Here is a 57,671-nt window from a genome sequence, read left to right as displayed (position 1 = left end):
ACATGTTCTCCGTCATCTTCTTCCTTTCTGTCGGAATGCTGGTGGACCCGTCTGTAATCGCTGAACAGTGGACCTCGATTCTCCCGATCGCGATTATCGCGATCCTGGCCAAACTGATATTCGCATCGCTGGGGATGGTTTTGTCCGGACAGAGCCTTGGAACGGCGATCCGCAGCGGATTCAGTTTGGCACCCATCGGTGAATTCTCCTATATTATCGCATCACTGGGAATTTCTCTGGGAGTGATGGACAGTTATCTGTATCCGGTGATCGTGGCGGCTTCGGTTCTGACGACGCTGATTACGCCGGTGCTGATCCGGAGTTCCGGAAGGTTTACCGAGTTCCTGCGGGGACACCTGCCGGAAAAGGTCCTGGACAAGATGACGCAATATTCCTCCAGCGAGCAGGATAAAGAAGAGAAAATCCCCGACTGGGGCGTGTGGCTTCGTCAGTATTTTCAGAGTCTGCTGCTGTACGGGACGATAATGCTTGTCGCGGCCGTTGCCGGCGTTCATCTGGCTGCACCCGCATTGGAGAACCTGACAAATGGCATCTGGGCCGGTGTTATTTCCTGCGGGGGCATCTACATGGTCATCGCGCTGTTCCTGCGCCCGATGCTGAAGTTTCACGACAAAGTATTCACCCGTCTGTGGCTCGACAGCAAAGCCAACCGGCCGCCTATGGTTCTCCTGATCTGTATCAAGGTGATCCTCATCTCCGTCATTGTGTTCTACCCGATTCATCAGATGTTCGGTGCACACCGGTCCATTCTCTTCATCGCGGTCCTTGTGGCGATACTCGTTCTGAGCAAAACGGATTTCATTACCACTTCATATCTGGAGATGGAGACCCGGTTCCTTCGGAATCTGAATGAAAAGACCATTCACCGTCTCCAGCAGGAAAACGGTCAGCAGGAATGGCTGAATGAGGATATTAATATTTTCTCGTATTATGTTCCGGAGGATGCGCCGTATATCGGGAAACAGTTGAGTGAGCTGGAGTGGGGGAGACGTTATGACGTGCTGGTTGTAAAGATCCGCAGAGGCGAGCGGTCGATACTTCTGCCGCAGGGGAGTATGGAGGTGCAGGCGGGGGATAAGCTGTACGTTGTTGGAAATCTCGCCGCTGTCTGCAACCTGCACAAAGCACTGGACATCGATCCTCCCAGGAGGATCCGCACGCTCAGGGCTTTCATGGAGACCGATTATCCTGACACGGAGAACGCGCTGGCATGTCTGGCCATTCAGGTTACCGGATGCGAGCCGTACTGCGGCCAGTCGATTATGAATACGCAGATTCTGAACAAGGGGCACTGTATGATTCTGGGTATTCAGAAGAACGGCTATCCGGTGGTCATGCCGGATCCTCATCTGACGATCCGGAAGGACGATGTGATCTGGGTCATGGGCTCCAACAACAACGTGGGCCGCCTTGCTGCCTTCAGCGTCTGTTCGCTTTAAAGACTGAACCGCTGTGTCCTTTCCTCTGCACAAAGAAAACCCCGCGCGGGAGTCTTCCTTACGGAAGACGTCCCGGTGCGGGGATGATTTTTTGTTCGCCGGCCGGAAAACGGAGCCGGCGTTTATTTCTCCTCGTAATCGTTGGTGAGATGGAAGTGGTCCAGAACGTACAGGAGCAGTCCCATGGCCATGCCCACGACGGTAGCCAGACACATTCCGGTCAGCTTGACGGAACCGATCTGGATGTACGCGCCGGAGAGTCCGGTGATGAAGATGACCGAGGTAAGGGCAAGGTTGCGGGGACGCGCGTAGTCGATTTTTTCATCCACCATGAGCCGGATGCCGGAGGCCGCGATCATGCCGTAGAGCAGGAAGCTTACGCCGCCCATGACCGGCGCGGGGATGGTCTGAATCAGACCGGACGCCTTGCCGATGAAGGCCAGACAGATGGAGAACACCGCCGCGCCTCCGATGACCCAGACGCTGTAAACCTTTGTGATCGCCATGACGCCGATGTTCTCACCGTAGGTGGTGGTCGGAACGGAGCCGCAGAGACCGGACAGCGTCGTGGAGATTCCGTCTGAAAGCAGGGTGCTGTGGAGACCGGGGTCCTCCAGCAGATTTCTGCCGACGATTTCAGAGGTTACGACCTGATGGCCGATGTGTTCGGAAATCACCACGAGGGATGCGGGAATGATGATCAGAATCGCCTGCAGGCTGAATTTGGGGTACAGGAAATTCGGGAGAGCGAGCCAAGAGGCCTGAGCGACGTTGGAGAAGTCCACGATGCCTACCGCAAGAGCCAGACAGTAACCGACAATGATGGAAATCAGTATGGCGATGGCCGCCGCGAATCCGCGGAGCAGAACCTGTCCGAAGACCGCCATCGCAAGAGTCACCAGAAAGACAGCGGCGAACTTCGGGTCTATGCTGAAATCTTTGGCGCCGTCCGGGGCAACGATTCCGCCGTTCTGGGCAGCGTTCTTCGCCAGCTCCAGACCGATCAACGCCACAACCGGACCCATGGCGGCGGGGGGAAGGACGATGTCGATCCAGCGAACGCCGACGAATTTGATGATAACCGCGACGGCGATGAAAATCAGTCCGGTTATAACAAACCCGCCCAGGGCATATTGGTATCCAAGCTGAGGATTGTTAATGACCAGCAGAGCGGGAGAGATAAAGGCGAAACTAGAGCCGAGATATGCGGGAGATTTCCCCTTTGTGACAAAAATAAAGATAAGTGTGCCAACGCCGTTCATCAGCAATGCGATGGCAGGACTTATCCCGAGTAAGTATGGTACCAGCACGGACGCGCTGAACATGGCGAAGGTGTGCTGGATGCTGAGAGGAATGCCCCGCTTCAGAGGGACTCTTTCCTCCACCTGTATAATTTTGGAATCGTTCATAAATCCTCCGTTCTTTAATAGATTCTCACAGTATTTTTACACTCGAAGATATTATACTCATTGTGCTGATGTTCTGCAACGGTTATTTCGCGGGATCGTCCGGAAATCGCAGACTTTTTTTCATGCCGCAGTGTCCGGCGATGGAGTTTGGGAAAACACAGCGGGCGTTTTCAATCTGAGCTTCCGGATCTGTCAGAGATGGACTGTAATGAGTGAGCCAGAGCTCTCCGGCCCCGCATGACGCGGCCAGAGCGGCGGCTTCGGGAAAGGTCATATGCCCCCACTCCTTCGCTTTGTCAAGCTTGGCGTTGTCGGGATAGATCCCCTCCAGCACCATGAGATCGGCGCCTCGGCCATAGTCGCGGATGGATTCCGTCGGGCGTGTGTCGGTTGCGTAGACGACCCGGATTCCGCGGCGGGGCGGACCCATGACCATTTCCGGCGTGATGATCCGCTGACCGATTTCAATAGACGAACCGTTCTGCAGATGAGACCATATCTTTACCGGGATTTTCAGCTCGCGAGCCTTCTGCGGGTCAAAGCGGCCGCTGCGCCCGACGTAGACAGAGTAGCCGAGGCAGGGAATCCTGTGTTTCACTGGAAAGGGAGTGATCCGCATCGGTCCGGCGCTGAGGAACTGCTCTGTTTCGCCGCTGATCTCGCTGAGCATGACATCGAAGGAAAGGTCCGGTGCGATCACCATCAGGCCCTGGAGTATCCGGTACAGTCCCGCCGGGCCGCAGATGGTCAGGGGCTCCGTCCGCTCACAGTTGTTCATGGAAAGCAGCAGTCCCGGAAGTCCGGCAACGTGGTCGGCATGTACGTGGGTGATGCAGATGAGATCAATGGGCTTCAGATTGCACCCGGCCTCTGCCAGGGCAATCTGCGTGCCTTCACCGCAGTCGATCAGAACAGAATGACCTTCTGATCTGGCGTATAAACATGTGAGCCACCGGCCGGGAAGCGGTTTCATGCCTCCGGTGCCGGCCAGACATACATCCAGCATTGGAAAACCTCCAGTCAATCGGCAGTGTGACGAACAGACAACCGGCGCATACTGCAGTCTTTAGTGCGCCGTGATGCTGCGAAAAATCCTTTGTTAGCGCCCGCCAGGTCTGATGGAGACTTAGCGGGTATATCCTGATTATAGCATAAAAAAATTAAAAAAGGGCTTTAGGTTTACAATAATCTGTGATAGAATGGTTACAAAATCATATGCGATTGAAGCACTTTGGCTGAACGAAATGGGAAAAACAACAGGGGATAATTAAAGGAGTTTTACCAAATGAAAAAAAGAAGTGTAGTGTCGATCGTTCTATTTTTGTGTCTGGGAATGTTTTTTGTACTCCCGGAGACAGCGTCTGCCGCGACAAAAAATCTCGAAATGAGTCAGCTCTCTGTCACTGCGGCAACAACGACTTCTGTGAGCCTGTCCTGGAAGAAGGTCAACGGAGCCTACGGATACTATATTTACCGCGCCTCCTCAAAAAACGGCACATATCAGAAGGTCGCCGGTCTGAAGAAGGGAAAGATTGTCAAATATACGGATACGGGACTGTCGCCGTCCAAAACTTATTACTATAAAGCGAGGGTGAGATATTCAAAGAAATATTGTAAACCTGTAAAGGCTGCAACGAGGTCGGTATCGTTTACAGACGCGGAACCGGCGGTAACCGTGGCGGTTTATAAGTCGGGAAGCAGAGTGAAATGGAAGGCGGTGAGCGGCGCCACGAGCTACCGCGTTTACCGCGCGACCTCATCAGGAGGAAGCTATTCCAGGATCGGTACAACGAGCAGCTCCAAGCTGTATTACACCGATTACAGCGGCACCTCCGGAAAAACCTACTATTATAAAGTCAGAGCGGCGAAGTGGAAGAGCGGGAAATACACCTATTCCCGATATTGCTCCGCAGTGAAATTCAGGACAGTGTCACGGGTGTTTGTCGCCTGCGGACACGGAACCGATATTTTAGGCGCCTGGGACAGTGGCTGCACCTACAAAAGCATGTCGGAAGCGGGTCTGATGCTGCCCATCACCAAATCAATGGTTAAATATCTGCGGGCGTCGGGAGTGTATGTATACACAGATGCGGACGCGAACAACAATAAGAACATGCTGGCCTGCGTCAAATGGGCGAACAAGAAACGGATCAGTGCCTATATGAGCATTCACTGTGACTGGCGTTACGCGCCGACGGGAACTCTGCCCCTGTATAAGAGCAGTGCGGACAAAAAACTCGCGCAGGCGCTGAACAAGGGCGTCCGTTCCAATGTCAGCATTGCGACCCGCGGTCTGAGCTATCGCTGGGATCTTTATGAGCTGAGCGCGCCGAAGGCTCCGGCAGCCTGCATCTTTGAGACAGGGAGCATCAGTAAGGACTATAAGAAATTCAAGAAGCACGACGCCTACGGAAAGGGTCTGGCGAAGGGCATGTGCTCCTATCTGGGCGTGAAGTTCGCCGATTAGGAGCTGCGGCCCGCAGGTGGAATCCGCCGATTCGCAGGTTTGTGTTGACTAATCCGGAAAAAGTATTATATTATTAATAAAACAAAACAAGCGGGAAGGTCCATTTCGGACCTTTCTTTCTTTAAGAGACAAAGTTAGTCATGTCTAACTGTGCATTTGGAAAGGAGAAGAGATATGAATGTATTGGAAAAAATCGCATGGGGAGCGGGCGGACTGCTTCTGGGAACTGCTGGGAAAGCAATCTTGACCAGCCGGGATGCGAAGAAGGTTTACACGCACTGCACGGCTGCTGTGCTTCGTGGAAGAGACTGCATTATGGAAACAGGAGACGCGATTCGGGAGAACTGCGGTGACATTTACGCCGATGCCGAGGATATCAATCATGCCCGTTATGCCGATGCGGAGAAGCAAAAGGTACAGGAGGCTGAGGCGATTCTGGCCGCATATAAAGAGAAGGAAGCGGAAGCATAATGCAGTATCTGATACTTCACGAATCGAGACAGCGGATGCGTCTGCGCGTTCCGCGTCTGAACCTGACCCTCAGGGAGGCGGATATCCTAGAGGCTTATTTGAACAGTCTGAGCTTCGTGAAGAGCGCCCGCGTCCATGAGCGCACGGGTGATGCGATTGTGTTCTTTGTGAACAAAGGCGCAGGTCGGCCGGCGTTGCTGAAAGCGCTGGACAGATTTTCCTTTGTTGACGAGAGCATTGCTGCCCTCGCTCCGGAGCATTCTGTCCGGGCGATGAACCGCAGATATCAGGAGAAGATGACGGCGCTGATTCTGGGGAGGGTATTCCGGAGTCTGTTCTTTCCAAAGTCTCTGCAGATCGTATGGACGGTCGGGAAGAGCGTCCGCTTTCTCGGTATGGGGCTGAAATCCCTGTTGCGGGGGAGGCTGGAGGTTTCGGTGCTGGACGCTGCGGCGATTGCGGCTTCCATGCTCCGGGGCGACTTCTCCACAGCGTCTTCTGTGATGTTTCTGCTGCAGACCGGAGACCTTCTGGAGGACTGGACTCACAGAAAATCTGTGAACGATCTTGCCGGCGCCATGTCTCTGAAGGCTGACCGTGTATGGAAACGAACTGACGAAGGAGACGTGCTGACTGACGTGTCGGTAATTCGGCCCGGTGACAGAATCGTTGTGCGGACATCAAACGTGATTCCGCTGGACGGAAGGGTTGTTGAGGGAGAAGCCTCTGTCAACCAGGCGTCCATGACGGGTGAGTCGGTTCCGGTGATCCGCAGACCCGGCGGATATGTCTATGCCGGCACCATAGTGGAGGAAGGCGGCTGTGTTATTGAAGTCACCAGAGCGACGGGCAGCGGACGATATGATCAGATCGTCAGGATGATTGAAGAGTCTGAGAAGTTGAAGTCCGGCACTGAGGAGAGGGCGTTCCATCTGGCGGATCGCCTAGTGCCGTATTCCCTCGGCGGAGCGGCGCTGACCTGGCTTCTGACGAGAAACATCGACAAAGCGGTTTCCTTTCTGATGGTGGATTTCTCCTGTGCACTGAAATTGTCCATGCCGCTTTCTGTGCTTTCGGCAATACGAGAGGCAGGGGAGCATGATATTTCCGTAAAAGGTGGAAAATTTCTGGAAGCTGTGGCGGAGGCGAAGACGATCGTCTTCGACAAAACCGGAACGCTGACACACGCGACTCCTTCGGTTGTCGATGTCGTGACCTTTGACGGTACGGATGCGACGGAGGATCTGCGGATCGCGGCCTGTCTGGAGGAGCATTATCCGCATTCGATTGCCAACGCCATCGTCAGATGTGCCGGAGAAAGGGGAATACGTCACGACGAGATGCACTCTAAGGTAGAGTATGTAGTGGCGCACGGGATTTCCAGCAGGCTGGAGGGCCATGAAAAAGCAGTCATCGGCAGCTATCATTTTGTCTTTGAAGATGAAGGCTGCGTGATTCCGGAAAACAAAACAGAGAAATTCCGCCGCCTTCCCACAGAGTATTCACATCTGTTCATGGCCATCGATGGGCGTCTGAAGGCCGCGATATGTATCTTTGACCCCCTGCGCGGGGAAGCGGCAGAGGTGGTGGATGCGTTTCACAAGCTCGGACTGAACAAAGTCTGTATGATGACTGGTGACAATGAGCATACGGCATCCGCAATTGCGAGAAAACTGGATCTGGATGAATATCATGCGGAGGTGCTGCCGCGGGACAAGGCAGAATTCATTCAGAGGGAGCATGAAAAAGGGCGAAGGGTCATCATGATCGGAGACGGCGTCAACGACACGCCGGCGCTTTCGGAAGCGGACGCGGGAATCGCCGTCAGCGACGGGGCGGCTATCGCAAGAGAAATCGCGGACATAACAATTTCTTCCGACAGCCTGTGGCAGCTTGTGACCCTGCGGAAAATCAGCCGGGCCCTGATGAAACGCATCAATGAGAACTATCGGTTCATAATCGGATTCAACGCGAGCCTTATCGCATTCGGCGTGCTGGGAATATTGTCTCCGGCGACCTCCGCGCTGCTGCATAACGGTTCGACCCTCGTGACCGGAATCCGGAGCATGAGCAATCTGCTGAAGGAGGATGAAGATGAAAAAGCATAAATTTTTCGCGATGGCGACGATTATCTGCTTCTCTCTTACCGTTCTGACGGGATACAGGAAACAGTAGTCTGTCATCTTCTGCGATAAAATATATTGCAGAAAACGCATAAACAAAGTACATAACAAACGAGGCTGCCCGGAGGCAGCCTCGTCATCATTCTGAGGAGTCATTTATTATGAGTTTGTGTGAATCTATGTATGTCTGTGTAAGCTTGTAAGAGAAATATGAGTCATTTCTCTTTAGCGAATGCCTTAAGCGTTGCTTTTATTTGTTCGCATTCAGTCCTGAAACAGCGCCGTGGAGAGATATCTGTCTCCGGTGTCCGGCAGCAACACGACGATATTCTTGCCCTTTGCTTCAGGACGCTTTGCGATTTCAACGCCCGCCCATACTGCCGCGCCGGAGGAAATGCCGACCAGAACGCCTTCGTTTCTGCCTACCAGTTTGCCGGCTTCAAATGCGTCGTCGTTCTCGACGGTGATAATCTCGTCATAGACGCCGGTGTCTAGTACGTCAGGAACAAAGCCCGCGCCGATGCCCTGAATCTTGTGGCTTCCGGCTTTACCTTCCGACAGCACAGGGGAGGAGGCAGGTTCGACCGCGACGATTTTCACGTCCGGATTCTTTTCCTTCAGATATTTTCCGACGCCGGTGAGAGTTCCGCCGGTACCTACGCCTGCGACAAAGTAATCGACTTTTCCGTCAGTATCTTCGTAGATCTCGGGACCTGTGGTTTCATAGTGCGCTTTCGGATTCGCCGGATTGACGAACTGTCCGGGAATGAAGCTGTCGGGTGTTTCCGCGGCCAGCTCGTCGGCCTTGGCGATTGCGCCTTTCATTCCTTTTGCACCCTCTGTGAGCACCAGCTCGGCACCGTATGCCTTCATGAGCTGACGTCTTTCGATGGACATGGTCTCCGGCATTACGATGATGATGCGATAGCCTCTCGCCGCGGCGACAGACGCGAGTCCGATTCCGGTGTTTCCGGATGTCGGCTCGATGATTACGCTGCCCGGCTTCAGTTTTCCGGAGGCTTCTGCGTCATCGATCATCGCTTTCGCGATACGGTCCTTGACGGAACCGGCCGGATTGAAGTATTCCAGCTTCGCCAGAAGTCTAGCGTCCAGTTTCAGTTCCTTTTCAGTGTTTGCAAGCTCAAGAAGCGGTGTTTTTCCGATCAGCTGATCGGCGGATGTGTAAATATTTGCCATTGTTTTCTCCTTTGCATTATCTGCAGTATCTGCCTATGTGTAAAAATGTTCTGTTTCGGTGCGGCATGTCTGCCGCATCCGGCCATCTGCCTGCGAAGGCAGGAAAGATTCAGTTCCATTCAGTTAAACGCTGCGACATCGGAAATACGCTTCCATGTTGCGGAACGGCATTCGATTCATTTTTTATTACCCACCTTTCCGATATGTTAATGTGATTATACTCTGCGTATATTGCTTTGTCAACAGGAAAATGAAAAAACCACAGATATTTTTTGAGGTCTCTGCAGGTCGGATAAAGACCGCGGTTTCGGGATAAAACCGGCTCCGTCAATTTCCCGCCGAGGTTGACAGCCCGGCGCAGGCAAGGGTATAATTTATGGCATGTTCGACAGAGACGGCCGCATGTTCCGCGGAGCGTCTTCCGGACCGGAATATTAAGAGCAGGAGTATGGTATGAAAGCATTGATCGCGATGAGCGGCGGAGTGGATTCCAGTGTAGCCGCCTGGCTGATGAAGAACAAAGGATATGAATGCATTGGCGCTACGATGCGCCTTTTTGATAATGAAGAGGCGGGGATTTCCTGTGATCGGACCTGCTGTTCTCTGGACGACGCCGAGGACGCCCGTTATGTCTGTAATAATGTAGGAATTCGTCATTATGTGTTTAACTTCCGCGCGGATTTCCGAAAGCAGGTCATCGACCGGTTCATTCACTGTTATGAAGAGGGAGGAACGCCCAATCCGTGCATCGACTGCAACCGATTCCTGAAATTCGACCGTCTGTATGAGCGGGCGAAACTCCTGGACTGTGACGTGATCGTGACGGGGCATTACGCACAGATTGAGCGACGGGGAACTCGCTGGATACTGAAAAAGGCTGTTGATGAAAGCAAGGATCAGAGCTATGTCTTGTACACCATGACGCAGGATCAGCTGGCTCATACGCAGTTTCCCCTGGGCGGGCTTCATAAGACGCAGACCCGCGAAATCGCGGAGAGGCAGGGCTTTATCAATGCGAAGAAGCATGACAGTCAGGATATATGTTTTGTTCCGGACGGCGACTACAGCGCGGCGATCCGGCGCTTTACGGGAAAGGAATATCCTCCCGGAGATTTTGTGGACGTGCAGGGGAATGTTCTGGGCAGCCACAAAGGAATCATCAGTTATACCATCGGCCAGAGAAAGGGGCTTGGGCTGGCGTTGCCGGCGCCGATGTATGTGCTGGAGAAGAACGTGAGGGAAAACAAAGTGGTTCTCGGAAAAAATGAAGACCTGTTCCGGCGGGAACTGGAGGCAGAGGACTTCAACTGGATCGCATACGAAGAGCCGCCGGCGGAGCTTCATGTAAAAGCGCGGATCCGATATAATCAGAAGGAACAGCCGGCAGTCGTGACGCCTGTGGGGAAGGACCGGGTTCATCTCATGTTTGACGAGCCGCAGCGGGCGATTACCCCCGGACAGGCGGTGGTGCTCTATGACGGCGACGTGGTTGTCGGCGGCGGAACCATAATCTAGGGGGTGGTTTCTGTGGACGAACCGAAGAATGCGGAGCCGGTGAAACGGATATGCGCGGGACTGCTGGCCCATGTGGACGCCGGTAAGACTACCCTGTCGGAGGCGCTTCTTTACAAGGCGGGGGAACTCCGGAAGCCGGGAAGAGTGGATCACGGAGATTCCTTTCTGGACAGTGAACCGCTGGAGCGAAGCAGAGGGATTACGATTTTTTCCAAGCAGGCGCGGCTTTCCCGGAACGGGACGGACATCACACTGCTGGATACGCCGGGTCATGTGGATTTCGCGGCGGAAACGGAGCGGGCTCTGTCTGCGGTGGACTGCGGGATTCTGGTGATAAGCGCCAATGAGGGAGTGCAGCCGCACACCGAGACGCTGTGGAAACTGCTGCGGAGATACAGGATCCCGGTATTTATCTTTGTAAACAAAATGGATCTTGCGATATACCGGAAGGAGGAGATCCTCGGGGAACTGCGGACCCGGCTGGGCGTCGGCTGCGTGGACTTCCGGATGCAGAGCCGGGAGGCGCTGGAGGATGCGCTGACGCTGAACAGCGAAGCGCTGACCGAGGCGATGCTCACAGAGGGGACGCTGTCGGATGAAGCAATTGCGTCGGCTGTTTCCAGAAGGGAGATTTATCCCTGCTATTTCGGTTCTGCCCTGAAATGTGAGGGGATCGATGCGCTGCTGGACGGGTTGGTCAGATTCGCCCCGGCGCGCTCTGCGGGAGAAAAATTCGGCGCCAGGGTCTTCAAGGTTGCCAGAGATGAAAACGGAGAGCGGATTACCTTTGTGCGGATCACAGGCGGTCGGCTGGCGGTCAGGGACACGGTGGACGGCGGAAAAGTCCATCAGATCCGTCTCTATTCCGGTATGAAATACAGGACGGTGGAGCAGGCAGAGGCAGGTATGATCTGTGGACTGACCGGTCTGACCCTGACGAAAGCGGGCATGGGTCTGGGGGCGGAGGAGGACGCCGGAGAGGAAATTCTGGAACCGTTTCTGTCCTGTCATGTGAGGTTTCCGGACGGCGTTGATGCGCACCGCGGACTGCAGGATTTCCGGCAGCTTGCGGAGGAGGATCCGAAGCTGGACGTCAGCTGGGACGAGGCTGCGGGAGCGGTTGCGATACGGATGATGGGACAGGTGCAACTGGAGGTTCTGACGCATCTTGCAGAGGAGCGGTTCGGCTATCGCGTGGAGTTCGACTCCGGAAAAATTGTCTATAAAGAAACCATGATGCCGGAGGCGGAGACGGTGGAGGGAGTCGGACATTTTGAACCTCTGCACCACTACGCGGAAGTTCATCTGCTGCTGGAGCCCGGAGAGCGGGGGAGCGGCATGACGTTCCTCACGGACTGTCCGGAGGATGAGCTGGATCGGAACTGGCAGCGGCTGATTCTGACTCATCTGCGGGAACGGCAGCATCGCGGGGTTCTGATCGGCGCACCGGTGACGGATCTGAAGATTACCCTTGCGGCGGGGAAAAGTCACCAGAAGCACACCGAGGGCGGAGATTTTCGGGAGGCCACATACCGGGCGGTACGTCAGGGACTGATGCAGGCGGACTGCTGTCTGCTGGAACCCTGGTTTGAGTACAGGCTGGAGGTCCCCGCGGAAAATACAGGGAGAGCCATGGCGGATGTGAAGAGGATGCATGGAAGTTTTCAGGAGCCGGAGCGCGCCGGGGAAATGACGGTGCTCCGGGGGAAGGTACCCGTCTCTGAAATGAGTGAATATTCCCGAGAACTTCAGAACTACACCGGAGGCAGAGGACGGCTGAACTGTATTTTGTCCGGGTACGAACGCTGTCATAATGAAAAAGAGATCATCGAAGCCGCGGGGTACTGTCCGGAGCGGGATGTGGAAAATACGGCGGATTCCGTGTTCTGCTTCCATGGAGGCAGTGAAATCGTAAGCTGGAGGGACGCACCGGCGCATATGCACCTTCCGCCTGTTCTGGCACAGAAAGCGGCAGGACAGGATGCGCAGGGTACAGCGGCGGAGCAGCTGAGAGTCATGGCGCGGGAATACAGCCGGAGGGCGGCCGACGACCGGGAACTGATGGCGATTTTTGAACGGACATATGGTCCGGTGAAACAGAATCCCCTGACCGCACCGGGGGCGACTCGCCGGAAAAGACCGGAGCGGACCGGGTTTGAACCGGTGCAGAAAGAGGTAAGAAAAGTAAAGGCATCCGGAAACCGGAGACGGTTTGTTCTGGTAGACGGCTACAATCTGATTCACGCCTGGCCGGAACTTGCGGAGCTGGCGAAAACAGATTTCGGCGCATCGCGCGACCGTCTGATCGAGATTCTCTGCAATTATCAGGGTTTCACACAGGCCCAGGTGATCGTGGTCTTTGACGCCTACCGGGTCAGGGGAGGAACCGGTTCCCGGGAGCGGGTGCGGAACATCGACGTGATTTATACAAAGGAAGCGGAAACCGCGGATATGTACATCGAGAGGGTGACGCATGAGATTGCGAAGGAAAATGACGTGCGGGTCGTCACTTCGGACGGCCTGGAGCAGATGATCATATTGGGACATGGCGCGACACGGACATCATCGAGGGAGTTTGTTGAGGAAATAAGACTCATCGATCAGGCGATCCGTGATGTCATGAACACTGTAAACTGAGAGACTGGAGGACGAAAATGCAAAAGGACAATTCATGGGAACTGTATTCGGACGCACAGATTGAAGAGTGCGATTGCTTCTGCGAGGGTTATATGGACTTTCTGAGCCGCTGCAAGACGGAGCGGGAATGTGTCAGGCAGATTGAGAAGGATCTTGCGGAGGCGGGCTACCGGCCGATGGACGAACTGATCCACCGCGGCGAAACGCTGAAGGCAGGGGACAAAGTCTACCGCGTCAATATGAATAAGGCGGTGGTGATGTTTCATATCGGGAAGGAGCCCGTTGAAGAGGGAATGAACATTCTGGGCGCACATATTGATTCTCCGCGAATGGACGTCAAGCAGAATCCTTTGTACGAGGACGGCGGCTTCGCGTATCTGGACACGCATTATTACGGAGGAATCAAGAAATATCAGTGGGTGGCGCTTCCGCTGGCACTTCACGGAATTGTAGTCCGCAGGGACGGCAGTACCGTTGAAATTGCGGTGGGGGAGAAAGACAGCGATCCGGTGTTCTTTGTTTCTGATCTGCTGGTTCATCTGGCGCAGGAGCAGATGGAAAAAAAGGCGACGAAGGTGATCGAGGGCGAGGCCCTGGACATCATCGTTGGGAATCGCCCGCTGAAGCTGGAGGAAAAAAAGGACGATAAAGACAGCAGGAAAGAGAAGAAGGATCCGGTCAGGCAGGGGATTCTGAAGATCCTGAAGGATGAGTACCGCATCGATGAGGAGGATTTTGTCTCTGCGGAGCTGGAGGTTGTTCCGGCCGGAAAGGCGCGGGAAGCCGGTCTGGATCGAAGCATGATTCTCTCTTACGGACAGGACGATCGTGTCTGCGCATATACCTCTTATCAGGCTATGCTGCGGGTCCCGGAGGTGACGCGTACGGCCTGCTGCATCCTCGTGGACAAAGAAGAAATCGGCAGTGTCGGCGCCACCGGCATGCAGTCGAAGTTCTTTGAGAACACTGTGGCGGAACTGCTGGAACTCATGGGCGGCTATAATGAACTGACGCTGAAGAGATGCCTGGCAGCCAGCACCATGCTTTCCTCCGATGTCAGCAGTGCTTTCGATCCGACCTATGCATCAAGCTTTGATAAGAAGAACGTGGCGTATCTGGGCGGCGGTATGGTGTTCAATAAATTTACCGGTGCCCGCGGGAAATCAGGCTCCAACGACGCGAATGCTGAATACATCGCGCATCTGAGAGATATCTTCTTCCGGGAGAAGGTGAACTTCCAGACGGCGGAGCTCGGCCGTGTGGATCTGGGCGGCGGAGGAACTATAGCATACATTCTGGCTCTGTATGGAATGAATGTCATAGACAGCGGCGTCGCGGTGCTGAATATGCATGCACCCTGGGAAGCGACCAGCAAGGCGGACGTATATGAAACCTTGCGCGGATATGTGGCCTTTCTCAGAAATGCGAAAAGGGTACAGGGGTGACGGACGATGATTCAGGATATTGCGCCCCTGACGTTTCATAATCAATATCGAAGACGGCTGCCGGGACCTCACGACCAGGTTCTGATCTATCAGGGAGAAAGTGTGGCGGTGCTCCGCGGCGGGAACGGGGAGCTGAGGCTCCCCTCACGCGGAGATCTGGGGAATGCGGCAGATGAGGATTTCCGCTATCTGTTTGACATCAGCGGAATAGGATATTTCCTGTATCTGGAGAAGATGCCCCGGGCGTATCGGAATTCTGTGGAAAGCGTCAGAAAGCTCCGGCAGGAGAAGAACAAGGATATCTGCTATGCTGTCGCTACGGGTTTTCAGCTGTATGTATGGTATAGGGATAACCGCTACTGCGGGCGGTGCGGAAAAAGGACGGAGCATTCTCCGGATATGCGGATGCTGAAATGTCCTCACTGCGGAAATGAGATCTATCCTAAAATCGCGCCGGCGGTCATCGTGGGAGTGAAAGACGGGAACCGTCTGCTGCTGACCCGGTACGCCGGAAGAGCTTATAAAAGATACGCTCTCGTGGCGGGGTTCAACGAAATCGGAGAAACTCCGGAGGAGACCGTGCAGCGGGAGGTCATGGAAGAGGTTGGCCTAAAAGTCAGGAACATACGCTATTACAAAAGTCAGCCCTGGGGCGTTGACAGCGATCTGCTTCTGGGATATTTCTGCGATCTGGACGGGAGCGATCAGATACGTCTGGATCATGATGAGCTGGAGACCGGAGAATGGTTTGAACGTGAGGAAATTCCGGTGGAAGATGATGGGATCAGCCTCACCCGCGCAATGATACGGGCTTTTAAGGAAGGAGAAATCAAATGAAATACGATGTGATTATTATAGGAGCGGGAACAGCCGGAATGACGGCGGCCGTCTATGTGCAGCGAGCCGGACGGCATGCACTTGTTCTGGAGGGAAAAGGCTACGGCGGTCAGATCACCAACGCAGGAGAGGTGGAGAACTATCCCGGGATTCCGAGGATCAGCGGAATAGACTTCGGAAAATCGCTGTATGATCAGATGACGGCGATGGGAGCGGAGTTCCGTGTCGAGCGGGTGACATCTGTTACAAAGACAGGAGCGGGTTTTTCTGTGACTACCGGTGCGGGGAAATATGAGGCTTCGGCTGTGATTCTTGCGACCGGGGCGAAAAACCGGACACTGGGAATCGACGGAGAGACGAAACTGACCGGATCGGGCGTTTCCTACTGCGCTACCTGCGATGGGAACTTCTTTCGAGGTAGAGATGTGGCAGTAGTCGGCGGCGGAAATACGGCACTGGATGATGCTGAAATTCTGTCCGGCATCGCCGGCAAGGTATACCTGGTGCATCGTCGGGATTCCTTTCGCGGCGCGGCTGCGACGGTGCAGCGCCTTGCGGCTCACGAAAATGTGGAGTTCGTTCTGGAGAGCGTGCCGGTGTCCGTAAACGGCGGATTTGCGGTGGAAAGTCTGACAGTAAAGAATGTGAGAACCGGGGAGGATCGCGTTCTGGAAGTTGCCGGCGTGTTTGTCGCCATTGGACAGGAGCCGGACAATCAGGCATTTTCCAATGTGGCAGAGCTTGATCGCGCGGGATATATTGTTGCCGGTGAGGACTGCATGACGAGGACGGCGGGACTGTTTGCCGCCGGAGACTGCAGAACCAAGAGCCTGCGTCAGCTGACGACTGCGGCCGCCGACGGATCGGTTGCCGGTGTGGCGGCGGTGGCCTATCTGAATGCGCTGTAGCTTTTGGCAACTTTCCGATGCTTTTTGCAGTTAAGCTGTGAATTTTTGTACTGGATATGATATAATGACTTTACCGACTATCATTTTTCATATCGCCGGAATTCCGGTGACAGAAAGAACCGGAGGAAGGGCACATGGAACCGAAATACAAGAGGGTACTGCTGAAAATCAGTGGAGAGGCGCTGGCCGGAGAGACGAGGACCGGCATTAACGAGGATATGACCAACAAGGTGGCCCGAGAGATTAAACAGCTGATCGATCTGGGCGTAGAAGTTGCAATCGTGGTCGGCGGAGGAAATTTCTGGCGGGGCCGCAGCAGCAAGGATATGAACCGGGAAACAGCTGACTATATCGGAATGCTGGCGACGGTGATGAACTCTCTGGCGCTGCAGGACGCTCTTCTGGCGCAGGATGTACCGGCGAGAGTGCAGACCTCCATCGAGATGCGCAAGATCGCGGAACCGTATATCTGGCGCAGAGCTCTGAAGGAACTGGGAAGAGGCGAGGTCGTGATCTTCGGAGGAGGAATCGGAGAACCTCATTTCTCCACGGATACCGCGGCGGCTCTGCGGGCGGTGAACATCGGCGCAGACATGATTCTTCTGGCGAAGAACATCGATGCAGTGTATTCGGATGATCCGAAGACGAACCCTGACGCGGTGAAGTATACGGATCTTGCCATGAAGGATGTCATCGACAGGGGACTGAAGGTCATGGATCTGACGGCGGCTACGATTTGTATGGAAAATAATATGAGGATACAGGTTTTCGGCCTTGCGGAGGAAAACAGTATGGTTCGCGCAGTATGCGGCGAGAATATAGGCACTTTGATCAAATAGAGTTGGAGGTACGACAATGAGTCATTCACGGAAGAATATGGGCGAGAGAATTGAGAAAACCAAGTCCGTTCTGAAGGAGGAACTGAACACGGTAAGGGCGGGCAGAGCCAATCCTGCGCTGCTGGACAAAGTAATGGTGGAATATTACGGAACACCGACACCGCTGAAAAATCTCAGCAACATTTCAGTTCCCGAACCGCGGATCCTGATGATCACCCCCTTCGATCCCAAGTCTCTGGGTGATGTGGAAAGAGCGATTAATGCGGCGAATATCGGTATCACGCCGAACAACGACGGAAAGAACATCCGCCTGGAGGTTCCGCAGCTGACAGAAGAGAGAAGAAAGGAACTGACCAAGACCACCCGCAAGATGGGAGAGGATGCCAAGGTTGCCATTCGCAACCTGAGAAGAGAGGCTAATGATGCGCTCAAGAAGCAGCAGAAAGCCGGCGAAATCACTGAGGACGACCTGAAAGAGGAACTGGACGCGATTCAGAAACAGATCGATCAGGCGGTCAGCGATATCGACGAGATGGTCACGGCCAAGGATCGGGAGATCCTCGAGGTTTAAGTAACAAAAACTGGTTCGGTGTGGCTGCGGTTGCAGCCACATTGATTTATGTTGGAAGCGCCGCCTCGCGGCGGCGCTTTTCGGATATTGGAGAATAATGCTGGATTTAGACAGAATGCCGACCCACGTCGCAGTCATCATGGATGGCAACGGCAGATGGGCGAAAAGAAACAATGTGAGCCGGCTGAGCGGGCACAATGCCGGCATGAACGCCATGAAGGAAATCGTGCGCCGGGCTTCGGATCTTGGAATCCGCTATCTGACCGTATATGCCTTTTCCACGGAAAACTGGAAACGGTCAGAGGAGGAGGTTTCGGGGATATTCAGACTTCTGGTGAAGTTTGTCCGGCTGGATCTTGCGGAACTGGACGAAAAAAACGTCAGGGTCAGGGCTCTGGGGGATTACAGCGTAATTCCCGCGGCGGCGAAAAAAAGCCTGGAGGACACGCTGGAAACCACAAAGGACAACACGGGAATGCAGTTCAACATCGCACTGAACTACGGCAGCCGGAATGAGATCACCAGGGCGGTGAACAGCATCGTGCAGGATGTTCGGGAAGGTCGTCTTCAGGGAGAGGTTACAGAGGAAATGATCAGCCGACGTCTGTATACCGGAGAGGAATGCGGAAATGTTCCGGATCCGGATCTGATCATCCGCACCAGCGGAGAGGAGCGGCTGTCCAACTTCCTTTTGTGGCAGAGCGCCTACAGCGAGTTCATCTTCACGGACACGCTGTGGCCGGATTTCACGCCGGAGGAGTTTGAAACGCTGATTGAACGGTACCAGAGCCGTGACAGAAGATTTGGAGGACGAAAATAATATGAAGACGAGAATCATATCCGGATTTTGTATGGTCCCGCTGGTGATCCTGGTGTATCTGGGGAGTTACTGGCTGGCCGCGCTGTGCATCTTTATCGGTTTTGTCGGCGTGAGGGAGTTTTACAACGGATTTCGGAATATGGACATCCATCCGTCCATGCCCATCGCCGGCGTCGCGCTGTTCGCTCTGTATCTGATCAACGGACTATGGCCGGGGCAGCCGGTGCTGATCATGGGTTGGCTGACTGCAGTGATCATGGCAGGTTCCCTGTATATGTTCAATGTGGAAAAGAGGACGCCGACGGATGCGATGGCAACAATCATAGGAATTATCTATATCGAATTTTTCTCTTATCATTTTGTCCTGATCGATCAGAGCGGTCCTTATCAGATTATGGTATGGCTCTGTCTTCTCTGCGCTTTCGGATCTGATATCTTCGCGTATTTCACCGGGGTGTTCCTGGGAAAACACAAGATGACGCCGCATCTGAGCCCCAAGAAAACCTGGGAGGGCGCGGCCGGCGGCGTGATCGGAAGCGTTCTGGTATGCGGATTGTTCGGATATTTCCTGTGCCCGGAGTATCTGATCCATTGCCTGATCATCGGGTTTGTCGGCTCGCCGGTTTCCATGTGTGGAGATCTGACAGCTTCTGCATATAAGAGGAAGATGGGGATCAAGGACTACGGCAAACTGATCCCGGGGCATGGCGGCATAATGGACCGGTTTGACAGCGTCTTCTTTACGGCGCCGTTTGTGTATTACTATATTGCCATTGTAATGGTTCATTTTCAGCTGGGATAAGATGAAACAGGAGTGAGCGATGAAAAAGGTAACGATTCTGGGCAGCACCGGTTCCATCGGAACACAGGCGCTGTCGGTGATAGATGATAACCCCGGACTCTTTCAGGTCGAGGCGCTGACCTGCGGGCGCAATACAGAACTGTTCCGCCGGCAGATCGAACAGTATAAACCGAGGCTTGCCTGCTGTGAACGCCGGGAGGACGCGGCGGAGCTCGCCTGGGAATTTCCGGGAGTTTCCTTTGTTTACGGAGCAGAGGGACTGGAGGAGGCTGCGGTGTCGGACTGTGACATCCTGCTTAACGCCCTGATGGGGATGCGGGGCCTCGTTCCCACTTATCGAGCCATTGCCGCGGGTCATGACATTGCGCTGGCGAACAAAGAAACGCTGGTGGCCGGCGGAGCCGTCATAATGAACGCCGTGGAGGAAAACGGCGTAGCGATGCTTCCTGTGGACAGCGAGCACAGTGCGATTTTTCAGTGCCTCGAGGGAAACCGGGGCAAGAAGATCCGCAGGATCCTGCTGACGGCTTCCGGGGGACCTTTCCGGGACTGGACCGCGGAGAAACTGGCGGATGTGACGCCGGAGATGGCGCTGCAGCATCCGAACTGGAGCATGGGACGGAAGATTACCATCGATTCTGCGACCATGATGAACAAAGGCCTGGAAATGATTGAAGCCATGTGGCTTTTCGGCGTGGGAATCGATAAGATTCAGGTGCTGATTCATCCGCAGAGCGTTATACACTCCGGTGTGGAATTCGCAGATCGTTCTGTTCTGGCGCAGATGGGCGTTCCGGATATGAAGATCCCCATCAGTGTGGCGCTGGGATATCCGGACCGTCTGGAAACAAAAGGAGAAACTCTGGACTTCTTTGGAGCGGCTTCAGAGCTGACCTTCCGGCGGCCGAATCCCCGTGTGTTCCGCTGTCTTGATCTGGCGATTCAGGCTGCGCGGGCAGGCGGCAGCTGCCCGGTGGTGCTGAACGCCGCCAATGAGGTTCTGGTTCAGGCGTTTCTGGACCGCAGGATCGGATTCACCGATATCGCCGACGGTATCGAACGGATGCTGAATCGGCATGAACGGGTTGAGGAGCCTGAACTGGAGGAGATTCTGGAAATCGACGGGGAAACGAGAAGAGAAACAGAGAGTAGCATATGCTGACAATTATACTGGCAATTGTTTTATTCGTGCTTTTAATATTCCCGCATGAGCTGGGACATTTTGTCGCGGCGAAGGCGGTGGGCGTCCGCGTCAACGAGTTCGCCTTCGGCATGGGGCCTGCTTTGTACAAAAAACAGGGCCGGGAAACGCTGTATTCCATACGGGCGTTTCCTGTCGGCGGCTATTGCGCGATGGAAGGGGAGAATGAGGAATCAGACGAGGAAGACGCATTTGTCAACAAACCCGCATGGGCCAGAATCACCGTGCTCGTGGCGGGCTCGGCGATGAATGTGCTGATCGCGATTCTGGTTCTGTCCATAATGTTCGGCGTCATCGGTGCGGCGACGACAACCGTCGACCGGGTGCAGAAGGGAATGCCGGCGGCAAAGGCCGGCCTCTCCCGGGGAGACAGAATCGTTTCTGTAGACGGCAGGGAGATTCAGAAGTGGAGTGATCTTTCCACGGCACTGTCGGGGAGCGATGATACGCGCAGTATCACTGTGACGCGGAACGGAACTGAGAAAACGCTCTATGTCACGCCTGTGAAGCAGGACAGCCGGTATGTGATCGGTATTACGCCGATGGTGACACACAGTCCGCTACTCGCCGTCAGAAACGGAATCACGGGCTCCTGGTCGATGACCCGCAGTCTGTTCGGCGCACTGAAACAGCTGGCGACCGGTCACGTGAAGGCGGACGATCTTTCCGGTCCGGTCGGGATGGTTTCGCTGGTTCACCAGACGGAAAAGGCCGGTCTGATTAATTTCTTCTATCTGGTTGCGCTGATCAGTCTGAATCTGGCGATTTTCAATATGCTTCCGTTTCCTGCGCTGGACGGGGGACGGATCCTGTTCGTGATTATCCGGCTTTTTACCGGAAAAGCGATTACGGACCGGCAGGAAGCAGCGGTTCACGGTGCTGGGATGGCGCTTCTTCTGCTTCTGATGATCTTTGTTACATGGAATGATATTGAGAGGCTTCTGACATGAGTAAGCAGGTAATGGTGCGTGATGTCGCAGTGGGCGGCGGTGCACCGGTTTCAATACAGTCAATGACGAATGCGGATTCCCGGGATGAAAAGGGAATCTGTGAGCAGGTGGCCCGCCTGACGGATGCAGGGTGTGATATCATACGCATCGCTGTGCCGGACCGGGAGGCGGCGGAGGTTTTTGCGAGAGTACGACGGAAAACGGATAAACCGCTGGTTGCGGATATTCACTTCGACTACAGGCTGGCCATCGAGGCAATCCGGGCCGGAGCGGACAAGATTCGCATTAATCCGGGGAATATCGGAGACGACGACAGAGTAAGAAAAGTGGTGAAGGCGGCGAAATCGGCCGGGATACCCATCCGTGTCGGCGTAAATTCCGGCTCCCTGGAGAAGGATATTGTGAGGAAAAACGGTGGAGTGACGGCAGAGGGGCTTGCAGAAAGCGCTCTGAGGAACGTGAAACGTCTGGAAGATATGGATTTTGACGATATCGTCGTTTCCATGAAGGCCTCAGATGTCCGGATGAATTACGAAGCCCACAGAATTGCCGCTGCGAGGACGGAGCATCCTTTCCATATCGGAATCACGGAGGCGGGAACAGTGCGCCGCGGAAAGATCAAATCTGCGGCCGGAATCGGCGGTCTGCTTCTGGCGGGAATCGGAGATACAGTTCGTGTGTCACTGACCGCAGATCCTGTGGAGGAGGTTGTGTTCGCCAGAGAACTTCTGGAATCTCTGGGCATCCGGAAAAGCCGGTATGACCTGGTGTCCTGCCCGACCTGCGGGCGTACCGGGATTGATCTGGAAAGCCTTGCGGAAGAGGTTGACCGCAGGCTTTCAGCAATGGAAGATCTTCCGTCCGGTCTGAAGGTCGCAGTCATGGGCTGTGCGGTGAACGGTCCCGGAGAAGCGGCGGAGGCTGATTTCGGCTGCTGCGGCGGCGACGGGAAGGGCCTGATTATCGCAAAGGGAAAGGTAATCGCCACAGTCGCGGAGAATGAACTGGCAGAGGAACTGATCCGTGTGATCAGGGAAAACGGAGGGGTATGAACAGTTTATTTGAAAACAGCATCAACTGGGAGCGGTTCTCCGGTACAGACCGGGAGCAGATCCGGTGCGAGATCGAGGATGCTTTCGTCCATGGCGAGGACTATGGATTGAATGTTAGAATCGGTCTTAATTTTGTTATGTCCGCAGAGGAACAGAAAAAGGTGAAGGATCTGCTGGCGATGGCGGTACCGGATGCACTTTCGGTGAACGTATATTATGATTATGACTGGGAAAATCTGGCGACGGATCGGATGACCGCGCTTCGGGACCTGATTCCGATTCTGATCGAGCGGTGTGATTCCTCGATGACGAATGCAGTGAGGGCGGGCAGCATCGAAATCGACGAGGACTGCATACGTATCGGCGCTCTGGGACGGATTGCGACGGATCACCTGAACAGCTGCGCTGCGAGAGAACTCGAGGGTGAAGTGCGCCGTGCGATGAATCGGCAGTACCGCGTTTTGTTCTATAATGACGAGGAGAGTTACGACGAGGCGGAGAAAGCTCTGGAACAGCACGCCAGGAGAGAAATGAAGGAGCACGCCGCAAGGTCGGAGAAAGCCGTGAAGGCAGTGAAATCCGCACCCGCGCCGAGAGCCTTTACACTTGAAAAGAAAACAGATCGGCGCAGGGGAGGCCGCATGCTTCTGACGAAAAATCTGGGCGGGACTGTGACGCCCCTGAAAGATCTTCAGGCTGATACCGGAAGAGTGACAGTGGCCGGTACGATTTTTCATGTGGATACAAGACCGGTCCGGAACGATAAATCGCTGATCATGCTGCTGGTCACAGACAAAGAATTCTCCGCCAAGCTGAAATTTTTCATAAAAAACGACGAATGGGAGGAGATCGGCAATAAACTGAAGGCGGGAACGTACATCACAGCAGCAGGAGAAACGGAGTGGAACCGGTGGGATCACAGTCTGGACGTGATGGTCCGGGCGATTGAGATCGGAGAGGCTCCGCGCAGACAGGACAATTACCCGGGAAAGAAGAGGGTGGAACTTCACGCGCATACCAAGATGAGCGATATGGACGGCCTGAATGATGTGGATAAACTGGTGAAGACGGCGGCTGACTGGGGACAGCCGGCGGTGGCGATCACTGATCACGGCGTGGTGCAGGGATATCCCGATGCGCTTAAAGCGGCGAACAGTTGTACGGAAAACGGCAATCCGATCCGGGTCATCTTCGGTATGGAAGGATATGTTTTCGAGGACAGAGACCGTATCGACGAAGATGGAAACATCGACTACAAAGGAACCAAACAGGATCCTGTCCGCACCAGCCATATCATTCTTCTGGTGAAGACGCAGGCGGGAATGAAAAATATGTACAAGCTGGTTTCCACTTCTCATATTAATTATTTCTATCGCCGCCCGAGGCTTCCCAGGTCTGTGATTCAGAAGTATCGAGAGGGAATTATTCTCGGCTCTGCCTGTGAAGCGGGAGAGGTCTACCGGGCGGTCCGGGAGGGACTTCCGGAGGCAGAACTGGAGAAGATTGCGTCCTTCTATGATTATCTGGAGATCCAGCCGCTGATTAATGACAAGTTCATGATTTCCGACGATCGCTATCCGCAGGTCAGTGACTGGGAGGATCTGAGAAATATCAACCGCCGGATTGTCGCACTGGGTGAGAAACTGGGGAAACCTGTGGTAGCAACGACGGACGCCCACTACGATGAACCGGAATCGGCGATCTACAGGAATATCATTATGAAGGGTAAAGGCTTCAAGGATGCGGAAAACGGCGAGGGACTGTATCTGCGGACGACGGAGGAGATGCTGGAGGAATTCTCCTATCTCGGCGAGGAGAAGGCGTATGAAGTTGTAGTGGAGAACAGCAACCGTATCGCGGAAATGATCGACAGCGATATTCTTCCGGTGCCGAAGGAAAAGTGTCCGCCGAAAATCGAAGGGGCGGAGGAAACGCTTCGGACCACGTGTATGAGCCGCGCCCATGAAATCTATGGGGATCCGCTGCCCGAGCCGATTCAGGAGAGACTGGACACGGAACTGAATGCGATTATCAAAAACGGTTATGCGGTAATGTATGTGTCAGCGCAGATGCTGGTGAAAAAATCTCTGGAGGACGGTTATCTGGTAGGTTCCCGGGGATCGGTCGGCTCTTCCCTTGCGGCCACCATGGCGGGCATTACGGAGGTCAATCCGCTGAACCCCCATTATATCTGTCCGGAATGCAAGCATCTGGAGTGGGGAGATATGGATCTCTACGACTGCGGAATAGACATGCCGGAGAAGAACTGTCCGAAGTGCGGCACGGTTATGCGCAGAGACGGCTTCACCATCCCGTTCGCCACATTCCTGGGCTTCAAGGGAGACAAGGAACCGGATATCGACCTTAATTTTGCAAGTGAGTATCAGCCCAGAGCGCATCGGTACGTCGGAGAAATCTTCGGAGAGAAGAATGTTTTCAAGGCCGGAACCGTCGGAACCATCGCAGAGAAGACAGCGAAGGGCTTTGTCCGCAAATTCGCGGAAGAGACGAATAGGGAGATCACTGAGGTGGAAATCGATCGCCTCGCCGCCGGATGTGAAGGTGTCAAACGGACGACCGGACAGCATCCGGGAGGAATCGTCATCGTGCCGGACGACCGGGAAATCTATGAGTTCTGCCCGGTCCAGCGTCCGGCAAATGACTCGAAATCGGATATCACGACGACTCATTTTGACTACCATAAAATCGATCAGAATCTGCTGAAGCTGGATATTCTTGGGCACAATATCCCTTCTATGATCCGTCAGCTTCAGGACATGACCGGCGTAGACCCTCTGAGTGTCGATCTGTCGGACCGGAAGGTCCTGTCTTTGTTCAACGGCACAGAGGCGCTTGATATTAAAGATCCGGACTATCGTTTCACCCACGGGAGTTATGCGATTCCGGAGTTCGGGACGTCTTTTGTCCGCCAGATGCTGGATGACGCCAAGCCGGACAAGTTCGCGGATCTTGTGCGGATCTCGGGATTTTCCCATGGTACCGATGTCTGGCTGAACAACGCACAGGACTACATCCGCCAGGGGGTGGCCACCATGCGCGAGGTGATCTCGACACGTGACGACATCATGAACTATCTGATTCTCAAGGGGATCGAGAACGAAACCTCGTTCAAAATAATGGAGGACGTGCGGAAGAACCGGCCGCTGAAACCGGAGCAGCTGAAGGTTATGAAGGAGCACGGTGTTCCGGACTGGTACATCGATTCCTGTATCAAGATTCAGTACATGTTCCCCAGGGCGCATGCGGTGGCATATGTGATGATGTCCTTCCGTATGGCGTGGTATAAGGTGTATTATCCGTCGGAATTCTATGCCACAGTGTTTTCCAGTGATGTCACAAATTTTAATGCGGATGTTATTCTGCGGGGAAAACAGGCGGTGCTGGACCGGATGGATGAAATTGATAAAATGGGAAATAACGCATCGGCCAAGGAAAAGGATGAGAAACTGGTGCTGGAGATCGCCTATGAAATGTACGCCCGGGGCTACAAATTCCGGAACGCGCGTCTGGGCGCATCCAGAGCGCTGAAATTCTGGGTGGAGGACGGCGAGGTGCTGCTGCCCTACGCGGCCTTCAGCGGAGTGGGTGAGACAGCTGCCCGATCGCTGGCAGACGCTTATAAGGAAAAACCTTTCGACACCATTGAAGAGGCCATGAACAGGGCAAAGATTTCAAGAGCAGTTGTGGATGTGCTGAAGGAGCACGGAGTGTTCGGAGATCTGCCGGAGACTGATCAGCTCAGCTGGGCGCTGTAGGCCTGCGGGAAGTTTGAACAGGGTGAAACCGGCGCACCCGTTGTGCTGTTCTGCAGAAGTAAAGATGATATTATTTATGCATAAACTTTACGGAAACAGACAGGAGGGTGCATATGATGAAGAACAAAAGCGAAACAGGAAACACAGGAAGCAATAGAAGAATCGACGGCGATTATGTATGGTACATGTCTTATGGAAGCAATATGTTTGAGAAAAGATTCGCCAGTTATATCGACGGCGGAGAATTCAGAGGGGGAGGAAGCCGGCATGAGGCATGTGAGGATAAGTCGGCTCCGCGCGCAGTTCGGGCCTGTGAGATACCCTATGACATGTATTTCAGAAATTCGTCCTGCTCCTGGGACGGCGGAGGCGTGTCGTTTCTGGATATCATGAAGCCCGGCCGGGCGAAGGGCGTGGCTTATCTGATTACCCGGGAACAGTTCAGTCATGTTGCCTGTCAGGAAAACGGAGGCTGCCCTCCGGAATTCAGCCGGGGATGGTATGATACGGTCGTGTCACTAGGCATCATGGACGGATATGAAGTGCTTACGATTACGAACGGAGAAACGGAGAATTACAATGTGCCGTCGGAGGCCTATCTTGAAACTCTCCGGGCGGGGCTTCGGGAGCATTTTCCCGAGATGACGGAAAAAGAAATCTGCGATTATCTGAGCCGCTGTATACGTTGACAGGCCGGCCGGTATATATGCCGCCGGGGTGCGCTGAAAATCAGTTATTTTCAATATTCTCGTGTAAAATGCGCGGGAATATTTTTATTAATGCGTGCTCAGCTATTGAATATGCTTGAAATATCAATAATACAAAGAATATATTTGACTTGACGAGAAATTGTCGATAAAATTTTATTCAGGGAGCTGCATTACCATGAGGCAATGCTGAATAAGTGTTTGTGGAGGAAGTACATATGGACAGCGAACAAAGAAATATCTGCGGCGGGCGCAGTTCCGCCTTCTTCATTGCTATATTGGCAGTGGTGTGCTTTTTTTTCATGAATGCCAGTAAACTGCCGGCGTATGCTGAAACAGGCCCTGAAGTAACTGTTCATACACAAAGTGAAATCAGGGAATACATAAGGAAAAACAATGCATATGCTGCGATACCAACCGCATTTGATGTCATGCCTGTAAAAAACACGAAACGGGGAGCCCTCAGTGATGCCGGAAAACGATCAGCGCTGGCAATGGTGAACAGCATGCGTTATGCGGCGGGGCTGGATGAAGTGACGCTGAGCGATGAGCAGGGGAATCTGGCTCAGGCAGCGGCCTTTGTCAGTTATTCCATTGGGGAGCTGACCCACACGCCGGCGGAGAACAGAAGCAAGCCCGGCTCTATGTCAGACACGGACTGGAATGACGGGGTACGGGGCTGCTGCTCTTCCAACCTGGCGTGCGGATACGGAAGCCTCAATACGGCTGTGCTTGCATGGAGCGATGACAGTGATGGATCGAATATTTCGAAGGTGGGACACCGCAGGTGGCTGTTGAATCCGTCGATGGGAACTGCGGGATTCGGAACTGCGGACGGCTATTATGCGATGTATGCTGTGGATATGTCCGGGCGCGGAACGCAGACCGGAGTGGCCTGGCCGGCACAGAATATGCCGGTTGAGTATTTTCATGGAGACGAACCCTGGAGCATTTCTGTCGGACAGAGGGTTACAAAGGAAAATGTTGCAGTCACGCTGACACGTATTTCCGACGGGAAAGTATGGACCTTCAGGGGAACTGACGCATATGAGGCGTCGGATTCCGGAAAATATTTCAACGTCGATAATGATGAATATGGAAAACCCGGCTGTATCATTTTCCGCCCGGACGGAGTTGAAGGATATAACGCCGGGGATCGGTACATGGTGGAGATTACCGGGGCGGCTGACGATACAATCAGATACAGCGTGACTTTTTTTGATGCTGTTGAAGAGACTGCCGTCAGTTCAGGTATGGCCGGAGCTTCCATGGCTTCGGATAATGATGCGGGAAGAGCAAACGGAGTGCCCGGTACAATGCTGACCACTGAAGAGCTGGACGCGGCTGTCGCCGAAATCGGCTCCGACGAACTCAAAGGATCCCCGTATCATCTCCTGCAGTTTAAATCAACGTCTCAGAGCAGGCACTCTGTTAAGCTTTCCTGGAAAAAGATGAAAGGCGCGAAAAAATATATCATCTACGGAAACAGGTGCGGAAAAAAATACAGGTACAAAAAAATCGCTGTTGTATCAGGGTCAGACCTGAAGGTTAACTCTGCTGCGAAGAAAAAAATAAAGAAGGGCTCCTGGTACAAGTTCCTTGTTTTCGCAGCTGATCAGAATGATAATATCCTTGCGGCATCAAAAACTGTCCATGTGTGTACTGCAGGCGGAAAGTATACGAATGTCAAATCGCTGAAACTTGTCAGCGCGAAGAAAACTCAGACCGCTCTGAAGAAACTGAAGATCGGCAAAAAGTACAGACTTAAAATTCATCAGACCAGAGCCTCCGGAAAACGGAGACTGAAAACTCATCGCGGCCTTCGGTATGAATCATCTGATTCCGGCGTGGCTTCTGTCAGCAATAAGGGAGTGGTCAGGGGAAAACGTAAAGGAATCTGTCATATTTATGTTTATGCACAGAACGGAGTACGGATTTCGGTGAAAGTGAAGGTCAGATAACCCGCTCCGGCACTTTGCGGGGACGGAACATGCAATTGCCGGAGCGCGGCTGTGCGTCATGCGGTATATATGCCGCTGGGTCGGCATCGCGCCGCTCAGCATGAATTTTGCTGTGCGGCGCCGCAAAATCAGTTATTTTCAGTATTTTCATTGACATGGACCGGGATTTGTGATAAGGTAAATGTGCTGGAATTTTATACTGGCAGGCAGCAAGAGTGGGCGAAACCCACTCTTTCAATTTTGTTAGAGGGAGTATCAATGGCAAAGGAATCGATGAAAGAGCTCGTCGGCCGGCTGACGGCAGACTTTCTGGCCGATCAGGGCCTGGAGCTGTATAATGTTGAATTTCGCAGGGAGGGCCATGACTGGTACCTGCGGGTCTATATCGATAAACTGCAGAAAGAGCAGGATGGGACGGACGTATATGTGAGTACAGACGACTGCGAGAAGGTCAGCCGTTACCTGTCCGACCGGCTGGATGAGGAAGATCCCATTCAGCAGAATTACATTCTTGAAGTCAGTTCTCCGGGGATGGACCGGCAGCTCTTCGAGAAGAAGGATTATGAACGCTTTGCGGGACGGATCGTCGATGTGAAGCTGTACAGGAATTTTGAGGGAAGCAAAGAGTTTCAGGGCGTTCTGCTCGGCCTGAGGGACGGATGCGTTGCGATTCAGCCCGAAGACGGCGCAGAACTGTCCTTTCCGCTGGAGCAGGTGGCAAAGACCAGCCTTGCCGTGATCTTTTGAAATATTAATTGGAGGTAACCATAGATGAACAGAGAATTTATCGAGGCCATGGAGCAGCTCGAGAAGGAAAAACACATTTCCAAGGATGTCCTGCTGGAAACCATTGAGTCGGCGCTGGTCTCCGCATACAAAAAAAATTACGGAACGGCGCAGAACGTCCGTGTGGTCATTGATCCGGACGACGGTGAAATCGCGGTGCTGATGCGGAAGGATATCGTGGCGGAAGAGGATATCGAGGACGATATGATTCAGATGTCTCTCGAAGAGGCGCATGAAATCGACCCTCGCTATGAGATCGGCGACGCGATCGAGTTTGCCGTGACGCCCAGAGATTTCGGCCGTATCGCCGCACAGACCGCCAAACAGGTGGTGGTTCAGAGAATCCGCGAGGCGGAACGCGGCATGGTGTATGACGATTTCATCACCCGTCAGGGAGAAATCATAACAGGAACCGTTCAGAGAAAGAGCGGCGAGACCATGTTTATCAATATCGGGCGTGCGGAGGGAATTCTTTCCGCGAACGAGCAGGTTCCCGGAGAGCATTTCAAGGTACACCAGCGCCTGAAGGTCTATATCATGGATGTCAAGAAGACTACCAAAGGTCCGCAGGTATTCCTATCCAGATCGCATCCGGGACTGGTGAAGATGCTGTTTGAACTGGAGGTTCCGGAGATCCAGGACGGTACAGTGGAAATCAGAGGAATTGCCAGGGAGGCCGGATCACGGACCAAGATGGCGGTTTATTCAGAGGATGAGAACGTCGATCCGGTAGGCGCCTGCGTCGGAACCAGGGGCAGCCGTGTTCAGTCCGTTGTGGATGAACTGAACGGTGAGAAGATCGACATCATTTTCTGGAGCGATTCTCCGGAGGAACTGATCGCCAATGTGCTGAGTCCGGCTACGGTGGAAGAAGTGATCATCGAGGACGAGGAAGAGAAGACGGCAACAGCGATCGTTCCCGATTATCAGCTTTCTCTGGCTATCGGCAAGCAGGGGCAGAACGTGCGCCTTGCTGCGAAAGTCAGCGGATGGAAAATAGACATCATGAGTCATACGCAGTATGAGGAGGCTCTTGCGGCTGCCGAGGCGGAATACGAGGAAGAACTGGAAGAGGCCGGGTACGAGGAAGAGCCGGAAGAGGCCGGGTACGATGAGGAGTTCCCGCAGGAGGAATCACCGGAAGTGCCGGCGGCGGATTATGAGGAAGAACTTACGGAGGAAGAGCCGACTGAGATATCGGAAGATGAAGAGCCGGAGGCTCCTGACGAGGAACCGGAGGATATCGCCGAACCGGCAGAGGAAGAAGCAGAAGACGCCGCAGAACCGGAGGAACCCGGAGATGCTGAAGACGCAGCGGCCGTAGAAGAGCCTGACGAAGAGGTGGGTGAAACGGTTGAGCAGAAAGAAGAGTAGCGACAGGAACAGAGTGCCCATGCGCCGATGCATCGGGTGCATGGAATCAAAGCCGAAGCAGGACCTGATCCGCATAGCTTTTTACGAAGGGGAGCTGAGCGTGGACCCGGGAGGAAAGGCAAAGGGACGGGGTGTATACCTTTGTCGCAACAGAGAATGCGCTGCCCTGGCGAAAAAGAAAAACGCACTGCAGAGAAATTTCAAACAGAATTTTTCCGGCGAAACCATAGATCGGATTTTTGAGGAGCTGCTGAATGCTGAGCAATAAACTGTCCGGTTATCTGGGGTTTGCCACAAAGGCAGGCAGGCTGCAGACCGGATATAATACATGTCTGTCGCTGATTGAAAAGAGACGAGTCAGATTATTGATTGTTGCGGAAGATTCATCGATGAACACCGTGAAAAAAATGTCTCAGAAATGCAGGACGAATGGAACAGACGTAAGAATTTTCGGTACAAAGAAAGAATTATCAGGGATCACGGGCAGAGGCGAAAGCAGTGTGTTCGCCATTACAGACAGCAATTTCGCCAGCGTGATCCGACAGGAGATTGACCGCATACAATCAGAAAGAGAGGTGTTCTAATGACGAAAAAGGTATTTGAACTTGCCAGAGAGATGGGTGTCTCGAGCAAGGACCTTATCGGAAAGGCGGAGAGCCTCGGCATCGACGTGAAAAACCACATGAGTGCATTGTCGGATGCCGATATAGATAAGATAAAGAGCGGGGCCGGGAAGCCTGCCGCAAAGAGCACATCCAGCGGACGCAAGGTGCCGGTGGGACGCCCGATCGTGGATGAAGAGTTTCTGGCGAACAAAAAGAAACCCCCTGTCGGGAAGCCGCTGGTCAACGAGGAAATGCTGGCCAGAAGGGAAAAGGCCAAGGCGGAGGGTAAGACGGATACAGCCCCGGTGAAGCCGGTTGTGGAGGATTCATCTGTCGAAAAACATTCTGCGGATACAAAGGAAACTCCCTCGGTGAAGAAAGCTCCGGAAAAAGAACCGGAAAAGAAATCCGGGAAAAAGCCGGAACCTGAGAAGAAGGCGGCCCCTGCAAAGAAACCGGCAGAGAAAACCGCAGCCGCAAAGCCTGCCGCAGAGAAGCAGGCGCCGGCAAAGAAGGAAGCCGTTAAGGCTGTACAGGATAAGAAGGCGGCAGAACATCCGGAAGCCGGGGACGCAAAGGAAACAAAGGCGCCCGCAGAGACAAAAGAAGTGAAGAAGGAGCACGTCGTCAAGACCGTGGCGTCAGAGCGTGCAAGTATGCCGCGCATCAAGATTATCTCCAGAGCGAAGGATCAGAAGAAGGCAGAGGCTGCGAAGAAGTCTTCAGACGGACGTAAGAGCGATGACGGACGCAAATCCTCCGACCGCAGCGGCCGGAGGACCGGAAATGACAGAAAGAACGACCGTCGGACGAAAAAGAACGGTGACGAACGCGGAAACCGCCGGAGAGGCGGCGCGGAAGGCGGTGAAGGCCGTGATTCCCGCGGAGGAAATCGTCCGCAGCGCAATGGCGGAGGAAACCGTTCGGCCGCACCGGCGGCAGGAACCGGCGACAGCAGGAGCGGAAAAGGCCGTCGTGACGACCGCCGCAGCCACGTACGCCGTGACGATCGCAATAAATTCTCCAAGTTTGAGAAGAAATCGCTGGAGAAAAAGGAAAGAAAGAAATACACCAAGCCGAAACAGGAAGTGGTCGAGGAGGTCGTCGAAGAAACGCTGCCGGAGGGCACTATCCGTGTGAACGTGCCGATCACGGTAGCCGGATTCTGCGAGCAGGCGGAAGTCTCCACATCCAAAGTGATCATGACGCTGATGAAGCTGGGTATTATGGCTAATATCAACCAGAATATCGATGAAGATACTCTGATGGTACTGGCAGATGACCTGGGAATCAGCGTGGTCGTCGGACAGGTTGAAGAGGAAGAGAAAGAAGAAGGCATCGAGGACTTCAAGGACAGAGAGAAGGATCTGAAGCCGCGTCCGCCGATTATTACGGTAATGGGCCATGTCGACCACGGAAAGACTTCTCTGCTGGACGCGATCCGGAAGACAAACGTCACGTCCACTGAGTCCGGCGGAATCACACAGGCGATCGGTGCATCCGAGGTCAGCATCAACGGTCAGAAGATCGTGTTCCTCGATACGCCGGGGCACGAGGCATTTACTGCCATGCGCGCCAGAGGCGCCCATGTGACGGATATTGCTGTGCTGGTTGTCGCGGCGGATGACAGCGTCAAGCCGCAGACGGTTGAATCCATCAGCCATGCGAAGGCGGCGGGCGTTCCGATCATTGTCGCGATCAATAAAATGGACAAGCCCGGTGCCAATCCCGATCTTGTCAAAAAGGATCTGGCTGACCACGGCGTTCTGGTTGAAGACTGGGGCGGCGATGTGATCAGCGTGCCGGTATCGGCCAAGACCGGAGAGGGCATCACGAACCTTCTGGAAATGATTCTGCTGCAGGCGGAGGTTCTGGAACTGAAAGCGAATCCGAACCGTCTGGCTATGGGATCGGTTATCGAAGCGCGGCTGGACAGAGCCAAGGGCCCTGTTGCATCTCTGCTGGTTCTGAACGGAACCCTTCAGGCGGGTCAGAGCATCGTTGCCGGAACCTGCTCCGGAAGGATCAGACTGATGGTGAATGACAAAGGAGAGGCCATTAAAAAGGCAGGCCCGGCCACTGCGGTGGAAATTCTGGGTCTGACCGATGTGCCGCAGGCCGGAGACGAATTCAATGCGGTTCGTGACGACAAGGTGGCGCGCGAGATCGCTGCCCGCCGTCAGGAGAAACTGCGTGAAGAGGTTCTTGCAAAGAATTCCTCAATGACACTGGACAAACTGTTCAGCCAGATTCAGGAGGGAGATGTCAAGGAACTGAACCTGATTATCAAGGGTGATGTCCAGGGCTCCGTGGGAGCGCTGAATTCTTCGCTGGAGAAACTGAATAACGAGAATGTCAAGGTGAATGTGGTGCATTCCGGCGTCGGCACGGTATCCGAATCCGACATCATGCTGGCGGAAACCTCCGATGCGGTCATTATCGGATTCAACGTACGGCCGAGCACTGCGGTGACCACGATGGCGGATCAGAAGGGCGTGGAGATTCGTCTCTACCGCGTCATCTACGATGTAATCAACGATGTGGAGGCCGCGATGAAGGGCATGCTGGATCCGGAATACCGGGAAGAGGTTCTGGGCAAGGCCGAGATCCGGGATACGTTCAAGGTGCCCGGAGTGGGCGTTGTGGCCGGAGCTTATATCACGGAGGGCAAGGTCGTCCGGAACGAGGATATCCGTCTGGTGCGTGACGGTATCGTCATTCACGAGGGAAGGATTTCCTCTTTGAAGAGATTCAAGGACGATGCGAAGGAAGTTGCTCAGGGTTATGAATGCGGAATCGGTATCGAAGACTATAACGACGTGAAGATCGGTGATGTCATCGAGTGCTTTACGATGGTGGAAATCGAACGATAGCCGGATGGCAGACGGGCAGTGATCGAACGACAGCCGGATGGAAATTGAACGATGAAGATAAACGGTGATAATTATGGGAAAAGGTTACAGACAGGGACGGATCGGTGAGGAAATACGGAAAATCATCAGCCGGATGCTGCTCCGGGAGCTGAAGGACCCGAGATTGTCGGGCATGATCAGTATTACCGGCGTTGACGTGACCCGGGATAACAGCTATGCCACGTGCTACGTGACGATTCTGGATACCTCCGGAGATGAGGAAAGGGAACACGAACGTCAGGCACAGGCGATTGAAGGACTGGAAAGCGCCAGGGGACTGATCCGCCGGGAAATCGGAAAGGAAATCAAGCTGCGTCATGTGCCTGAGCTGATTTTCAAAATAGATCGGTCCATGGAGTACGGACGGCACATAGACGAAGTAATCCGGGAACTGGAGCATAATGATGAATAACGACAGTCTGAAGACAATCAGCGGGGTTCTGTCCGGCGCGGAGCGGATTCTCCTGTTTCCCCACATCAATATGGACGGGGACGCACTGGGATCCGCTGCGGCGCTGTGCCATGTGCTGCGGCGCATGGGCAGGGAAGCCTTTGTGCTCCTGGAGGATAAAATTCCGGACAATCTCGCATTTCTCGACCGCGGATACTGCACCTTCGATGCTGACCGGATCGGGGAACCGGATCTGTGCGTCTGCGTGGACTGCGGTGATGCCGGACGGTTCCCGAAACGCAGGGAGGCGTTTATGCGAGGAAAGACGACGATGTGCATCGATCATCACGCCACCTCCGATCCCTTCTGCCGGTACAACCTCATCGACCCGGGAGCATGCGCCACTGGGGAACTGATCTATAAAGTAATCTGCGCGATGGGACAGGAAATCGACAGAGAAACGGGTGAAGCCCTGTTTGCGGCTATCACCACGGATTCCGGAAATTTCCAGTATTCCAATACGACAAAGGAAACCCATGAGATCGTGGCGTCTCTGTATGACTCCGGACTGGACGCCAACGGAGTCAGCGTGAAAATCTATGAGACTGTGAGACTGGAAAAACTGAAAATCCGGGCCCGTGTGCTGGAGAATATCACACTGTACGGCGGCGGCCGTCTCTGCATAGGCTTTGTTACACAGGAAATGCTGAAAGAAACCGGCGCACTGATGGAGGAGACAGAAGGGGTCGTCGCAGAACTGCGGTCTATCGACGGCGTACAGATCGCGGTCTTCATCAAGGAAGAGGAAGAGCGTCTCTGCAAGGTCAGTCTTCGGGCGAAGAGCGTCGGGGACGTAGCGGAGATCGCGGCGGCGTTTAACGGCGGAGGACACAAAAAAGCGGCCGGATGCACGCTGCACTGCACTCTGCGTGAGGCAGAGGAAAAGATGCGCGCGGCGGCTCTGGAGAATCTTGAACGATATGACAAATGACGGAATTATTATAATCAATAAGCAGCAGAATATGACTTCTCACGATGTGGTGGCACAGGTCCGCCGGATTTTCGGTATTCGCAGGATCGGCCATACAGGTACGCTGGATCCCATGGCGACAGGGGTTCTGCCGGTGTGCGTGGGACGGGCGACCCGCATTATGGAATATCTGGATCTGGATCTGAAGGAGTACCGCTGCAGCATGAAGCTGGGCCGCAGAATGGATACCCAGGACGTCTGGGGGCAGGAAACGGCGCGGGTTTCTCCGGAGAGAGTGAATCTGATTCGCCGGGAAGACGTGGAGGCGGCGTTCGCAGCTTTTCACGGCGTGATTTCCCAGACGCCCCCGATGTATTCCGCGGTACGTGTGAATGGGAAAAAACTGTATGAGTACGCTCGTGCCGGAGAAACGGCAGAAGTAAAAGCGAGGAAAATTTATATCGACCGTCTTGCAATTGAGGCGATGGATCTGGGTCGCGGATACGAGAGTACCGTGACTTTTTCTGTGAGGTGCTCCAAAGGAACGTACATCCGCGCCATCTGTGAAGAGGCGGGAGAGCGCCTGGGCGTTTACGGAGCAATGTCCGCGCTGATACGTGAGGCTTCCGGTGCATTCAAAATTGAAGATGCGGTAGAGCTGGCGGAGCTGGCGATGATGGACAAAGAACATCGGGAGCGGCTTCTGCTGAATATTCCGGATCCGCTGGTCCATTTCGGTGAACTGGAGGTACAGGAATACGACGCCAGACGTCTTCTTAACGGGCTTCCGGTATGGATCGATCACTGCACATTCGGAAGCGAGCCGGAATACCGGAATAAAGAGTTTCCGCTGCCGATACGCCCGGAATTCCGCCGGGCCTACAGAGCGTTCGGACCGGTGGAGGGAAAGAAGACTTTCCTGGGCGTGGTATTTGCGGATGAAGCTTATGAGAACGTAAAGGCAGACAAGATTTTTTATACGAGAGGTTGACTGATTTGATTATTTTTGAAGAACTCGATGAGATCAGAGATATGGAGCCGGCGGCAGTCGCGCTGGGAAATTTTGACGGCGTGCATCTGGGGCACCAGAAGCTGATCAGCAAGGCGGTGGAATGTGCGAAGCAGAGAGAACTGAAATCTGCGGTCTTTACTTTTTCCAATCATCCCAGAGACTTGCTGCCTAAGGCGAAGAAAGTAAAGTCTATTTTGTACAAAAATGAAAAAGCGGAGATCATCGAATCACTGGGGGTGGACTATCTGATTAACATCCCGTTTACCAAAGAGATTATGAATATGGATCCGGTGAGCTTTATTGAGGAGATTCTGCTGAACCGTTTACATATGAAAGCGGCGTTCTGCGGTTTTAACTATCGGTTCGGTAAGGAGGCGGCAGGAAATCCGAGAGTTCTGGAAAACATCGGAATTGACCGCGGCTTCACGGTTTACGAGATGCCGGCCTACAGGATTAAGGGAAACGTGGTGAGCAGCTCGCTGATCCGGACAATGATCGCTTCAGGTCAGGTGGAGCGCTGCAAAACCTATATGGGCAGAAATTATGAAATCGGAGGCGAGGTCGTTGTTGGAAACCGGCTCGGACGCAAGCTGGGATTTCCGACGTCTAATCTCGTCATCGATCCCGATATGGTCACGCCACCCAACGGCGTCTATGTGACCTACTGCGATTACAACGGTGTTCGCTATCCGAGTGTGACGAATGTGGGAAACAAGCCGACCATCGGGCGGTACGGAAAAAATGTGGAGACGCATATCTTCGATTTTGACCGCGAACTGTACGGAAAAAAGATTATCGTGGAGTTCCTGAAGAAGACCCGGGATGAGGTCCGGTTCGATGATGTGAAGGAACTTTCAGAGCAGATCGTCCGCGACTGCAGGGAAGCGAAGGAATACCACGAGATGCTTGCGGAGCAGGAACGGCAGGAGCAGGAATTTTCCGCGGCGGCGCGGAAAGAGAAAGCGATGCCGGACGATGATGAGAACCGGGAGGACAGGTGATGAAGGAACTTCTGATGGGAAATGAAGCTGTAGCGCTGGGAGCGCTGGCGGCTGGCGTTCAGGTGGTCTGCGGCTATCCGGGCACGCCCTCGACTGAGGCACTGGAAACCGTTGCGAAGAGGAATCCGGGCGGCGTCTATGTGGAGTGGTCGGTAAATGAGAAGGCGGCCGCGGAGGTCGCGGCGGGTGCGTCCTGCAGCGGAGCACGGTCTATGGTCACCATGAAGCAGATGGGGCTCAATGTGGCGGCGGATCCGGTCATGTGTGTCAATTATCTGGGGGTTCGCGGCGGAATGGTCATCTATGTAGCGGATGACCCCGGACCGATTTCCTCGCAGACGGAGCAGGACACCCGGAGCTTCGGACGGTTCGCCCATATTCCGGTGCTGGACTGCAATTCTCCGGAGCAGGCGTTCCGCCTGACACAGGATGCCTTTGTTCTCTCTGAGGAAAAAGGCTGCCCTGTGATCCTGCGGAGCACCACCCGCGTCTGTCATTCATGTGCGGTCATCGATGTTCCTGAAATTCATGCTCCCGGGGGAGCATCCGGCTTCGAGAAGGATCCGCGATGGGTCATCTTCCCACGGCTTTCCTATGAGAACAAAAAGAAACTGATTGCCCGGGAGAAGCTGCTTGAGGAGGAGTTTTCAGGATATCGGGAAAACCGCATCAGCGGATCCGGCCCCATCGGTATCGCCTGCGGCGGAATCAGCTGCGCCTATGTGAGAGATGCGATTGCGGAAATCGAAGGATATGAGGAGAAATTCACTCTTCTGGAAATCGCTTCACCATATCCGTTCCCCCGGAAACTGGCGGAAAAATTTCTGAATGCGACGGAGCAGACCATCGTGTTCGAGGAACTGGATCCATATATTGAAGATGCGCTGACGGAGCTGTGCGGAAGCGGGCAGCGGACAGGGAAGGTTCTGGGAAAGCGGACAGGCTCTGTTCCTGTGGCGGGAGAATTGTCTGCCCTTAAGATTCAGCAGTGCCTGGAGAAGAACTTCGGAATCCGGGGAACGCTGAAACCGGGAGAATTTCCGGATGCGCCGGAGATGCCGGTTCGGCCGCCGGTGCTCTGTGCGGGCTGCCCTCACCGGGGAGCGTTTTATGCGGTGAAACGTGCGACAGCAGGGAGAAAATCGGTATACTGCGGCGACATCGGCTGCTATACCCTGGGGAATGCGGCTCCTCTGGACATGGTAGATACCTGCTTGTGCATGGGAGCCGGAATCACCATGGCGCAGGGAATCCGGCACGTGGATCCTGATACGCTGTGCTTTGCCTTTGTCGGAGACTCCACATTCTTCGCCAGCGGAATCACAGGTGTGGTCAACGCAGTGTATAACCAGGCGGATATGATTCTCGCCGTGCTGGATAATTCCACTACGGCGATGACAGGGCATCAGCCCCATCCCGGAATCGGGCTTACGATGATGGGAACCCGGAGCCGCCCCGTGGATATTGAGCAGGTGCTCCGGGGCGTCGGCGTGACCAGTGTGCGGACAGTAGATCCGTTGAATCTGAAGGCTTCTGAGGAAGCGGTCCGGGCGGCTTCTGAGGAGGAAGGCGTGCGCGCTATTATTTTCCGATCGCCCTGTATCGCTGTCACAAAACCGAAGGGGTGCATGGAGGTCCGGGAGAAGGACTGCATCGGATGCAGAACCTGTATCGATGAGATCGGCTGTCCGGCGGTACTCATGAAGAACGGCACAGCCTTCATCGACGGCAGCCTGTGTACGGGGTGCGGCCTGTGCGCACAGCTCTGTCCGGCGGACTGCATTACAATGGAGGTGAGCAAATCATGAAGAATTGTCTTTTGTGCGGCGTCGGCGGACAGGGAACGGTGCTCGCTTCCCGGATTATCGCTGCGGCGGCCATGGCGAAGGGACTGGACGCAAGAACGGCGGAAACCATCGGTATGGCGCAGAGAGGCGGCAGCGTGGTCAGCCATGTGCGTATCGGAGAGGTACCGGGAGAAAAAGTCACCGGACCGCTTGTCCCGGAGGGAAGCGCAGATGTGCTCATCGGATTTGAACCCGGGGAGGCGGCGCGGAATCTCCGATATCTCCGGCCGGACGGAGTGGTGATCGTCTGTGGGCAGGAGGTACGACCTGTTACGGCTTCCCTGGGACAGAGTGGATATCGGGGCGAAGACGCGGTGGTGTATCTGAAACAGAAAGCTGCGCACTGCTTTGTCATAGACGTGGAACGAATCTGCGGGGAGTGCGGCTCTCCCAGGGTGACCAATGTAGCTCTCGTGGGCGCGATGGCCGGAACCGGCGCGATGTCGCTGACGGTTCCGGATGTGGAAAAGGCGCTGGAAACCCGTCTCAGACCGTCACTGCTGGAGATGAACAGAAAGGCTCTCATAATGGGAGCAGAAGGAATGAATCAGCTATGAAAATGAAACAGGAAGCGCTGGAACAGATCCGGGCGCAGATGAAGAGAATGAAGGAAGCGAAGGGCTTCTACGCGAAAAAGCTGGAAGGCGTCGAGCCGGAGGATATCCGGAGTCAGGAGGATTTTGAGAAGCTGCCTTTTTCCGAAAAGGCAGATCTGAGGGACGCTTATCCGCTGGGCCTTTCTGTGGTTCCGGAGGAAAAGATTGTCCGGATCCATTCCTCCAGCGGCACCACCGGAACGCCGGTCATCATTCCTTACACGCAGAAGGACGTGGAGGACTGGGCGGAGCTGTTCCGCCGCTGTTATGAGATCGCGGGGATTACGAATAAAGACCGCATCCATATTACGCCGGGTTACGGTCTGTGGACGGCCGGCATCGGATTCCAGCTGGGAGCGGAACGGCTGGGAGCCATGGCGGTTCCCATGGGGCCGGGCAATACGCCGAAACAGATCCGGTTCATGGAGGATCTGCATACGACAGTGCTTTGTGCCACCTCATCCTATGCGCTGCTTCTCGCCGAGGAAATCGAGAAGCGTGGAGTCAGGGACCGTCTCAGTCTGCGGAAGGGCGTCATCGGTTCGGAGCGCTGGGGCTCCAAGATGAGGGAGCGCATCGCTCATGAGCTGGGGGTGGAGCTCTATGATATCTACGGACTGACTGAGGTCTACGGACCGGGAATCGCGATCAACTGCGAATATAATACCGGCATGCATTACTTCGACGATTTTTTCTATTTTGAGATTATCGATCCGAAAACCGGAAAGAATCTGCCTGACGGTGAGCTGGGTGAGCTGGTCATCACAACTCTGCAGAAGGAGGGTGCTCCGCTGATCCGTTACCGCACTCACGATCTGACGCGTATCATTCCGGACGACGTTCCCTGCCCCTGCGGACGGACGCTGCCCCGCATAGATGTGATTCTGGGACGGACGGACGACATGGTCAAGGTGCACGGCGTCAATATGTTCCCGGGACAGATCGAGGACGCTCTGAAGGAGGTTCAGGGCGCCAGCAGTGAATATCAGGTGTTCATTGATCACGAAAACGGGAGAGACAAGATCACTCTGTTCGTGGAAACCGGGCTGGAAAAGGATGGCTACAAGGAACTGGAGACGCAGATCAAGGCGACCGTCAAATCCCGTATCGGTGTGGCGGTTATCCCTAAGGCGGTGGAGATCGGAGACCTGCCCAGGAGCGAGAAGAAGACCACGAGGGTCTTCGATTACCGGTATTAGGAACTGCTGTCCGGCAGGCGTCTATTCCGATGAGTGGTGATTCTCGGCCGGGATCAGTCCTCCGGACAGAGTTGCAGACCCTTCTGCGGTGTCGTGAAAATGAGACTCCGGCGCCGCGAAAAGTTCTTGCAATAGGGTAACGCCTATGGTAAAATACATTGGCGGAAATACTACCTTCAGCTTGGTTACGCGCTGACTCCGGCGGTGACTCAGTGAAGGCGTATGACATCAGAAAGGAGACAGAAACATGATTACAAAGGAAAAGAAGCAGGCGATTATTCAGGAATATGCTACGAAGGACAATGACACGGGTTCTCCCGAGGTTCAGGTCGCTATTCTGACAGCCAGAATCAACGAGCTGAACGAGCATCTGAAGGAGCACAAGCACGATCATCATTCCAGAAGAGGTCTTCTGAAAATGGTAGGTAAGAGAAGAAACCTTCTGAACTACCTGAAGGAAGCGGATATCGAAAGATACAGAAGCCTGATCACTCGTTTAGGATTGAGAAAGTAGTACTGGAAAAATTTAGGCGGGGTAACTACCCCGCCGATTTTTGTAGATATGGTAAAAAACGAGCAATAAACAGGAAGGAGTTGTTTATTCGAAATGGCAAGATTTACAGATTACAGAACATTTAAGATGGCGATCGGCGGAAGGCTGCTTCAGCTTGAGATAGGCAAGGTGTGTGAGCAGGCGAACGGACAGGTTATGGTAAGATACGGGGAGTCCGTCGTCAACGTTACAGTGTGCGCCTCCAAGGAGCCGAGAGAGGGAGCGGATTTTTTCCCGCTGACCTGTGATTACGAGGAGAGAATGTACGCCGCGGGAAAGATTCCGGGCGGATTTATCCGCAGAGAGGGAAGACCCAGCGAGAAAGCGATCCTCAGCTGCCGGCTGATGGACAGACCGCTGAGACCGCTGTTCCCCAAGGGTTTCTATAACGACGTCAGCGTGGTGGCGACGGTCATGTCTGTGGATCCGGACTGTGAGACGGACGTCATGGCTATGATCGGATCATCGGTTGCGCTGGCGATTTCCGATATTCCGTGGGACGGACCGACCGGATCCGTTCGCGTGGGACGGGTGGATGGAGAATTCGTCATCAACCCGACGCTGGAGCAGAGAGAAGTAAGCGATATCAATCTGACGGTAGCCGGAACCGGCGAGGCTATCATGATGGTAGAGGCCGGCGCGGAGGAAGTGCCGGAGAGCGTTATGCTGGATGCCATCTTCTATGCTCATGAGGAAATCAAGAAACTGGTTGCCTTCATCGACGAGGTGGTGGCCGAGGTAGGAAAGCCGAAAATGGACATCAATCTCATCACACCGCCGGAAGAACTGGAAGCAGCAGTCAGAGCCTTTGCCACGGACAGAATGAATACCGCGCTGCATACTCCCGACAAGCTGGAGAGACTGGACAATATGGATGCCGTCGAGGTGGAGACACAGGAGCATTTTGCGGAGGAATTCCCGGAAGGCGAAAAAGATATCGCGAGTATTCTGTTCCAGATCACAAAGGAATGTATGCGCGCCATGGTTCTGGACGAGGGCGTGCGTGTGGATAACAGAAAACTGGACGAGATCCGTCCGGTCTGGTGCGAGACGGGTCTGCTGCCGAGAGTACACGGCACGGGACTGTTCAAGAGAGGGCAGACCCAGGCTTTGTCCGCATGTACACTGGCGCCTCTTTCCGAAGTGCAGCGCATCGACGGACTGACAGAGCAGACGGAGAAACGTTACATTCACCACTACAATTTCCCCGGATATTCCACCGGAGAACCGAAGCCGCCCCGCAGCCCCGGACGCCGTGAGATCGGACACGGAGCTCTTGCAGAGAGAGCGCTGCTGCCGGTGCTCCCGGACAAAGAAGAATTCCCCTACGCGATACGCGTGGTTTCGGATATCCTGTCCTCGAATGGTTCTACGTCGATGGCCTCCACATGCGGATCCTGTCTGGCACTGATGGATGCCGGCGTTCCCATCCGCAGACCCGTTGCGGGCATTGCCATGGGACTGATTGAGCGCGTGGAAGAGGACGGAACCAGCAAGATGGCAATTCTCAGCGACATTCAGGGAATGGAAGATTTCATGGGCGATATGGACTTCAAGGTAACCGGAACGGAAGTGGGCGTCACTGCCATGCAGATGGATATCAAGGTTCACGGCCTCTCCAAAGAAATCATGGAGCAGGCGCTGAGACAGGCCCGTGAAGGCAGAATGCACATCATGGAAATCATGAAGGAGGAAATCGCGGAGCCGAGACCGGAGCTGTCCAAGTATGCGCCGCGCTGCATCTCCATGACCATCGATCCGGATAAGATCCGCATCGTCATCGGACCGGGAGGAAAGACCATCAACAAAATCGTGGACGAATGCAATGTCAAGATCGACATTGACGAAGACGATCTGGGACTGGTCACCATCTATTCCGAGAACATGGAAGGCGCGGAAGAGGCCCGCAGACGCATCGAACTTCTGACCAAGGACGTTGAGGTCGGCGAAGTCTACGAGGGTACCGTTATGCGCATCATGAACTTCGGTGCATTCATCGAGGTTCTGCCCGGCAAGGAAGGTCTGCTTCACATCTCCAAGATGGCGAAGGGCCGTGTCGAGAGAGTGGAAGATGTGATGAACATCGGCGACAAAGTCATGGTCAAGGTTTACGAGATCGACAAGCAGAACCGGATCAATCTGGTTCGTGCGGATCTGGACAAATAAATTTCAGACAAAAAAGGGGCTGCCGCACCGGCTAAACCGCATCAGAGTGATATGCTCTGACCGGGGGTGCGCAGCTCCTTTCTGTTTGCGGTTATTCTCCGGATTCCGCCGTCTGCTTTGCGCCAATCCGTCTGTCTCGGATTCCGCCGATTACGCTTCGGATTCCGCCGTCTGCTCCGCAGACGTCTGTCTGCGGGAAATCCGGCGGCAAAGGTATACGAAGGGTGTGTCCGCAAGACTGGTGACGATGAAGATCACGTAGGAGGAAATCATGATTGAAACCAGAGTCCCCGCAGGATAAGTGCCCGCAAATGCGAAGAGCGGATAGAGTACGGTGTTCAGCAGCTGGGAAACCAGTGTGGAACCGTTGTTCCGCAGCCAGAGGAAACTGTCTCTGTCGTGAAATCTCTTTTCGGTGAAGCCCCACCATTTGTGATAGAGCCATACGTCAAAGAACTGGACGATGATGTATACGGCGAGTGAGGCAGCCATAAGCCTCGGTGTATGGGAAAAGACCGTTCTGATGGCAGGCATCGCGAAGTCGCCGGAGGAGGGCGTGTACAGGAGCCAGGAGGAGGAGATGACCACAAAGCACAGGGATGTGGCTATCCCGATGCGGACGGCCCGCTTGGAATCCTCCTTTCCGTATATCTCACTGACGATGTCGGTGACCAGGAATGTGGAGGCGAATAGGATATTTCCCAGCGTCATTTCCATTCCGAAAGCGCGGACCAGAATCAGCACCTCGATATTCGCCGCAATGGTGGCCAGTGCGATCCACATATACAGTCCGTGCTTCCCCAAAAGACGGTAGCAGACCACGACGGCACTGTACTCGACGAGAAGCGTAAGAATCAGAATCAGTTCATTTGTCAGCATTTCATTCTCCTTTTCTGAGCAGAAAAAAACCGGCGTCTGGGAACCAAAAAACGCCGGGCATATCATACTCGTTTAGTCCGTAGTTTTGTTTATAGACAGGATGGTTCCGAACTGTCTTATGCAATTGCAAATCCTAATATACCATATTTGCGCGAGTTTGTCACGGAACTTGTGCGAGTTTGTCGCGAGAAATTGCCGGACGGCAGGGATCACGGAGCGGCGATGTATGGCGGGAAATCGCCGGACGGCGGAATTTCTGCTGTTGAACGGCGGAAAAATCGTGTATAATGGCAGTATCACGCTGCGGAGTGTCTCTGTATGAACCCCGGAAGAAAAGAACCGGTACTCTGGCGCCTGTGCGGTATGGTATCCGGCATTCAGATGCTCACAGATACCGGGGATTCGGCTGTTCCGCGGCAGAATGGAGAGAATTTTATCGATGACGATTATTTTGTTTGCGGCGCTTTTTCGCCGATTTTTCTGATGATCCGGATATACCGGATGGACAAGATTGAAAGAGAACCGGGAGGATTGATTCTGAAGCTGTTCCTGTTCGGCGCTGTCGCCGCTATAGCGGCGGGCGGGCTCGAGAGCATCTTCGAGGGCGTGCTCCGGGCGGTATTTTACAAAAATTCGCTGGCCTATCGGTTGGCGCTGTATTTCCTTGTGGTGGGCTGGACCGAGGAGGGAGTCAAGCATTTCGCGCTGAAACGAGGTAGTTGGAACCATCCTGCCTTTGACTACCGGTTCGATGCAGTGGTGTATTCTGTGGCGGCGGCTCTGGGCTTTGCGGCGTTTGAGAATGTGGGCTATGTGTTCGCATACGGACTGAACGTGGCGCTGGGACGGGCGCTCACGGCGATTCCCGGACACTGCATTTTCGGCATTTTCATGGGGTATTACTACGGAACGGCAAAGCATTTTGCCGTCCGCGGGGAACCGGAACGGGCGCGGCTTTATCAGCGGGTAAGCATCCTCATGCCGGTTCTGATGCACGGATTTTATGACTTCTGTGCCACCTCCGGGAACGGAGCGGCCAGCGGCATATTTCTGCTCTATGTTATCCTGCTGGACATCGTGGCCTTTACCCGGATTCACCGGTATGAAAAGGAGGATCGCAGGATAGAGGCATAGGCCGGAGTGAATGCCGGCGATGTCAGGCGCTGCGGATTATAATTTGTGATAAAAAACCATTAACAAATGGAGTTTTTTGTGGTATAACATAAAAGGAAACATTTGAAAGGAGAAAAACAATGGCTAAAAATATTGACTGGTCTAATCTCGGCTTTGAATATACACCGGCCGACTACCGTTATGTTGCAACCTGTAAGGACGGAAAGTGGGACGAGGGCGGACTGTCCGAGGATCCAAATTTCATGATCAATGAATGCGCGGGTGTGCTTCAGTATGCGCAGGCGTGCTTCGAGGGCCTCAAGGCGTATAAGACGGAGGACGGCAGGATTGTGACGTTCCGTCCGGATCTGAATGCGAAGAGAATGTCGGATTCCGCAGCGAGGCTGGAGATTCCGCCTGTGCCGGAGGAATTGTTTATGAAGGCGCTGGACACCCTGGTAAGTGCCAATAAAGACCTGGTTCCGCCTTATGGAAGCGGTGCGACGCTTTATGTACGTCCGTATGTTTACGGCAGCAGTCCGGTTATCGGCGTGGCTCCGGCGGAGGAATATACCTTCCGGATGATCTGTATGCCGGTAGGTCCTTATTTCAAGGGCGGAGCGAAGCCGGTGGTCGTGAAGATCTCAGATTATGACCGGGCGGCTCCCCACGGAACCGGCGGCATCAAGGCGGCTCTGAACTACGCTATGTCCCTGTACGCAGGCATGAAGGCTCATGAGGAGGGATTCGCGGAGAATATTTATCTGGATCCCGCTACGAGAACCAAGATTGAGGAGGCCGGCGGCATGAACGTGATTTTTGTGACAAAGGACGGTTCGCTGGTTGTGCCTAAATCCCCGTCGATTCTGCCTTCCATCACCCGCCGCAGCCTGGTTGTTGTCGCGAGAGACATCCTGGGAATGAAGGTGGATGAGAGAGAAGTCACGCTAGCTGAGGTTCCGGATTTCGCAGAGTGCGGATTGGTCGGAACGGCGGCTGTCATCTGTCCGGTTGGCAAAATCAATGATCACGGCAGAGAAATCGCGTTCCCGAGCGGAATGGAAAAGATGGGACCGGTTCTCTCAAAGCTGTATGACACCCTGACGGGTATTCAGATGGGAAGACTTGAAGCTCCGGAAGGATGGATTCACGAAATTAAATGAGATTCAATAAGGATACGGAAACAGATGCGGAATTTGAATGAATATCTTGACAGCACGCTTCTCCGGGCGGATGCGACGGCGGCGCAGATCGCCGCACTGTGTCATGAAGCGATGGAATACAAGTTCAGGGCGGTCTGCATTCCGCCCTGCTATGTAAGTCTCGCGAGGGATATCCTGAGGGGAAGTGACGTGAGGATCGCTACCGTCATCGGATTCCCCCTGGGGAATTCCGCGACAGCGGTAAAAGCGTATGAAGCGGAGCGGGCTGTCGGGGACGGTGCGGATGAGATCGATATGGTCATGAATATCAGTTATTTCAAATCAGGCCGGCATATTGACGCCAGAGACGACATCCGTGAGGTGGTTTCCGCTGCAGCGAAGGGCGGAGCAATCGTCAAGGTGATTATTGAGGCTTGTCTGCTGGATGAGGATGAGATCCGCGAGGCGTGCAGACTTGTAATGGAAACGGGAGCGGCCTTTGTGAAGACGTCTACAGGATTCAGTACGGGAGGCGCCGCGGCAGAGGATGTTCGTGTCATGAAGGAAACGGTCGGCGACCGGCTGAAAATCAAGGCGGCCGGCGGCATTCGGGATCTGGCGGCGGCCGGAGAGCTTATCGATGCGGGCGCGGACCGTCTGGGCTGCAGCGCGGCTGCCGATGTCATGGAGGAATGGAGGGAATCCTGAACCGGGATTTCAGACCGGCACCGGGACTCCGTGACTAACCGGGATCGCAGAACACAGACAAGAATACGAATCAGAGCCGGAAAAACGGAGTGAAGCAGAGTTTCAGACCCGTCAGGCCTTTGCGAGACGAAAATGTCTTGCGGAGCCGGGCGGGTTATTTTTTCGGGTTATTTCTGTTCTGCAGAAAGAATCTCCGTCAGGGCGCGGATGATGTACCGGTTTTCCTCCTCAGTGCGTACTGCGATGCGGTAAAAATATTCGCCGTGTTCCGGGCATCCTTCCAGTCCGCGGTAATTGGAACAGTTGCGGATCAGCACGGAATGCTTCAGCAGAAGCTCGTCAAGTGGTATGACGCTGCGGAAGAAAATGTAGTTCGCCTGGGAGTCGTAGGTTCTGAAGCCAAGCCCCAGAAGAGCAGAAATGAGTTTCTCCCGCTCCAGTGCGACGAGAACCCGGGTCTGATCCTCCAGATCTGTAAGGGTCAGAGCGGCAATTCCCGCTTTTGCCGCCGGCGTGGAAACCGGCCAGGTCTGCATGCATCCGTTTACTGCTTCGGCGTCCTCCGGGCTTCCGCACAGGCAGAAGCCCAGCCGGAGCCCTGCCATCGCGAACAGTTTGGTGAAAGATTTCAGAATGATTACGTTGGGAAGAGATTCGATCCGGGGAAGCACCGTATAATTTTCCTCGCCCAGAACAAAATCCATGAAGCATTCGTCAATCAGCATGCGTGCGCCGCTGCGGTGGCAGGCGTAGATTATCGAGGTGATTTTCTTCTGCTCGACCGGAATTCCGGTGGGATTGTTGGGCGAACAAAGAATCACCATATCGTATCCGCCGGTTTCAATCTGTCCGATGATGCCATCATCCAGATGAAAGCCGTTCTCCTCCTTCAGAACATAATAATCAATCTGACATTCCGCAAGCTTAAGAGCTTCCTCATATTCGCTGAAGACAGGTACCACCAGAAGAGCCTTTTCCGGTCGAAAGGCCAGGATGATGCGATAGATCAGATCGTCGCCGCCGTTCCCGCAGCAGATATGTTCTGTGCTGACGCCGGTCCGCCTGCAGATAGCCTCCTTCAGTTCCCGCATGTCCGGATCCGGATAACATTCATATTCGTCGATCCCGTCCAGAACCGCCTGCTTTACTTCCGGCGGCATTCCGAGAGGATTCAGATTCGCAGAGAAATCCAGAACCCTGCCTTTGTATTTGTATATATTGCCGCCATGCTTTTCGATTTTCAATCCATTTCACCTCTTCTCTCCATTCCGGAGACAGCTGTTCAGAATATGAGTTGCAGCGGTTGATGTATGCCGGCGTAAAATATGGTCGGATTACATACTGCAGAACTGCGGATTCACTGTTTCCGGCGCTCATTAAGTCCGGCAGAGACTCAACGAGCAGCCACTAAATTATACACCGCAGAGCGGGGTTCGCGCAACTGCCGGATGAGAAGAATTACCCGGTCGGAGGAAACAGGGACCCGGCACAATTGACAGACCGCGCCGTGTACCATATAATAAACAGAGATATCGACGGCGGAATCAGGTGCGAATCCTGAACAGTCCTGCTGCCGTGAGGGTCGAGTCTGATGCATGGGGAAAGCCCGGTCACTGGAGCGCGCGGCTCCGGGAAGGCGCATAGAGACGCCGGAGATCCGAGTCGGAAAACAATGACGCCGGTATTGAACCAGAAAATCACAGGCGATGAATTTCAGGTTGATACTGCTCGGATACGGGACATTCAACTCCTTCATTTGCCTGGAAGGAGTTTTTTTATGCAGGAAGAATACGACGTAGTGCACGGGAAAAAGCTTCGACGCGGGTACACGACGGGAAGCACGGCTGCGGCTGCGGCGGCTGCCGCGGTGGAAATGCTTTTGTCGGGGCAGGCAGTCCTTCACGCCGGAATCCGTCTCCCTGGCGGAGAGCGGGCGGTTTTCGACATCGAGAACATCGAGATCACGGAAGGCAGGGTTGCGTGCTCGGTTACAAAAGACGGCGGGGACGATCCGGACGCCACCACGGGGCTTGCGATTTATGCTGAGGCGTCTTGGCGGAAGTCGCCCGGGGAACAAAAGATTATGCTGGAGGCCGGCGAGGGCGTCGGGCGGGTCACGAAGCCGGGGCTTGCGTGCGCAGTGGGGGAACCGGCCATCAATCCCGTACCCCGGAAAATGATTTTGGAGAATGTGGAACGGATTCTGGACCGCAGCCGGTGTGAAACTCCGGTGCTTATCCGGATTTCAGTTCCCGGAGGACAGGAGGTGGCGAAGAAAACCTTCAATCCCCGGCTTGGAATCCTGGGCGGTATTTCGATCCTGGGAACCACGGGAATCGTGGAGCCCATGAGCGAGAAGGCGCTCATCGGTTCGATTCATGTGGAGATCGACCGGTGCGCCGCGGAGGATCCGGAACGGATCCTTATTGCTCCGGGAAATTACGGAAGAACATTCTGCAGGGAGACGCTGGGGCTGGATATCGGCCGTTCAGCGCAGATCTCCAATTATGTGGGGGAATCGCTGGACTATATACGGTACAAAGGTTTTTCAGAGGTTCTTCTGGTCGGGCACGCCGGGAAACTGGTGAAAATCGCGGCCGGAGTAATGAACACCCATTCCTCTGTTGCGGACTGCAGGATGGAGGTTATTGCGGCACACGCCGCGGCGCTGGGAGCATCGCCCCGCACGGTCGGGGAACTCCTGGAATGCGTAACGACAGAAGAAGCCTTCCGCATCGTTCGGGAAGAGGAATATTATGAGGCGCTGAAACGCCGGATTCTCGGCAGAATGCTGCACCATCTGAGGGCTCGCCTGCGGGAGGAAGTCCGTATTGAGGCGGTCATGTTCACGTCCATCGGCGGAGAGGTGATAAAGAGTGACGGTGCGGACCGGCTGATACGGGAGATTCGGCAGCAGCAGGGCGTAGACAGTATGACATGAATATCGAGTATATAGTATAAGAGTATGGATATCAGAGAGCGGAGGAAAATGTATGATTTATTTTATCGGAGCAGGTCCGGGAGCGGAAGATCTCATTACAGTCCGGGGCGCACGGCTTCTGGAAGAGGCGGATGTAATCATTTACGCAGGGTCGCTGGTCAATCCGGCGCTGCTGAAGAGGGCGAAGCCGGAATGTGAAATTTACGACAGCGCCGGCATGACGCTGGAGCAGGTTATTTCGGTGATGAACAGCAGCAGGGACCGCTGTGTGGTGCGCCTTCATACGGGTGATCCCTGTATCTATGGTGCGATACGGGAGCAGATGGACCGCCTGGAGGAGCTTGGAATCGAGTACAGTTATGTGCCGGGAGTCAGTTCCTTCATTGGAGCGGCGTCCGCGCTGAATGCGGAATATACTCTGCCGGATGTGAGTCAGACAGTGATTCTGACCAGAATGGCAGGACGGACACCGGTTCCGGAGAAGGAGGAAATATCTTCGCTGGCGCAGCACGGGGCGACCATGGTCGTTTTCCTGACATCAACGATGCTGGAGGAACTTTCCCGAAGATTGATCGAGGGCGGCTATGCGCCGGATTCCCCTGCGGCTATCGTATACAAGGCGACTTGGCCGGATCAGAAGGTGATTCGTACGACCGTGGAAAATATTCCCCGTGCGGCAGAGGAGAACGGAATTCACAAGATGGCCCTGATTCTGGTGGGAGGATTCCTGGGCGACCGGTACGAGCGGTCCAGGCTGTATGATCCGGGCTTCAGTCATCAGTTCCGGGAGGCGGAAAAATGATCGGAATCCTGGCCTTTACGGATACCGGCAGGGCGCTGGCCGGGAAGGTGGAGGCGGCGCTGACTTCCGAATCCTCCGCAGAACCGGTCGATCTCTTTCGCGGAGACAGAGGAACAGCGAGGGAATTTATCGAGGAGCATTTTCGTGAATACGACCGTTTCCTCTTCATCGGCGCAGCGGGGATCTGTGTGCGTCTCATCGCGCCTTATATACAGAAAAAGGACAGGGATCCTGCGGTGGTCGTGATGGATGAACTGGGGCAGTTTGTAATTCCGGTGCTTTCCGGGCATATCGGAGGAGGAAATCGATTCGCGAGGGAACTGGCGGCGTTGACAGGAGCTCAGCCGGTGATCACCACTGCAACCGATCTGCACGGAAAATTTGCTGCAGATGTCTGGGCTGCAGAGGGCGGATGCCGGGTTTTGAACACGGATGCCATTCGGTATGTATCCGGAGCTGTGCTGAGGGGTGACAGAATCGGTCTATGGCGAGGGCCTTTTCCCCTAGAGGGTGAACTTCCTCCGGAACTTGCGGATGTGCGGACGGAGGAAGATGCAGAGCGGTATGAGTGCGGAGTTTCCGTGAGTCTGTCCGGCGAACCGGAGCCTTTCGTGCATACGATGAAGGTAGTTCCGCGCATCGTCACCCTGGGAATCGGATGCCGTCGGAGCACGCCGGAACAGAGTCTGGAGCATTTCGTGGAAAGGTTTCTGGCAGAGCATCACATTCATATCTGTACTGTACGTCAGATCGCTACGATCGAACTGAAAAAGGAAGAGGCGGCGCTTGTTGCCTTCTGCCGGAGACACGATGTACCCCTGCGGATTTTTTCCGCCCGGGAGCTGATGGAGACGGAGGGCGCCTTTCATCATTCAGATTTTGTGGAGAAGATAACAGGAGCGGATAATATCTGCGAACGCAGCTGTGTGCGGGCAGCGGAAGGAAGGCTGCTTATCCCGAGAACCGCGGAAAACGGTATAACCATGGCCGCGGCAGTAAAAGATTGGAAGTGCAGGTTTTGAAAAAAATATTTGTTGTGGGTATAGGGCCGGGAGAGGCGGCGTATATGACGCCGGCGGCCGGAGCCGCCATCGCGGAAAGCGATGTAGTAGTGGGCTATACGCTGTATGTGGAGCTTGTGCGTGATCTGTGCGCCGGCAAGCTTGTGGAATCCACACCGATGAAAAAGGAAACAGACCGGTGCAGAATCGCACTGGAGCATGCCCGTAAGGGCCGGACGGTGGCCTTCGTGTGCAGCGGAGACGCGGGCGTTTACGGGATGGCAGGCGTAATGTGCGAAGTTGCGGAAAACGACCCGGACATTGAAATCATAACTGTACCGGGTATTACGGCTGCCTGCAGCGGCGCGGCGGTTCTTGGCGCACCTCTTATTCATGATTTCGCGGTGATCTCGCTGAGCGATCTGCTGACGCCCTGGGAGACCATAGAGAAACGGCTGCTGCTGGCGGCAGAGGCAGATTTCGTAATCTGTCTGTACAATCCGAAAAGTATGAAACGCAGAGATCATCTGGACAGAGCGGTGGAGTACATCGCAAAGAGCCGATCCTGGGAAACGCCCTGCGGATACGTGAAAAACATCGGCAGGGAGGGAGAATACAGCCGGCTGTGCACGCTGAGGGAACTGAAAGATAACGAAGATATTGATATGTTCACCACGGTTTTTGTCGGCAACAGCGGCACCCGGGTGATCAATGGAAGGCTGGTGACACCCCGTGGCTATCAGATCTGAGCGCATTGCCGTTTTCGCGGGAACCCGTGAGGGACATGACCTGGCGCGCTATCTTGCCGACACCGGCCGCCTGGAGAGAACGGATTTTTTTGTTGCCACTGAATACGGAAGAAACGCTCTGGAAGATGTCCCCGGTGTCCGTGTCATTGCCGGACGAATGGACCGTGAAGCGATGGATAAGTGTTTCCGACGCAGGGGTTACCGGCAGATTGTTGACGCCACGCATCCTTATGCCGCGGAGGTGACGGAAAATCTCCGTGCCGCAGCTGAAGACTGCGGTATAGCATATATGAGGCTTCTGCGGGAAGAAGAGGACTATGACCGGAACAAAATACGGTTCGTCGATTCTCCCCGAGAGGCGGCGGCGCTGCTGGACGACGAAGATGAGAAATTTCTGCTGACGACCGGCGCACGGGATATCGGCGCGTACGCGCAGGTAAAGAACCTCCGGCAGAGAGGCTGCGCCCGGGTTCTGCCTGCGGAGGAATCTCTGAGGGCCTGTCTGGAGGCCGGGTTTTCCCGGGAGAGAATCATCTGCATGCAGGGTCCCTTCACCAGAGCAATGAATATCGCCACCATGGAGCAGTTCGGCTGCAGCGTTCTGGTGACCAAGAGCACCGGACGGGCGGGAGGCTTTCCGGAAAAGGCGGCGCTTGCAGAGGAAGGCTATCGTGTAATCGTCATCGGCAGGCCGGAGAAAGAAGAAGGTTTTACTCTGAAGGAAATCATAGAAAGGCTGGAAATCGAATGAAAGTGAAGGTCATTGGCGCGGGTCCGGGCGATCCGGGAATGCTGACCCGGAGGGCCCGCGAGGCCATCGCAGCGGCGGACCGGGTGTACACGTCAGACCACTTGCTGAAACTTGTGGAGAAACTGACCGACCGGGGAGAGGTCAGAAGCGTCGGAGATACGCTTGAGCTTATCCGCAGAAGTGCCGGCAGCGGTGAAACTCTGGCTGTCGTTGCCAGCGGAGATACAGGATTTTACAGCATCGCCTCGCTGATTCGGCGTGACGCACCGCCTGCTGTGGAAGTGGAATTCCTTTGCGGAATCAGCAGCATGCAGTATTTCGCCGCAGCGTGCGGATTCGGATATGAGGAGATGAAACTGGTGAGTCTTCACGGACGCGAAGGCTCACTGGTCCCGTTCGTCTGCTATCACCGGCATGTGTTCGCGCTGACCGGCGGAGCGGCATCGGCGCAGGAACTCCTGAAGGAACTGTGCCGGTACGGACTCGAGGATGTAAAGGTATACGCCGGAGAACGTCTTTCCATGGCGGACGAAAATATCACGGAGGGGACGGCATCAGAACTTTCGGAACGCAGCTTCGATCCCCTGACAGTTCTGATCCTGGTGAATGAGAGCCCGCGGGATCCGGAGAAAACCCTGTCTGACGGAGACTTTGTCCGGGGAAAAGCGCCGATGACAAAGGAAGCCGTGCGGGAACTTTCGCTGTCCTGGCTGGAGATCCGTCCTGCAGAGACGATCTGGGATGTTGGTGCGGGAACCGGAGCGATGACCTGTGCCATGGCGCAGAGAGCCAGGGAATCTTTTGTATTTGCCGTTGAGAAGAATCCGGAAGCAGTGGAAACCGTCCGGCAGAATATGGACAGGCTGGGGATACGAAATATTCAGATCGTCTGCGGGGAAGCACCCGCGGAGCTGGAACATTTCCCCGCGCCGGATCGGGTCTTTGTCGGAGGCTCCTCCGGAAATCTGAATGCGATTCTGGATCTCGTATTCCGAAAAAACAGGAACGCGTGCGTTCTGATCACCGCAGTGACGCTGGAGACTCTTTCGGAAGCGGTTTCCGCTCTGAATGAACGGGGAAAGGAACCGGAGGTTCGTTGTGTCAATGTGGCAGATGCCCGGCCGCTGGGACGGTATCATCTGATGAAGGCGGAGAATCCGGTTTATCTGATCAGGAATGTCCGGTCTGTGAAGAATGAAGAGGGGACTTGTGATGAAGGATAGTATTCCGCGGATTTTAATCGCAGGGACAGGCTCCGGATGCGGAAAGACGACGGTGACCTGCGGACTTCTTTCGGCGCTGCGGCAGTCGGGAACGCGAACTGCAGCGTTTAAATGCGGCCCGGATTACATCGATCCTATGTTCCATAAGGAAGTGCTTGGCGCAGACTCCGGAAATCTTGACCTGTATCTTTGTGGAGAAGAGACGGTAAAATATCTTCTGGCGCGTGGCGGACGGCGTGCTGAATTGACAGTGACGGAAGGAGTCATGGGGCTCTACGATGGGCGGGGCTTCAATGATGACCGGTGCTCCGCCAATCATATTTCCCGGCTGACGGAGACCCCTGTGGTGCTGGTCGCCGATGTGAAAGGGAAAAGCCTTTCGCTTGCGGCCGAACTCAACGGATATGTGAATTTCAGAGAGAACCGGATCCGGGGCGTTATTTTGAATCACTGCTCTGCAGCTATGTACCCGGAGTATGCGGAACTGATCCGCCGGGAAACCGGTCTGCCGTGCTTCGGATATCTTCCGAATGTGCCTGAGGCCGAGGTGGGCAGCCGTCATCTGGGACTGATTACAGCGGCGGAGATTGCGGACATTCGCCAGAAGATGGACGCATTGGGGAAAGTCGCCGGAGAGTGCCTGGATATGGATGGGCTGCGTGCGCTGGCGGAAACCGCGCCGGAACTTTCATATGAGGAGCCGGAGATTTTGCGGGAAATTTCTCCGGGAGCGAGATATCCGGTTGCTATAGCGAAGGATCGGGCCTTTTGTTTCTATTACCGGGATGCGCTGGAACTTCTGGAGCAGATGGGGGCTGAACTGATTCCTTTTTCGCCCCTGACAGATTCTTATCTGCCGACGGGCAGCTGCGGACTGATTCTGGGCGGAGGGTATCCGGAACTCTACGCGGAGACGCTTTCCGGAAATAAAACTCTTCTGAAGGAGATCCGGACCGCAGTGCGAGGCGGCCTTCCGACTTATGCGGAGTGCGGAGGCTTCATGTATCTGGGTCAGTCGATCACCACGGTGGAGGGCCGGTTTCCCATGGCGGGTGCGATTCCGGGAAACAGCCGTGTGACCGGACACCTGGTGAGGTTCGGTTACAAAGAACTGACAGCGCGTCGTGACAACCTGCTGTGCCGCCGCGGGGGAAGGATCCGCTGTCACGAGTTCCATTACAGCGACACGGATGATTACGGAGACGGCTTTGAGGCGGTGAACAGCCGCGGCCGTTCCTGGGAGACCGGACAGGTGAGCCCGTCCCTGTATGCCGGATATCCGCATCTGCATCTCTGGGGGAATCCGGAATTCGCACGGTCCTTCATGGACGCGGTTCGGAGAACAGCGCAGGGAGAGGGAGGCATAACATGGAAATAGTGTGGGTGCTCCTGGCCGGATTCGCGTTGGATCTGCTGCTGGGGGATCCCCGGTGGATGCCGCATCCCGTGGTCGGAATCGGAAAGCTCATCACTGTCTGCGAGAGATTTTTACGGCGGATATTTCCTGATACGCCCGAAGGAAAGAGAGCGGGAGGTTTTTTTCTGACACTGACAGTAGTCGGAGTTTCCACAGCTGTTCCCGTAGCGGCAATCTACGGCGCCGGGCTTGTCGATATGCGGCTGAAATACGGACTGGAAATTTTCTGGTGCTGGCAGATATTTGCGGCAAGATCACTGAACCGGGCTGCGGACCGTGTCCGTGCGGAAGTGGAGAACGGAGATATCAGCGCTGCGAGAAAATATCTGTCCTGGATTGTTGGCCGGGATACGGCGCAGCTGGATTTCCCCCGGATTATCCGGGC

Annotated in this window: 48 protein-coding genes, 1 pseudogene and 1 riboswitch (2 of these 50 cut by a window edge); of the genes and pseudogenes, 44 read left to right on the top strand and 5 right to left on the bottom strand. The window is 54.5% G+C overall.

What is annotated here, in order from left to right; all coding sequences use genetic code 11:
* A protein-coding gene (locus tag FYJ64_RS00505; protein WP_154573296.1) for a monovalent cation:proton antiporter family protein crosses the window boundary here: on the top strand, nt 1-1,460 show its 3' portion. The gene continues 814 nt to the left of window position 1, outside the view; 1,460 of the gene's 2,274 nt are visible here — the last part of the coding sequence; the start codon falls outside the window, past its left edge; it ends in the stop codon at nt 1,458-1,460.
* A 122-nt stretch (nt 1,461-1,582) separates the two neighbouring features.
* Here FYJ64_RS00505 and uraA read toward each other — a convergent pair whose 3' ends face one another.
* Nucleotides 1,583-2,869: a uracil permease gene (gene uraA / locus FYJ64_RS00500; RefSeq protein ID WP_154573295.1), complete on the bottom strand. Its 1,287-nt coding sequence runs from the start codon at nt 2,867-2,869 to the stop codon at nt 1,583-1,585.
* An 82-nt stretch (nt 2,870-2,951) separates the two neighbouring features.
* The gene (locus FYJ64_RS00495) at nt 2,952-3,875 is read right to left on the bottom strand and encodes a ribonuclease Z (RefSeq protein ID WP_154573294.1); all 924 of its coding nucleotides are present in this window, start codon (nt 3,873-3,875) and stop codon (nt 2,952-2,954) included.
* Between the two features lie 279 nt (nt 3,876-4,154).
* Here FYJ64_RS00495 and FYJ64_RS00490 point away from each other — a divergent pair, with 279 nt between their 5' ends.
* The 3 genes from FYJ64_RS00490 (at nt 4,155) to FYJ64_RS00480 (ending at nt 7,915) form a co-directional block, all read left to right on the top strand.
* Entirely contained in the window at nt 4,155-5,336 is a 1,182-nt protein-coding gene (locus FYJ64_RS00490) for an N-acetylmuramoyl-L-alanine amidase (protein WP_154573293.1), read from the top strand.
* A 174-nt stretch (nt 5,337-5,510) separates the two neighbouring features.
* Nucleotides 5,511-5,807 carry a DUF6110 family protein gene (locus tag FYJ64_RS00485; RefSeq protein WP_154573292.1) on the top strand — a complete coding sequence of 99 codons (297 nt, stop codon included), beginning with the start codon at nt 5,511-5,513 and terminating at the stop codon, nt 5,805-5,807.
* Nucleotides 5,807-7,915, top strand: a complete 2,109-nt coding sequence (locus tag FYJ64_RS00480) for a heavy metal translocating P-type ATPase (RefSeq protein WP_154573291.1) — start codon at nt 5,807-5,809, stop codon at nt 7,913-7,915. The genes FYJ64_RS00485 and FYJ64_RS00480 overlap by 1 nt, the downstream gene beginning before the upstream one ends.
* A gap of 279 nt (nt 7,916-8,194) precedes the next feature.
* Here FYJ64_RS00480 and cysK read toward each other — a convergent pair whose 3' ends face one another.
* Entirely contained in the window at nt 8,195-9,127 is a 933-nt protein-coding gene (cysK, locus tag FYJ64_RS00475; RefSeq protein WP_154573290.1) for a cysteine synthase A, read from the bottom strand.
* A 453-nt stretch (nt 9,128-9,580) separates the two neighbouring features.
* Here cysK and mnmA point away from each other — a divergent pair, with 453 nt between their 5' ends.
* From mnmA to FYJ64_RS00330, 29 genes are all read left to right on the top strand, one after another.
* Nucleotides 9,581-10,642, top strand: coding sequence for a tRNA 2-thiouridine(34) synthase MnmA (gene mnmA / locus FYJ64_RS00470; protein WP_154573289.1), 1,062 nt, complete (start codon nt 9,581-9,583; stop codon nt 10,640-10,642).
* 12 nt (nt 10,643-10,654) lie between these two features.
* On the top strand, nt 10,655-13,279 hold the full coding sequence (locus FYJ64_RS00465; protein WP_328596970.1) for a translation factor GTPase family protein: 2,625 nt from the start codon (nt 10,655-10,657) through the stop codon (nt 13,277-13,279).
* Nucleotides 13,280-13,296: 17 nt separating this feature from the next.
* On the top strand, nt 13,297-14,724 hold the full coding sequence (locus FYJ64_RS00460; protein WP_154573288.1) for an aminopeptidase: 1,428 nt from the start codon (nt 13,297-13,299) through the stop codon (nt 14,722-14,724).
* A gap of 6 nt (nt 14,725-14,730) precedes the next feature.
* Nucleotides 14,731-15,561, top strand: a complete 831-nt coding sequence (gene nudC, locus FYJ64_RS00455) for an NAD(+) diphosphatase (protein ID WP_154573287.1) — start codon at nt 14,731-14,733, stop codon at nt 15,559-15,561.
* Complete coding sequence (locus tag FYJ64_RS00450) at nt 15,558-16,469, top strand: NAD(P)/FAD-dependent oxidoreductase (RefSeq protein WP_154573286.1); 912 nt, start codon at nt 15,558-15,560, stop codon at nt 16,467-16,469. Before nudC ends, FYJ64_RS00450 begins: the two co-directional genes overlap by 4 nt.
* A gap of 134 nt (nt 16,470-16,603) precedes the next feature.
* Nucleotides 16,604-17,308: a UMP kinase gene (pyrH, locus tag FYJ64_RS00445; protein WP_154573285.1), complete on the top strand. Its 705-nt coding sequence runs from the start codon at nt 16,604-16,606 to the stop codon at nt 17,306-17,308.
* Between the two features lie 16 nt (nt 17,309-17,324).
* Nucleotides 17,325-17,879 carry a ribosome recycling factor gene (gene frr, locus FYJ64_RS00440; protein WP_154573284.1) on the top strand — a complete coding sequence of 185 codons (555 nt, stop codon included), beginning with the start codon at nt 17,325-17,327 and terminating at the stop codon, nt 17,877-17,879.
* Between the two features lie 97 nt (nt 17,880-17,976).
* On the top strand, nt 17,977-18,699 hold the full coding sequence (locus FYJ64_RS00435; RefSeq protein WP_154573283.1) for an isoprenyl transferase: 723 nt from the start codon (nt 17,977-17,979) through the stop codon (nt 18,697-18,699).
* Nucleotide 18,700: 1 nt separating this feature from the next.
* Complete coding sequence (locus FYJ64_RS00430; protein WP_154573282.1) at nt 18,701-19,501, top strand: phosphatidate cytidylyltransferase; 801 nt, start codon at nt 18,701-18,703, stop codon at nt 19,499-19,501.
* A 19-nt stretch (nt 19,502-19,520) separates the two neighbouring features.
* Complete coding sequence (locus FYJ64_RS00425; RefSeq protein ID WP_154573281.1) at nt 19,521-20,663, top strand: 1-deoxy-D-xylulose-5-phosphate reductoisomerase; 1,143 nt, start codon at nt 19,521-19,523, stop codon at nt 20,661-20,663.
* Entirely contained in the window at nt 20,657-21,652 is a 996-nt protein-coding gene (gene rseP / locus FYJ64_RS00420; RefSeq protein WP_154573280.1) for an RIP metalloprotease RseP, read from the top strand. The genes FYJ64_RS00425 and rseP overlap by 7 nt, the downstream gene beginning before the upstream one ends.
* Nucleotides 21,649-22,704: a flavodoxin-dependent (E)-4-hydroxy-3-methylbut-2-enyl-diphosphate synthase gene (gene ispG, locus FYJ64_RS00415; RefSeq protein ID WP_154573279.1), complete on the top strand. Its 1,056-nt coding sequence runs from the start codon at nt 21,649-21,651 to the stop codon at nt 22,702-22,704. Before rseP ends, ispG begins: the two co-directional genes overlap by 4 nt.
* Nucleotides 22,701-26,480, top strand: a complete 3,780-nt coding sequence (locus FYJ64_RS00410; RefSeq protein ID WP_154573278.1) for a PolC-type DNA polymerase III — start codon at nt 22,701-22,703, stop codon at nt 26,478-26,480. The genes ispG and FYJ64_RS00410 overlap by 4 nt, the downstream gene beginning before the upstream one ends.
* Nucleotides 26,481-26,593: 113 nt before the next feature.
* A complete protein-coding gene (locus FYJ64_RS00405) occupies nt 26,594-27,169 on the top strand; it encodes a histone deacetylase (protein WP_154573277.1) in 576 nt (191 codons plus the stop codon).
* A gap of 449 nt (nt 27,170-27,618) precedes the next feature.
* Nucleotides 27,619-29,148, top strand: a complete 1,530-nt coding sequence (locus FYJ64_RS00400; protein ID WP_154573276.1) for a CAP domain-containing protein — start codon at nt 27,619-27,621, stop codon at nt 29,146-29,148.
* 258 nt (nt 29,149-29,406) lie between these two features.
* Nucleotides 29,407-29,895 carry a ribosome maturation factor RimP gene (locus tag FYJ64_RS00395; RefSeq protein ID WP_206045487.1) on the top strand — a complete coding sequence of 163 codons (489 nt, stop codon included), beginning with the start codon at nt 29,407-29,409 and terminating at the stop codon, nt 29,893-29,895.
* A 24-nt stretch (nt 29,896-29,919) separates the two neighbouring features.
* Entirely contained in the window at nt 29,920-31,308 is a 1,389-nt protein-coding gene (nusA, locus tag FYJ64_RS00390; RefSeq protein ID WP_154573274.1) for a transcription termination factor NusA, read from the top strand.
* Nucleotides 31,289-31,576: an RNase P modulator RnpM gene (rnpM, locus tag FYJ64_RS00385; protein ID WP_235897062.1), complete on the top strand. Its 288-nt coding sequence runs from the start codon at nt 31,289-31,291 to the stop codon at nt 31,574-31,576. Before nusA ends, rnpM begins: the two co-directional genes overlap by 20 nt.
* Complete coding sequence (locus FYJ64_RS00380; RefSeq protein ID WP_154573273.1) at nt 31,563-31,892, top strand: L7Ae/L30e/S12e/Gadd45 family ribosomal protein; 330 nt, start codon at nt 31,563-31,565, stop codon at nt 31,890-31,892. Before rnpM ends, FYJ64_RS00380 begins: the two co-directional genes overlap by 14 nt.
* Entirely contained in the window at nt 31,892-34,786 is a 2,895-nt protein-coding gene (gene infB / locus FYJ64_RS00375; RefSeq protein ID WP_154573272.1) for a translation initiation factor IF-2, read from the top strand. Before FYJ64_RS00380 ends, infB begins: the two co-directional genes overlap by 1 nt.
* A 73-nt stretch (nt 34,787-34,859) precedes the next feature.
* A complete protein-coding gene (gene rbfA, locus FYJ64_RS00370) occupies nt 34,860-35,237 on the top strand; it encodes a 30S ribosome-binding factor RbfA (RefSeq protein WP_154573271.1) in 378 nt (125 codons plus the stop codon).
* Nucleotides 35,227-36,207 (top strand): DHH family phosphoesterase, encoded by a 981-nt coding sequence (locus FYJ64_RS00365; RefSeq protein ID WP_154573270.1) that lies wholly within the window; start codon nt 35,227-35,229, stop codon nt 36,205-36,207. Before rbfA ends, FYJ64_RS00365 begins: the two co-directional genes overlap by 11 nt.
* The gene (truB, locus tag FYJ64_RS00360) at nt 36,197-37,177 is read left to right on the top strand and encodes a tRNA pseudouridine(55) synthase TruB (protein ID WP_154573269.1); all 981 of its coding nucleotides are present in this window, start codon (nt 36,197-36,199) and stop codon (nt 37,175-37,177) included. Before FYJ64_RS00365 ends, truB begins: the two co-directional genes overlap by 11 nt.
* 5 nt (nt 37,178-37,182) lie before the next feature.
* Nucleotides 37,183-38,199 (top strand): bifunctional riboflavin kinase/FAD synthetase, encoded by a 1,017-nt coding sequence (locus FYJ64_RS00355; protein ID WP_154573268.1) that lies wholly within the window; start codon nt 37,183-37,185, stop codon nt 38,197-38,199.
* Entirely contained in the window at nt 38,199-40,007 is a 1,809-nt protein-coding gene (gene iorA, locus FYJ64_RS00350) for an indolepyruvate ferredoxin oxidoreductase subunit alpha (RefSeq protein WP_235897061.1), read from the top strand. The genes FYJ64_RS00355 and iorA overlap by 1 nt, the downstream gene beginning before the upstream one ends.
* Nucleotides 40,004-40,603 carry a 2-oxoacid:acceptor oxidoreductase family protein gene (locus FYJ64_RS00345; protein WP_154573267.1) on the top strand — a complete coding sequence of 200 codons (600 nt, stop codon included), beginning with the start codon at nt 40,004-40,006 and terminating at the stop codon, nt 40,601-40,603. Before iorA ends, FYJ64_RS00345 begins: the two co-directional genes overlap by 4 nt.
* Entirely contained in the window at nt 40,600-41,841 is a 1,242-nt protein-coding gene (locus FYJ64_RS00340) for a phenylacetate--CoA ligase family protein (protein WP_154573266.1), read from the top strand. The genes FYJ64_RS00345 and FYJ64_RS00340 overlap by 4 nt, the downstream gene beginning before the upstream one ends.
* Nucleotides 41,842-42,088: 247 nt before the next feature.
* Nucleotides 42,089-42,355, top strand: coding sequence for a 30S ribosomal protein S15 (gene rpsO / locus FYJ64_RS00335; protein ID WP_154573265.1), 267 nt, complete (start codon nt 42,089-42,091; stop codon nt 42,353-42,355).
* 93 nt (nt 42,356-42,448) lie between these two features.
* A complete protein-coding gene (locus tag FYJ64_RS00330) occupies nt 42,449-44,560 on the top strand; it encodes a polyribonucleotide nucleotidyltransferase (RefSeq protein WP_154573264.1) in 2,112 nt (703 codons plus the stop codon).
* A gap of 150 nt (nt 44,561-44,710) precedes the next feature.
* On the opposite strand, the gene FYJ64_RS00325 is transcribed toward FYJ64_RS00330, so the two are convergent.
* Nucleotides 44,711-45,439: a queuosine precursor transporter gene (locus tag FYJ64_RS00325; protein WP_407928750.1), complete on the bottom strand. Its 729-nt coding sequence runs from the start codon at nt 45,437-45,439 to the stop codon at nt 44,711-44,713.
* A 318-nt stretch (nt 45,440-45,757) separates the two neighbouring features.
* Here FYJ64_RS00325 and FYJ64_RS00320 point away from each other — a divergent pair, with 318 nt between their 5' ends.
* The 3 genes and pseudogenes from FYJ64_RS00320 to deoC all read left to right on the top strand — a co-directional run bounded on the left by FYJ64_RS00320 (nt 45,758) and on the right by deoC (nt 48,402).
* Nucleotides 45,758-46,573, top strand: coding sequence for a PrsW family intramembrane metalloprotease (locus FYJ64_RS00320; protein ID WP_154573263.1), 816 nt, complete (start codon nt 45,758-45,760; stop codon nt 46,571-46,573).
* Between the two features lie 116 nt (nt 46,574-46,689).
* Nucleotides 46,690-47,715: pseudogene (locus tag FYJ64_RS00315) on the top strand (branched-chain amino acid aminotransferase); the annotation flags it as partial.
* A gap of 24 nt (nt 47,716-47,739) precedes the next feature.
* A complete protein-coding gene (gene deoC, locus FYJ64_RS00310) occupies nt 47,740-48,402 on the top strand; it encodes a deoxyribose-phosphate aldolase (RefSeq protein ID WP_154573261.1) in 663 nt (220 codons plus the stop codon).
* Between the two features lie 167 nt (nt 48,403-48,569).
* Here deoC and FYJ64_RS00305 read toward each other — a convergent pair whose 3' ends face one another.
* Nucleotides 48,570-49,646 (bottom strand): pyridoxal phosphate-dependent aminotransferase, encoded by a 1,077-nt coding sequence (locus FYJ64_RS00305; RefSeq protein ID WP_154573260.1) that lies wholly within the window; start codon nt 49,644-49,646, stop codon nt 48,570-48,572.
* A 296-nt stretch (nt 49,647-49,942) separates the two neighbouring features.
* Nucleotides 49,943-50,073: riboswitch (cobalamin riboswitch) on the top strand.
* A gap of 106 nt (nt 50,074-50,179) precedes the next feature.
* Between FYJ64_RS00305 and cbiD the strand changes: the two genes are divergently transcribed.
* The 8 genes in view from cbiD to cbiB are tightly spaced (at most 52 nt apart) and all read left to right on the top strand, a layout consistent with a single transcriptional unit that may run on beyond the window.
* A complete protein-coding gene (cbiD, locus tag FYJ64_RS00300) occupies nt 50,180-51,343 on the top strand; it encodes a cobalt-precorrin-5B (C(1))-methyltransferase CbiD (protein WP_206045486.1) in 1,164 nt (387 codons plus the stop codon).
* A 52-nt stretch (nt 51,344-51,395) separates the two neighbouring features.
* Nucleotides 51,396-52,145: a precorrin-4 C(11)-methyltransferase gene (cobM, locus tag FYJ64_RS00295; RefSeq protein WP_154573258.1), complete on the top strand. Its 750-nt coding sequence runs from the start codon at nt 51,396-51,398 to the stop codon at nt 52,143-52,145.
* Entirely contained in the window at nt 52,142-53,167 is a 1,026-nt protein-coding gene (locus tag FYJ64_RS00290) for a cobalt-precorrin 5A hydrolase (RefSeq protein WP_154573257.1), read from the top strand. The genes cobM and FYJ64_RS00290 overlap by 4 nt, the downstream gene beginning before the upstream one ends.
* Entirely contained in the window at nt 53,155-53,895 is a 741-nt protein-coding gene (cobJ, locus tag FYJ64_RS00285) for a precorrin-3B C(17)-methyltransferase (RefSeq protein WP_427810895.1), read from the top strand. The genes FYJ64_RS00290 and cobJ overlap by 13 nt, the downstream gene beginning before the upstream one ends.
* Nucleotides 53,879-54,646, top strand: a complete 768-nt coding sequence (gene cobK, locus FYJ64_RS00280) for a precorrin-6A reductase (protein ID WP_154573255.1) — start codon at nt 53,879-53,881, stop codon at nt 54,644-54,646. The genes cobJ and cobK overlap by 17 nt, the downstream gene beginning before the upstream one ends.
* A complete protein-coding gene (gene cbiE, locus FYJ64_RS00275; RefSeq protein WP_154573254.1) occupies nt 54,643-55,869 on the top strand; it encodes a precorrin-6y C5,15-methyltransferase (decarboxylating) subunit CbiE in 1,227 nt (408 codons plus the stop codon). Before cobK ends, cbiE begins: the two co-directional genes overlap by 4 nt.
* Nucleotides 55,859-57,247, top strand: coding sequence for a cobyrinate a,c-diamide synthase (locus FYJ64_RS00270; RefSeq protein ID WP_154573253.1), 1,389 nt, complete (start codon nt 55,859-55,861; stop codon nt 57,245-57,247). Before cbiE ends, FYJ64_RS00270 begins: the two co-directional genes overlap by 11 nt.
* Nucleotides 57,238-57,671, top strand: the 5' end (the start) of a protein-coding gene (gene cbiB, locus FYJ64_RS00265; RefSeq protein ID WP_154573252.1) for an adenosylcobinamide-phosphate synthase CbiB. Its footprint extends 535 nt past the window's final position; only the first 434 of its 969 coding nucleotides appear in the window; it begins with the start codon at nt 57,238-57,240; the stop codon falls past the right edge of the window. The genes FYJ64_RS00270 and cbiB overlap by 10 nt, the downstream gene beginning before the upstream one ends.

Origin of the sequence: Hornefia butyriciproducens (assembly GCF_009695915.1) — a bacterium.
In the GTDB taxonomy this organism is placed as follows: domain Bacteria; phylum Bacillota; class Clostridia; order Peptostreptococcales; family Anaerovoracaceae; genus Aminicella; species Aminicella butyriciproducens.
This window is presented reverse-complemented; position numbering and strand designations above follow the sequence as displayed.

Excerpts from the sequence above, each read along its gene's own strand:
- FYJ64_RS00485 (WP_154573292.1), top strand. The coding sequence starts at position 5,511 with ATGAATGTATTGGAAAAAATCGCATGGGGAGCGGGCGGACTGCTTCTG.
- FYJ64_RS00460 (WP_154573288.1), top strand. The coding sequence starts at position 13,297 with ATGCAAAAGGACAATTCATGGGAACTGTATTCGGACGCACAGATTGAA.
- FYJ64_RS00430 (WP_154573282.1), top strand. The coding sequence starts at position 18,701 with ATGAAGACGAGAATCATATCCGGATTTTGTATGGTCCCGCTGGTGATC.
- truB (WP_154573269.1), top strand. The coding sequence starts at position 36,197 with ATGACAAATGACGGAATTATTATAATCAATAAGCAGCAGAATATGACT.
- FYJ64_RS00320 (WP_154573263.1), top strand. The coding sequence starts at position 45,758 with ATGAACCCCGGAAGAAAAGAACCGGTACTCTGGCGCCTGTGCGGTATG.
- rpsO (WP_154573265.1), top strand. The coding sequence starts at position 42,089 with ATGATTACAAAGGAAAAGAAGCAGGCGATTATTCAGGAATATGCTACG.
- uraA (WP_154573295.1), bottom strand. The coding sequence starts at position 2,869 with ATGAACGATTCCAAAATTATACAGGTGGAGGAAAGAGTCCCTCTGAAG.
- FYJ64_RS00270 (WP_154573253.1), top strand. The coding sequence starts at position 55,859 with ATGAAGGATAGTATTCCGCGGATTTTAATCGCAGGGACAGGCTCCGGA.
- FYJ64_RS00365 (WP_154573270.1), top strand. The coding sequence starts at position 35,227 with ATGATGAATAACGACAGTCTGAAGACAATCAGCGGGGTTCTGTCCGGC.
- cysK (WP_154573290.1), bottom strand. The coding sequence starts at position 9,127 with ATGGCAAATATTTACACATCCGCCGATCAGCTGATCGGAAAAACACCG.
- FYJ64_RS00425 (WP_154573281.1), top strand. The coding sequence starts at position 19,521 with ATGAAAAAGGTAACGATTCTGGGCAGCACCGGTTCCATCGGAACACAG.
- cbiE (WP_154573254.1), top strand. The coding sequence starts at position 54,643 with ATGAAAGTGAAGGTCATTGGCGCGGGTCCGGGCGATCCGGGAATGCTG.
- rbfA (WP_154573271.1), top strand. The coding sequence starts at position 34,860 with ATGGGAAAAGGTTACAGACAGGGACGGATCGGTGAGGAAATACGGAAA.
- FYJ64_RS00480 (WP_154573291.1), top strand. The coding sequence starts at position 5,807 with ATGCAGTATCTGATACTTCACGAATCGAGACAGCGGATGCGTCTGCGC.
- FYJ64_RS00400 (WP_154573276.1), top strand. The coding sequence starts at position 27,619 with ATGCCTGTAAAAAACACGAAACGGGGAGCCCTCAGTGATGCCGGAAAA.
- FYJ64_RS00405 (WP_154573277.1), top strand. The coding sequence starts at position 26,594 with ATGATGAAGAACAAAAGCGAAACAGGAAACACAGGAAGCAATAGAAGA.
- cbiD (WP_206045486.1), top strand. The coding sequence starts at position 50,180 with ATGCAGGAAGAATACGACGTAGTGCACGGGAAAAAGCTTCGACGCGGG.
- FYJ64_RS00450 (WP_154573286.1), top strand. The coding sequence starts at position 15,558 with ATGAAATACGATGTGATTATTATAGGAGCGGGAACAGCCGGAATGACG.
- FYJ64_RS00325 (WP_407928750.1), bottom strand. The coding sequence starts at position 45,439 with ATGCTGACAAATGAACTGATTCTGATTCTTACGCTTCTCGTCGAGTAC.
- deoC (WP_154573261.1), top strand. The coding sequence starts at position 47,740 with ATGCGGAATTTGAATGAATATCTTGACAGCACGCTTCTCCGGGCGGAT.
- FYJ64_RS00340 (WP_154573266.1), top strand. The coding sequence starts at position 40,600 with ATGAAAATGAAACAGGAAGCGCTGGAACAGATCCGGGCGCAGATGAAG.
- FYJ64_RS00290 (WP_154573257.1), top strand. The coding sequence starts at position 52,142 with ATGATCGGAATCCTGGCCTTTACGGATACCGGCAGGGCGCTGGCCGGG.
- FYJ64_RS00410 (WP_154573278.1), top strand. The coding sequence starts at position 22,701 with ATGAACAGTTTATTTGAAAACAGCATCAACTGGGAGCGGTTCTCCGGT.
- FYJ64_RS00380 (WP_154573273.1), top strand. The coding sequence starts at position 31,563 with ATGCTGAGCAATAAACTGTCCGGTTATCTGGGGTTTGCCACAAAGGCA.
- pyrH (WP_154573285.1), top strand. The coding sequence starts at position 16,604 with ATGGAACCGAAATACAAGAGGGTACTGCTGAAAATCAGTGGAGAGGCG.
- rseP (WP_154573280.1), top strand. The coding sequence starts at position 20,657 with ATGCTGACAATTATACTGGCAATTGTTTTATTCGTGCTTTTAATATTC.
- FYJ64_RS00495 (WP_154573294.1), bottom strand. The coding sequence starts at position 3,875 with ATGCTGGATGTATGTCTGGCCGGCACCGGAGGCATGAAACCGCTTCCC.
- nudC (WP_154573287.1), top strand. The coding sequence starts at position 14,731 with ATGATTCAGGATATTGCGCCCCTGACGTTTCATAATCAATATCGAAGA.
- FYJ64_RS00330 (WP_154573264.1), top strand. The coding sequence starts at position 42,449 with ATGGCAAGATTTACAGATTACAGAACATTTAAGATGGCGATCGGCGGA.
- nusA (WP_154573274.1), top strand. The coding sequence starts at position 29,920 with ATGAACAGAGAATTTATCGAGGCCATGGAGCAGCTCGAGAAGGAAAAA.
- infB (WP_154573272.1), top strand. The coding sequence starts at position 31,892 with ATGACGAAAAAGGTATTTGAACTTGCCAGAGAGATGGGTGTCTCGAGC.
- FYJ64_RS00395 (WP_206045487.1), top strand. The coding sequence starts at position 29,407 with ATGGCAAAGGAATCGATGAAAGAGCTCGTCGGCCGGCTGACGGCAGAC.
- FYJ64_RS00435 (WP_154573283.1), top strand. The coding sequence starts at position 17,977 with ATGCTGGATTTAGACAGAATGCCGACCCACGTCGCAGTCATCATGGAT.
- mnmA (WP_154573289.1), top strand. The coding sequence starts at position 9,581 with ATGAAAGCATTGATCGCGATGAGCGGCGGAGTGGATTCCAGTGTAGCC.
- ispG (WP_154573279.1), top strand. The coding sequence starts at position 21,649 with ATGAGTAAGCAGGTAATGGTGCGTGATGTCGCAGTGGGCGGCGGTGCA.
- iorA (WP_235897061.1), top strand. The coding sequence starts at position 38,199 with ATGAAGGAACTTCTGATGGGAAATGAAGCTGTAGCGCTGGGAGCGCTG.
- FYJ64_RS00345 (WP_154573267.1), top strand. The coding sequence starts at position 40,004 with ATGAAGAATTGTCTTTTGTGCGGCGTCGGCGGACAGGGAACGGTGCTC.
- frr (WP_154573284.1), top strand. The coding sequence starts at position 17,325 with ATGAGTCATTCACGGAAGAATATGGGCGAGAGAATTGAGAAAACCAAG.
- cobM (WP_154573258.1), top strand. The coding sequence starts at position 51,396 with ATGATTTATTTTATCGGAGCAGGTCCGGGAGCGGAAGATCTCATTACA.
- FYJ64_RS00490 (WP_154573293.1), top strand. The coding sequence starts at position 4,155 with ATGAAAAAAAGAAGTGTAGTGTCGATCGTTCTATTTTTGTGTCTGGGA.